The organism is Kiritimatiellia bacterium, from assembly GCA_018001225.1.
Lineage (GTDB): Bacteria > Verrucomicrobiota > Kiritimatiellia > CAIQIC01 > JAGNIJ01 > JAGNIJ01.
Genome location: JAGNIJ010000013.1, coordinates 1 through 57,671 on the forward strand (window position 1 = coordinate 1; position 57,671 = coordinate 57,671).

Here is a 57,671-nt window from a genome sequence, read left to right on the forward strand (position 1 = left end):
GCCTTGGCGTTCCCTGCTGCTTGCGGTCCTCGCCCTCCTCCTCGCCGCCGACCCGGCGGACGCCGCGAAGGAGAAGAAGAAGGAGAGGTCCAAACCGGCCGCGGAGAAAAAAGCCGCGCGGAAGAAGGCCAAGCCCAAAGCGGAGCCGAAGGCGGAAGCCCCGGCGGAAGAGAAGGCCGCCGCGACCCTCCCCCCCGCCGAGTTGACGGTCGGCGTCCAGTTCCGCGACGACGAGGCGGAAGGCCTGGGCGACGTCCTCGTCCCCGCGTGGCGGTTCCCCTCGGGCCTGTTGTTCGTCAATCCGCGCTCGACCCGGACGGACCAGGACGCGGAGGAATACAGCCTCGGCCTGGGCTACCGGCACCTCTTCCCGAAGCGGGAGATCATCCTCGGCGCCAACGGCTACTACGACTACCGCGACACGGGCCACAGCACGTACGACCAGTGGGGCGCCGGCCTGGAGCTGTTGAGCCGGTGGCTGGATGCCCGCGCCAACTACTACGACCCCGAGGACACGCGCACGGTCGTGGCGGAGACCACCGAGCGCAGTTCCTCGAGCTCGACGAGCACGGAGGAGGGTTGGACCGACCCGTACGCCGAGGACCACGAGATCGCGCAGTCCTACATCATCCAGCAGACCACCCGCACGACGACGACCACGCGTTTCTTCGAGCAGTACGAGCAGGCGATGGACGGCTGGGACGCGGAGGCCGGGCTACGCCTGCCCCTGCCCGTCCGCCCGGAAACCTTCGAGGCCCGCGTCTTCGGCGGCTACTACCGGTTCGACGCGGACTACGGCGACGACATCGAGGGCTTCAAGGCCCGCCTGGAACTGCGCCTGCTCGCCTCGCTCTTCCTCGACGCGGCCTGGTACGAGGACGACGCGCTCACCGGCAGCGACTACTACGCCGGCGGCCGGTTCAGCGTGCCGCTGGACCTCGCCGCCCTCGCGCACGGGCGCAATCCGTTCGCGGCGTTCCAGTCCCGGCTCGGCCGCGGCGAGCGGACCTTCGACGCACGGCTGACCGAGATGGTCATGCGCGATCCGCAGATCCGGTTGGAGGTCTCCGATTTCATCGAGCGCGCGGATCTCTACACGGTGCAGACGTCCAAGGACACGGACACCTGGCGGCAGGACTACACGCTGATGGCGGACGTGAATTTCGTGGACGGCGACGCGGGCTCGCGGGGCGGCGACGGGTCGGCCGAGCGGCCGTTCAGCGCCATCCAGGACGGCGTGGACGACGCGTTCGGCGAGCGCAACGTCTACGTCTATGACGCCTCGAAATCCTACCGCGAGAATGTGGAGATGACCCCGGGCGTCACGCTCTGGGGCAGCGGCTGCCTGGTCCCCGGCTACAACGGCAAATCGTTCGGCAGCGGCATCCAGCCGACCGTGGACGGGCGGAGCGGCGGCCCGTCGATCACGATGGCCGACCGCACGACGATCCGCGGTTTTCGGATCACCAACACCGACCATGGCGGGGCGCGCTTCGAAGACGTGGCGATGCTCGGCGACATGGATATCAGCCGGGTCGGCCTGTTCGGCAACGGCGCGACGGACCTGCGGGTGGAGTGCAACACGATCGAAGGAGCGGCCGTGGGTTCCGCCTTCGGCCGGGTGGGCGATTTCAACCTGGTCTTCGCGAACAACGACGTGCTCGACAACGTGAACGCCGGGATGCTGGTCGGCGGCGAGGGCGCCAGCGGGACGTTCGACGTCCTGGTGGACGGCAGCCGGTTCGAGAACAACGGCATCGGCCTGATGAGCCAGGCGGCGAACTACGACTCGGCCCTGCTGCAGATCCAGGACAGCGCGTTCAACCGCAACAACGCGGACGGCGCGACGGTCCTGATGATCGGCAACGGCCTGGCCTCCGTGGTCCTCGCGGGCTCGCAGGCCGAGCGAAACGCCGGGGCGGGATTCAACGTCACGGCCATCGCTTCGGACCTCGCGCTCGTCGAACTTTCCGGCGTCGGCGCGCACCGGAACGGCGGGGGCGGCGTCAACATCGCGCTGATGGATTCCGGCTCGGCGCAGGCGCTGCTCCACGACGTGCAGGCGCACCGGAACGAGGGACTCGGCGTGAACATCGGCGTGCTGGGCGCGGACGAGGGGCTCATTTCCCTCTCGCATGTCTCGGCCGACGATAACGCCGGGCCGGGCGTCACCGCGGTCATGGTTGATGCCGGGGAGGCCACGGCCTGGCTCAACCACGTGCACGCGGACGGCAACGAGGGTCCGGGGCTGAACGTCAGCATCGCCGGCGCCGGGTCCGCGGTCGCCGGCGTCGCGAACTCCTCCGCCGACGGCAACCTGGGCGGCGGCGTGAACATCACCCTGTCCGACGCGCCGTGGGCCATGGCGCTGGTTTCCGGCTCCGAGGCCCGCGGCAACCTCGGCGGGCCGGGCTTCAACGTGCTCGTCGAGAACGCCGACCTCGCCCTGGCTAATCTCTCCGGGCTGACGGCCAACGACAACGAGGGCGGCGGCATCCTGCTGAACATGCAGAGCCCCTTCGCGGCGATCGGCGTGATCGGCATGCCGGCCGCGCTCGTCGAGACCCTGGAGGGCGCGCTCGGGCTGGCCGGCGGCCTGCTGCCGCCGGAAGTCGAGGACCTGCTGGGACCCGCCGGCCCGATCGAGGCCGTCGGAAACCAGGGCCAGGGCGTCGCGGCCTTCATCGACGGGGACCTGATCGCGGGCGGGGCGTTCTTCGATATCCGGGCCGAGGGCAACCTCGGCGGAGGCGTGTCGGCGCTCGTGTCGAGCTCCAACGGAATCGCGGTCGGGCTCGGGGGCTCGTCCGAGAACATTATGGAGATCGCGCAACTGGGCGCCGATATCGCCTCGCTCTTCGGGATCGACCTCGCCGTCGCGCCGTCGCCCGGCGGGCGCACGGTGGTGAACGGCAACCTCGGGCCCGGCTTCGTTCTCGGCGCGATGGGCAACCTCGCGGGCGTCGGGGCCCTCGTGGGCGTGGAAGCCGACGGCAACCTGGGTCTGGGCGCGGGCGTGATGGTTTCGTCCGAGGCCATCTCGGTGGCCGCCGCCGCGCGCATCCTGGCGCTGAACACCATGGGCGACGGCCTGGTCGTGGCCGCGGACGGCCCCACGGCGGCGATCGGCGTCGTCGCCGACGCCCAGGCCACCGGCAACGCCGGGAACGGCATCGTCGCCGAAATCACGAGCGACGAGGGCTACGCGGGCGCTTTGTTCGCCTCGACCGATCCGCTCCGGCCGGTCGCGGCGCTGCTCGGCGACCTGTTGCTGGGGGAACCGCTGGCCGTGCCCGGCCAGCCGTTCGGACCGGTCATCGCCTCGGACAACGGGGCGGACGGCGTCGCGGCCGTCGTCACCGGCCGAGACGGGGCGCTCGGGCTGTTCCTCGACACCCAGGCCACCGGCAACGGGGACGACGGCCTGGACGTCTCGGTGAACTCGCCCGAGGGCTACGCTATTTCGGCGTTCGTGTCCTCCGACTGGCTGTTCGATCTGCTCGGCGGCTTCCTCGGCCCGATCGATTACGATCCGCTGGGCGGGATCATCGCCAGCGGCAACGTCGATCACGGCATCCGCCTGCGCCAGGACGGCCTGGCCGGCGCGTATGCCGTGCTGGTGGGCCTGCAGGCCAACGAGAACGGGAAGGACGGCCTGAACGCTCGGCTGGACAGCGGGGAAGGCGACGCCATGACGGCGGTCATCGCCGCCGACGCCATGGATAACGGGGGCCAAGGTTTCCTCACGGAAAACAACGCGAGCCTGGACAGCCTGGCCGCCTTCGTGGACGTCTGGGCCTCCGGCAACGAGCGCCAGGGTATCCGCGCGATCGGCACCAGCGTCAACGCCAACGCCTACGCGATCCTGGCTGGCGTGGACACGGTGGACAACGGCATGGCCGGTTCCTCGATCGAGTTGGGCGCCACGGTGGACGCCGTGGCGTGCCTGACGGACATGAGCAGCTACCTGAACGAGGGCCGCGGCGCCGCCGTGACGCTGACGGCCGGAGGAAGCGCGGTCCTGCTGGCGGGCTCCGGCGCCCTGGACGATTTCACCGCCGCCTACGATCCCCTCTTCGGCCTGTTCGGCCTGGTCGCCTTCCTGCTGCCCCAGGACGCGGTCCTGCTGGACAACAACGAAGGCGCGGGCCTGTACGCCGACCTGCACAGCGCGGCCGGCGAGGCGGTGGTCAACCTCGCGGACGTGCGGGCCGTCGGGAACGACAACGCCGGGCTCAACCTCGACCTGGCGGCGGACAGCGGCGGCATCTCGGCGGGCTTCCTCGACGTCACGGCCGGCGAAAACGGCGGGCGCGGGCTGGATCTCTTCGCCGCCGGGGCCGGAAGCCTCCTCGCCGTGGACCTCACGCGGGTCTCGGTCAACAACAACAGCAACGACGGGGCGCGGATCCGCGTGGACTACAACGGGCCGGTCAACGTGTACGGCGAGCAGGTCGTGGCCATCGACAACGGCGGGGCGGGCGTCCGGATGGACATCCTGGCCGGGGGCCTGTTGAACATGGACTTCGGCGGCGGGGCGCTGGGCAGTCCGGGCCAGGGCCAGTTCTTCGGCAACGGCGCCCGCGATTTCCGCAACGTCGGCGCCGGCACGGTGTTCGCGGAACAGAACTGGTGGGGCGCCAATCCCCCGCTGGCGAACCAGTTCTTCGGCAGCGTGGACTACACGCCGTGGCTGACCGAGCCGCCGCCGTGAGGGCGGGCTCGCGGGAGTTCGCTCCTCCAAGGACGGCGGCCCTGGAGGGCGGAGCTCCCGCGACGCCGCAGAGCATGCGCTTGACGATTTGGCCGGATATGGTAATTTCCCTCGAAATGAGCATTCGTTCCGTCATCGCTGCGCGCACAGGGAAAGGCCCGACCGCCTCTTCCTCGCTGTTGCTCTCCCTTAGCGGCAACACCCGCGCGGCGGTGGGCGCGAGGTGTTGCTCCTGATCCCCTCGCTCTACGGAGCGCAGAAAACCCGCCGCGAAAAACGCCGGCGGGTTTTTTATTGGTTCCCGCCGGGAGATCGGTAGGCTGAACCCGTTTGAAGAAAGCAAAGGAACGTCATCATGAGTACGGAAAAGACCAGTGAAAAGAATCGCGTGATCATCTTCGACACGACGCTGCGCGACGGCGAACAGTGCCCCGGCGCGAGCATGAACATCCACGAGAAGCTGGAGGTCGCCCGCCAGCTGGCGCGGCTGAACGTGGACGTCATCGAGGCCGGCTTCCCCATCGCCTCGCCCGGCGACTTCGAGGCCGTCAAGGCCGTCGCCGAGCAGGTCAAGGGCCCGTACATCGCGGGGCTGGCCCGGTGCATCAACAAGGACATCGAGCGCTGCGCCGAGGCCGTCGCGCCCGCCGGGAAGAAGGCGTACATCCACACCTTCCTGGCGACGTCGGCGATCCACCGGCAGTTCAAGCTGAAGAAGGCCAAGCACGAGATCGTCAAGCAGGCCGTCGCCGCCGTGAAGTACGCCCGGACGTTCTGCGACCGGGTGCAGTTCAGCCCGGAGGACGCCTCGCGCACGGAGCCGGAGTTCCTGGCCGAGGTCTGCGAGGCCGTGATCGACGCGGGCGCCACGACCGTGAACATCCCGGACACCGTCGGCTACGCCGTGCCCATCGAGTTCGGCCGGCTGATCGCGTACCTGGTCGAGCACGTGAGGAACATCCACCGCGCGATCATCCACGTCCACTGCCACAACGACCTGGGGCTGGCGGTCGCGAATTCGCTGGCGGCGGTGCGCAACGGCGCGCGCGGCATCGAGTGCACGATCAACGGCCTGGGCGAGCGCGCGGGCAACTGCTCGCTGGAGGAGGTCGTCATGGGGCTGCGCGTACGCGGGGACGCCTTCGGCAACCTGTGGACCGCCGTGAAGACGCGGGAGCTGTACCGGACCAGCCGCCTGGTCAGCCAGATGAGCGGCATGGTGGTCCAGCGCAACAAGGCCATCATCGGCGCGAACGCCTTCGCCCACGAGGCGGGCATTCACCAGGACGGCATCCTGAAGGAGCGCACGACCTACGAGATCATGCGCCCCGAGGACGTCGGCATCTCCGGCAGCGACATGGTCCTGGGCAAGCACTCGGGCCGCCACGCCCTGTTCGTCCACCTGGGGCGGATGGGCTTCCAGGTCGCGGACGACCAGAAGGAGTCCGTCTACAACCAGTTCAAGGAGCTGTGCGACAAGAAGAAGTACATCTACGACGACGACCTGATCGCCATCATGCGCGAGCGGATCAGCGACATCCCGCAGGTGTACACGCTGGACTACTTCCACGTCGCGACGGGGACCAGCACGGTCCCCACCGCGACCGTCCGCCTGAAGAAGGGCGACGAGGTCTTCCAGGACTCCGCCTGCGGCGACGGCCCGGTGGACGCGACGCTGAAAACCATCGACCGGATCACCGGCGCGCCCGGCGCGCTGGAGGACTACTCGCTGCAGGCCGTCACCCGCGGCGAGGACGCCGTCGGCGAGGTCAGCGTCACGGTGGCGTTCGGCAAGGACATGGTCTCCGCCAAGGCCGCCAGCACGGACATCGTGGAGGCCAGCGCCAAGGCCTACCTGAACGCGCTGAACAGCCACCTGTTCGCCGAGCAGACGGCGAAGGGGCCGAAGAAAAAGGCCGCCGGCCGCCGCCAGGGGCGGCAGCCGTAATAGAAGTTCAGGCCGGATCGGACCCATCCGTCCGATCCGGCCGACATCCCCCGGGGTTTCCAAACATTGGAAAATTTTCCCGCTTTTTTTCCAATGATTGGAAACTTTGGGTATGCTATTTTCCAATCATTGGAAAAACGCGGTCTGCGCCGGAGGACCCCATGAGCACGCTGCTGATCAAGAACGGCCTGCTGGTCACGCTGAACGAGCAGGGCGAGGTCATCGAGGGCGGGAGCATCTACTGCGAGGACGCCCGCATCACGGAGGTCGGCCACTTCCACGAGCACCGGTACAAGGCGGACCAGGTCCTCGACGCCGGCGGGCGGCTGGTGATGCCCGGGCTGATCAACGCGCACCACCACCTCTATTCCACGTTCGCCTGCGGCTTCTCGCCGCCGGGCAAGCCCGCGGAGAACTTCAAGGAGATCCTCGAGCACCTCTGGTGGAAGCTGGATTACGCCCTGACCGGGGAGGACGTCTACTTCTCCGCCCTGCTCCCGCTGATCGACTGCGTGAAGCACGGCGTGACGACGATCATCGACCACCACGCCTCGCCCTCCTGCCGCGACGGCAGCCTGGACGTCATCGAGAAGGCCGTCCGCGAGGTCGGGATCAACGCGAGCCTGTGCTACGAGGTCTCCGACCGGAACGTCGAGGGGGGCGGGATCGAGGAGAACGAGCGGTTCATCCGCAAGTGCGCCGCCGCGGCGGACGACCAGGTCACGGCGCTGTTCGGCCTGCACGCCTCGATGACGCTCGGCGCGAAGACGCTCGAGCGCTGCGCCGCGATCGGGCGCGCGCACGGCGCGGGCTTCCACGTCCACGTCGCCGAGGACCTGATCGACCAGGAGGTCGCGCAGAAGGAGTTCGGCCAGCGCTGCATGGAGCGGTTCCGCGACGCCGGGATGACCGGCCCGCGCTCGATCTTCGTCCACGGCGTCCACCTCGACGACCGCGAGCTGGACATCCTGGCCGAGACCCACTCGATCCACGTCCACAACCCCGAGTCGAACATGAACAACGCGGTCGGGGCCTCGCGGCTGGCCCGGTGGTGGAAGCGGGGCATCCTGACGGGGCTGGGCACCGACGGCATGGCCTCGAACATGATCGCCAGCGCGCGGGCGGCGTACCTGCTGCAGCGGCACCTCGAGCACGACCCGCGCGTCGCGTTCGGCGAGTGCTGCGACATGCTGCTGAAGAACAACCGGACCATCTGCGAGCGGCTGTTCAAGACCAAGCGCGGCGTCCTGGCCCCCGGCGCGCTCGCCGACCTGGCGGTCTTCGACTACACGCCCTTCACGCCGCTCTCCGGCGCGAATTTCTACGGGCACTTCCTGTTCGGCCTGTACCAGTCCCGCGTCAACGCCACCGTTTGCCGCGGCCGCGTGCTGATGAAGGACGGCGTCCTGCCCCACCTCGACGAGGCCGCCCTGCGCCGCAAGGCCCGGGACCTGGCCGCCAAGATGTGGAAGCGGATCAAGTAGTTGGAGGCGCCGCGCCCCCGCGGCGCAGGACTACTTCAAGCGGTACGCGCGAATTCGGAAGAAGACCTTGGGCGCGCCCGCCGCCGCGAAGCCCTCGACGTGGGTCGGGGGCGTGGGCGGACCATAGGTTCCAAGGTGCTGCCAGGGGCCGTCCGGATTCTCGGCCCATTCGAGTTCCTGCTGGACCTGGGTTCCGCCGGTCCAAGTCACTTCCACATCGCCCGGCGTCGAGACGGAAGGCGCGACGGACAGGAAGCGCAGGTAGTCGTCGCCCGCGTTGGGGTTGGTGTCGGCCTCCCACTCGTCGGCGTCGTTGACGGAATCGCCGTCCGTGTCCGGATCGTTCGGATTGGTGCCGAGGTCCAACTCGCTCGAGCATATCCCGGTCTGCGTCTCCACGAAGTCCGGCGCGCGGTCGCCGTCCGTGTCGGTGTACTCGTCGAACCCCACGTCGTACGCGGCGCCCGGCCGCGGCTCGCCGTCGATGTCCCAGAGCGCGGGCGGGAAGGCGCTCCCGACGACGCCCCCGGCGTCCACGCAGGGCGAGCCGTGGCGCAGGTGATAGTCCGGATAGAACAACGGGTCGTCGTCGAAGTTCCCCGCGCCCGGCCACCCGCCGCCGACGTCGGAGAAGGTGATCGCGGCATTCGCCGCTCCGTGGGTGCCGACGTTGTAGCTTGAATTGCCCCAGACGATGCTGTTGAGAATCTCGATCGTGCTGCCATAGAGCATAACGCCGCCGTTGTCGTTTTCGGTCAGGGTGCAGCCCACCACGGTGCCGGTGCTGGCGGCCGCCAGGCAGAGCCCCGCGCCCCCCCCGGATTGGACGGCCCCGCCCACGATCAGCGAGTTGACCATCCACAGCGTGCCGCCCTGGGCCAGCACCCCGTGGGCATAGACGGGAGAGTAGTTGGCTTCGAACACGGAATGGCTGACCAGCGCCATGCATTCGCTCATGCACACCGCGCCGCCCTCCGGGGCCCTGTTCTCCCGGAACTCCATGCGGCCCCGGTCGCCGGCCAAGCCGTCCGAGCCCCACAGGGAGACGTCCGAATCATACGCGTACAGGCCCCCGCCCTTCCCCTCCGCCCGGTTTCCGAGCACGGCGGAGGCGGCCGCCACCAGCACGCCGTCGTTCACCCCGATGGCGCCGCCGTAAGACGCCGCGTTGTTGGTGAACTGCGCCCGGTACACGTCCGCGCGGCTGCCCGGCCCCACCCAGATCGCGCCGCCCCATCCAGAGTTGGTGCCCGCATGGTTGTCTCCGAAGAAGGGCCCGGCGTACGGGTCGATCTCGTTGACCCCGTTGGTGATGACGAGCGTGGACCGCGCCAGGGCGATCGCTCCGCCGTGGCCGCCGACCGGCGGGCCGGCCGGGTTGGTGGCCGTGTTGTTGGCGAACCACCCGCCGGTCAATTCGAGGAGCGAATTGGTCGCGTACACCCCGCCGCCGTGCCCGCCCGCCTGGTTCCCGGCCGTCGGGTGGATATCCCCGGAGGCCAGCCGCGTGACCCGGGCCGTGGTGTTCTCCAGGTACCACCCTCCGCCATGGCCCTCGGTCCTGCACTGGCTGATCCCGATCCCATTGGTGTCGCTGTCCACCGCGCAGCCCTGCGTCCAGAGCCCGCCGCCGGCCTGGATGGAGGTATTGGCCCACACGGTAAGGCCCCGGGCCAGCAGGGCCGAGTTCGAGGCATAGAGCCCGCCCCCGCGCGATGCGGCGGAATTGACGCCCAGGTAGCAGTCGGCCAGCCGGGCGCGGCCGAGATGCCCCGTGGAATTGAACAACGCCAGGCCGCCGCCCAGGACGGCCTCGTTCAGGATCAGGCTCGCGCCGTCGCCGATCTCGATGAACGAGCCCGAGGCGCCGACCCCGCCGCCCGCCGCCTGGACCCCGCCTCCGCCCGGGCTCGCGAGGTTGTCATGCACCTGGCCCTGGAACAGGCGCAGGTAGCCCGTCTCCACCCAGATCCCGCCGCCGTGCCCGCCGTCCGCCGTGTTGCCGTACACCTGCGCATCGGCATGCACGATATCGCAGCGCCCGTCCGTGAAGAGGCCCCCGCCGGCGACGGCCCGGTTGCTGTACACTCCCGTCGCGCCGGTGAGCTTGGCGTAGGCGAACTGGCCGACGAACAGGCCGCCGCCGAACGACGCCGTGTTCGAGTACAGCCGGCAATCCGTGAACTCGACCCACGACCGGTGCAGCAGGCCCCCGCCGCCGGCCCACCAGTTCTGGAGGTAGCCCGTCCCGCCCCGCAGGCTCACCCGGTCCACGCGCGAGCTGGAGTCCATGATCCAGAGCGTCGTGCCGGCCTGCTGCGCGTCCACGACGGAATCGCCCCCGTCGCGCGCGGTAAAGCCCCCGTTGTACCCGCCCTCCAGCGTCAGGTTCTTGTTGGACACAATGACCAGTTCGGGATACAGGCCGCCCTCGATCTTCAACGTGTCGCCGTTGGTCGCCGCGTTCACGGCGGCCTGGATGGTCGGATAGACCGACAGGTTGTTGAGTTGCACCGCCCCGCGCGCCGTCGACGCCGCCAGTCCCGCCGCCATCCATGCCAAAATGATGCTCTTTTTCATCTTTTCTCACCCCTTGTTCCACCTCCTGTAACCCCCGGCCGCGCGGGTTTATTGCCCGGGAAAAGCCATGCCGGCGCCCCGGATGTAAAAAAATGGAATATTCGGACGCCCTCCAACGACCCTATCTCTAGAGGACAGGAGGAGGCCATGAGTTCGGCGAGCTTGAAAACGAGGAACCTGGGCCGGTGGAACCGGATCCAGGCCCGGTTCATCGCCCGCCTGAATCTCTCCCGCGATCCGCAGTCTGTCCTGGCCTTCGGCTCCTGGTTCGCCTACTGCGTGGATCACCGCGGCCGCCTGCCTCGCCTGGCAGACGCCGCGCGATGGAGATCCTGACGAGGTTGCCCTTCTTCGCCCTGTCAGGGCACCACGAAGGGCTGCTCGGCGGCCCATGCGCCGCCGGCATAGGCCGTGTCCACGGCCTGCACGCTCCAGTAGTAGGTCATCGGCGGCAGGTTCTTCAGCGTCCATGACAGGTTCTGGTTCACGTTGCCCAGGGCCGCCACCTTGCGCGTGCCGCTGTCGGGGCAGGACAGCGGCGAGACCACTTCCGCGCCGCCCGGGGTGATCCCGACGCGCAGGTTGTAGGACAGGCCCGGCACGGGTGTTTCGGCATCGCCGGACGCCAGCCAGGACAACTTCACCGAGCCGCCGCTGACGACGGCCTTCAGACCGGCGGGGGCGGCGGGCGCCGTGTTCTTGTGCGCCGCCAGGTTGCAGAACACGCGCGTCTGAAAATCTTTCGGATCCAAGTAGATGGGCTTAACGCTGGCGATGCCGGCATTCGCGGGCTTGGAAAGAGCCAGGTCCAGGTCTCCGTCGCGATCGTAGTCGCCCCACGCGGAATATCCGTTGAGGTCGGCGGGAAGTCCGGCGCCGGTCACGGCCTGGAAGCTGTGGACCGAGCCGGCGGGCAGAACCTGGTTCTCATAGAGCGTGACGCCGGCGCTCCCGATCGTGAGCGTCAACAAGTCCAGGTCGCCGTCGTTGTCATAATCGGCCCAGCTCACCGGTCCGGACGCGGAGGCGATGCCGGTTCCCGTCAGAGGCGTGAACTGGCCGCCGTCGTTGCGAAGGTAGACCTGTTGTTTCCCGCCCAAGACCAGGTCCAGGTCTCCGTCGTTGTCGGAATCGCCCCAGGCGCCATGCCCGGCCGCGAAGGTGGCGAGGATCTGGGCCTTTACGAATATCCCCTTGCCGTCATTCCGGTACAACCTGGTGTCCGCCGTGGCGTCGTTCGCGCGGACGCAATCGAAGTCGCCGTCATTGTCGTGATCGGCCCAGAGCACCAGGCCCTGGCCGGCCGGGGTATTCAGCGCGGTCGGGATGTCTGATACGATAAAAAGGTTATAGAATGCGCCGCCGGGAAACGGGCCGTTCTGGTAGAGCTTGACCATGTCCACGAGGGGGCTGTTGGGGGACCGCCCGCTGTAGCATACATCCTGGTCGCCGTCGTTGTCGTAGTCCACCCACTGCATCTGCTGGGGCGAGTAGGCGTACGCCTTCGCCAGCTTGGCGCCGAGCGGGTTGATGAAGAGGGTGAGATTGAACCACTTGAAGAGGTTGGCATACACGTAGCTGCCGCTCACGCCCAGGGGGGCGTAGTCGAAGCCTCCGATGCCGTAGTCCACGTGGTTGTCGTTGTCGTAGTCGCCCAGGGCCAGCATGACCGAGTCCGGGTACAGGCGCGGTCCCGCCACCCAGGGCGTCACGTGCGTACCCTCGTTGACGAACAGGATGGTCTTGGCCGCCGAGAGCGCGCCGCAGCCGCCGCTGGAAGCCTTGACGGACGGATAGTCGATCAAGTTCTGCAGCAGGTCCATGTCGCCGTCGCTGTCGGCGTCCATCCAGACCATGGGGCCGCACCATGGCGCGGCCGGACTCGGCGCGAAGGCCGGAGCCGGCCGCTCCCTCTCCCCCGGCTCCAGGATGGGCTCCGGCAGCGGCAGGCCCAGCGTTTCGCGAAGAGCCTCCGGCGAGGCCCGCCGCGCCAGGTCCGCCCGCTCCTCCGCCAAAGCCGTTTCAACATCCCGTTCCGAACCAACCGGCTCCGCGCCCGCCGCCAGGGCGGCGCCCATCATTATGCTCACGATTCCGGCGGCCATTGTTCTCATGTGATCTCCTCCCTTTTCAACGGATGAACGCGGCCAGCAGTTCTTCGATGGACAATCCCTCCGCACGGAAACTGATCTCCATCAGGTGCGCCAGGTCCTCGCGCAACGGCTCATGGCGGGTATTCTCCATGAAGTAGCTCAACAGCCAGCGACCGCGCGCCCAGTCCTCGGGCGTGAACGGATTCTCCCCGCCCCGGCCGGCCAGGTAATCTCCCATGGCGCGGCCCGCGAGGCGAATCAGGTCGTACGAGGTCCACAGCACCTCCGGATCGCGGGCCTCAAGGAGCATGGCGCACAGCTCGGGGGAGGACCGTTCGTACAACTCGACATAGACCGCGCCCGTTTCCGTCTCCAGCGCCAGTTCACGGAGAATGTGCAAGAACTCCAGCGCATGCTCGTACTCCTCCCGGCCGGAGGGATCCGTGAAAGCGGAATCCGGCCGGGTTGTATCGAGCAGGTCCTTCAGCAACCCCGTGAGGATCGCGGCACATGCCGTAGATTCGAGTTCGACCAGTTCGACGGCGCCCGTGACAAAGTAGGCCGAGCTGCCGTCGGCCCAGTACTGGACCGTGACATCCTTGAGGCCGAATCCCGTCCCGAGCTTCCAGTCCGTGGTCGCCGCGTAACTGCCCCAGGGCCCCCAGGTCTGGCCCTTATCGTTGGAAACACGGTAGTAGCCCGCGCCGTCGGCATGATGATGGAGTTTAACCGTGCGGCTGCACCACTCCCACAGGCTGCCCGCGGGCGGCGGGGTGTTGTCCACGCCCTTCGTGGTGAAGATGTAGATGGGCTGGTACGCGCCGCCCCAGACCAGCCCGCCGTCATGCACGGGCGCATACTGGGTCTGGGCGATGGGATTGACGGCCGATCCCTTGCGGAACCGGGACCGGAATTTTCCCGGCAGGGGCTTGCCGCCGGCCGCCGCCGCGCCCTTGGCCGTCTCCAGCACCTCCACGGTCCGGATCCCGTCCTGGACCGGGGCATTGTTGTAGACCAGCGTCCGCGTGGAGGCGTTATAGGTCAGCAGGTTGGCGGCCACCGGTTGGCCGTCGTAGCGGAAGGCTCCCATCACGGACGAGGCATCCATATCCTCGCTGAACGTCAGGCCGATGTTGGCCGTGCTGCCCGAAACCCGCTCGTCATGCTTGGGCGTCACGGAGATCACCACCGGATCCAGTTTCTGCAGGTTGTCGTTCCGGACGAACACCTTGACCTCGTACGGCCCGACCGACAGGCTGTTCAACTTCCCGTTGGCGCCCAGGGTGTATTTCTCGCTCGGGTTGAAGGCATTCACGATGACATCGCCGCTGCCCCACCCGGTCCAGAAATCGCCCAGGGATCCCCCGGCGTTGAGGGCCTGCGACCAGGTGTTGAACACCACGAGCGCCCAGTATTTTTTATCCGTGCTCCACACGCGCGTGTAGGCGTAGATGCCGTTCCCGGCCTTCGACTGGCACCACCGCTCGTACAGTTCATCCGTGTTTCGCAGCGCCGGATACTGCCGGCGTATGTTCATGCATTTCTGGACATGCAGGTAGTGCGGGTTGCACATGTCGAAGTTGTCCTGGACGGCCGGGTTGGGGGAAACGCCCAGTTGGCCGGTGCCCACGTTGTACCAGGCCTTGCTAGTCATCATGTCCTCGCGCGCCCAGCCGTCCAGCGCCGATCCCGCCGAGCAGAAGCCCTGCTCGTCGCCATAATAATACGTCGGAACGCCCGGCCAGAAGGCGAGGATGCCCGCGGCCAGATCGGTCTTCTTAAATCCGTCGGTCGCATGCACCATGCGCCATTTGTCGTGGTTGTTGAAAAAGTTGTACATCAGGTAGCGGCTTTCGCCGACGACGGGGTTGTAGAAGTCGTACACGTCCTTCGTATCGGCTTCGATCTGGACCTTGCACTGGTTCAGTTTTCCGTTGATCTGCCCTTTGACCGCCGGCTGGAAGAACTCGTTGTAGAGGGGGTAATTGATTCCGCCGTCCATCGTGTAGGTACTGTCAATGAATGTAAGGGGCTTCCCATGCTGATCCGGCGTGCGTCCGCGCCCGATCATGTTCGCCGCGCGCCCGCGCGAACAGAAGAACTCGCCGAAGATGAGGAAGTTGTTCTTTCCCAGAGTGTTGGCATGCGCCTTGACCGCCGGACACCACTTCTTGAAAAACTCGAGCGGGACCTGCATGGGGGTGTCCATGCGGATGCCGTCGATGTCGGTCGAGGCGATCAAGGCCTTGGTCATGGCCATGATCTTGTCCTGCACGTTGGGATGCGTGGTGCGCAGGTCATCCATGGTCCCGTAGATCTTGCCAAGGTGGCAGGCCCAAGAATCGCCGTAGCTTCCGCCTTGGGGACAGTTTTCGGCGGCAAGCGATCCGTTGTGATGAAAATCGGAAAGCCAGTACGAGTTTCCCCAGGAGTGATTGTTGACGAGGTGGCCATCTGAATCGTGGATGGGGCAGTAGCGTCCCCAGAAGTAGGAGTTATTGAACTTGAAATCCTCGTACTGCACGGCGGAATTCTTCCATTTCAACTGATACTCGTCGGTATAGAACTTGAATGGCACGCAGGGGCCGGGAGCTCCCACGAATTCCAGGAGGTTGCCCATGTGGTTGACGACGATGTCGACAATGACATACATGCCGCGCTTGTGCGCCTCGGTGGTCAGATCGCGCAGGTCCTGAAGCGTTCCAAAGCGCGGGTCGAGCACGGTGAAGTCGAGCTGGGCATATCCGTGGTAATCCGTCCCGTTGGTTGCGTTGATGAAGATCGGCGAGATCCAGACGGCTTGGAATCCGAGCGATTTGATATAATCGAGACGTGCGGTTACGCCTTTGAAGTCGCCGCCGTGGCGCATGTTGTGTTTGTACAGGTCGCCCCCCTCGCCGTTGTTGCTGGGGGCGCCGTCGCAGAACCGGTCCGTGATGAACTGGTACACCGCGATGCTGCGCCAGTCGGCGGGGGACGGAAAATACGTATGGCCCGGCCACTGTCCATAGTAGTTCTTCGGATTGGCCCCATCCGTGCTGACGTTGACGTTCCACGCGGCATTCTGCGCCGTCCAGGGCGCCGCCAAACTCACGCCCACCAGTCCCAGACACGCGACAACGATTCCCAGCCGGTTTCTTTTCTTCATGGTTCTTCTCCCGTTGGATGGTTCAGCGAATGACGTGCGGTAGGATGAGGGCAAGCGGCATGACGTAGGCCTGCCCGAAATTGGCGTCGAGATACAGGGGCTGGGATCCCGCCAGGCTGTGATGATAGGGAATAAAGCCGAGCGTTTCCCACCAGGCATCCGTCAGCTTCGGTTCGTCAAACGTCCAGCGCTGGACCTTTTCCTTGCCGGACGCCGTGGACGAAAGCTGGTAGGTCGCCGGGATCCAGCGCCACGCCCCGGCCACGAAGGCGAGCGCCCCCACGTTCTTGGGCACCCCGATACCCTCGGCGGCCACCACCCCTCTAAAGCCAAGCCACCATTTCCCCGTCGCGGCCTCGTGCGTGTAGTAGCGCTCGGCCTCCAGCAGCGCCACGCCGCCGCCGACGGCGCCCCAGTCGTTCACCCAGGCGGACGCCGGGTTGCCGGGGTGATAGAGCAGCCCGCCGTTATCGTCCACATACGTCGCGCCGGCGCTGTCCTTCAGAATAATCCGGAACGACTCCATTTCAGTGACCAGGCCCCCCACGCCGTCCAGGACATACCGGTGGGAGAAATAATCCTGCGCCACCGGCGCGCCGCCCAACCCGCCGGAAGTGCCCAGGAGTACCGTGAACTGGTATCCGCCCTTGCGGCGTACCTCCACGAACACCTGCTGGGTGACCCCCGCCGGCGGCTTGATCGTGTGGACATGGAACCGGGCCACCTTCGGGCCATACGCCTCCACGCATGCCAGGCGCACCCCCACGGAGGGGACATCGATCACCTGTCCCTGCCCGGACAGGGTCAGTAGAATTCCAACGACCACACCGGCGACAGCTTTCTTCACGGGGTCTTCTCCATGTTCGGGGCCGTTGCCCGGACTGCTGTTCACACGGTGCAACCCTCTCGGCCCCGGATTTATTGCCGGCATTCAAATCGGCGGACGCGCCACAATAAGCGGCATGACGATGGGGTATCGCCTTGCACAAGGATGAGGCGCCGCGGCGCGAGGCCGCGAGAGCCGATTCCCGGAAAAGGAGAGCGCATCATGCGTCATCGAAAGTACGCGGCGACCGGGTATCTCGTTGCCGTCCTGATCCTGGTCTCTTGCGCGGCGGCCCGCGCGCAGATCCCGGGCGCACGCCTCGTGACGGCCCATCCCTTCTTCATGAAGACATGGACCACGACGTCCTACGTGGACTTCCGCGTCCACGCGGAGAAACAAGGCGCGCCGTCGGACCACGAGGTCTTCGTGGAGTACGGCGGCGCGCCGACCTGGACGCGCGTCCCGCTCGCTCTCGAGGGGGATTACGGCGACCACCTGACGTTCACGGGGCGGCTGCAGGGCCTCTCCATCGCGGAATTCCGGGTGGGCTGCCGGATGCCGAACGGTGTCGTCTGGTACGACGACAACTCCGGACAGCACTATAAAATCTCGGCATGGAACATGTCCTATCCGCCGTACATGGACTACACCCTCGGCGCGGCCGGCAACACGGTCGGCCTGATCGAGGCACAGCGCACGTACACCGTCACGAACGGCTGGCCGTTCGTGGGCTTGAAGGGGAAGATCGCCGTCCAGGCGTTGTTTCCCGTGGATTCGGGCACGCCCCATCAGACCACCGTCCATGTGCATATCAAGATGGGCGGGGCCTGGGCCGTGGTGCCGGCGCACTATGTTTCGACGCTCAATGTCGAGCCCGGCAGTCCGGGGCATGTCCAGATATGGGAGTTCGACGCGCCCTGGACGATCAATCCCTGGATCGCCTGGCAGTTCTGGCTCCCGTTGGAATTCGAGATCGTGCGCGAGTGGAACGTGAACGGCTCGGTCATCCCGTACGTGGACGACAACTTCGCCTGCGGCTACCTCATGGAATTCGGCGTGACAGACCGGATCCAATGATTCCGGCCGCATCGGCGGCCCCTCGCACAATAAAGGCCGGCCGAGCCGGGTTACAACCTGTGAGGACCGGAGTGAAAAAAGGAATCAAGGAGAGGACGATGAAGACCACATGGTTCAGAATGATCGGGGTGATCGTGACCGCGGGCGCCCTGGCCTGCCTGTCGGCCTGCGAGGATTCGGACGACGATAAAGGGAGTTCTTCCGGGACGGCGGCGGGCACCTCGTCCGGCGGCTCTTCCGGCGGCTCGGGGAGCCAGACCTCCCAGGGCAGTTCGTCGCAAGGCAACTCGCAGCAAAACAGCTCGTCACAGAGCACGCCCAAAGAGGAGCCGCCCGCGCTGGCCAAGTCCGAGCTGGTCGGAACCTGGCAGGCGGCGCGGGAATCCAAGGGAGCCGACGAGGTGCAATACACCTTCACGCTCCAGGCGGACGGATCCGCGGTCTATGCGACCACGACCTATATGCAACTTACAAACCTGCTGACCGGCGAGACGACCGACGGCGCGGTCCAGTCGCACACCACGGGCAGTTGGGACCTGGGCGGCCTGACGCTGATCCTGGTCAGCCCCACGCCCGAGATGGACGGCCAGGGCGAGGTGCAGAACAAGAACCGGGTCGTCATCAACGGGCGGACCTTCACCAAGCCATGATCCCGCCGAGTAGCCCGGCCTCGCCCCCGAGGCCGGGCGGCCCCCGGGTCGGGGGCGACCCGGGGCTACTCCGGCACGCCATCCACGCATCGACCGCCGCCATCCGAGTAGCCCGGCCTCGCCCTCGAGGCCGGGGCTACGAGATGAGGATATCAACCGGCCCATGGCCAGTCTTCGGGCCTGGCCGCCAATCCCGCGCGCACCGGATTGTTTCGGATGTAGGCGACGATCTTGTCGTCTTCCTGCGCGCTTCGCGACCAGTGATCAAACCATTCCCGCTGCCAGAATCTTTGGCCAACACGCCCCAAACGCTGATTCGCCTCCCGCCCCGTGCACCGCTTGAAGCGGCGCATGACGTCCGACAGGGACAACGTCCCGCAGCGGAAGAACAAGTGCAGATGATTAGGCATCACCGCATACGCCATGACATGCCAGTATCCGGCCCGCTCATAACACCGGATGGTTTCCACAACATAGTCGGCCGCTCCCCTGTCGCGCAACCAGGCGTCCCCATGATGAGCATCGAGCCATCTCTCGATTTCCTTGAAATACTGTTGCGCGGCTTGCCGCTGGTCCTTCTTGTCGACTTGCTTGAGCTGCATGGCCAGGGCGTCGGCCACCCTTTGCGGCAGACTTCCGGCCAGATGATGTGTCACGAAGTATCGGCCATCCGCTACTTCCCAATGAGGGAGCGCCCCCCGCCAGAATAAAATCGTCTGGGGGTTTCGATTCACACGCTGGAGCATATCAAACGGGTTGGTGCCCGGCGAATCCGAGTAGCCCGGCCCCGCCCCCGAGGCCGGGCAACCCCGGGTCGGGGGCGACCCGGGGCTACTCCGGCACGCCATCCACGCATCGACCGCCGCCATCCGAGTAGCCCGGCCTTGCCCCCAAGGCCGGGCGGCCCCGGGTCGGGGGCGACCCGGGGCTACTCCGACTCGCCATCCAAGTAGCCCGGCCTCGCCCCCGAGGCCGGGGCTACGGCTTTCGGACCCGCAGGCGGAAGAACCGGCGCTCGTCCGGATACGCGTTGGTGAACCAGAGCGCGGCATCCGCGCCGGGCAGGTTGGTGCCGCCCGTGACGGCTTCCCAAGAGCCGGTCACGGCCGGGGCGGAGAATACATCGTACTCCCGCCCGGCGACGCCCATCCAGCGAAGCACGGGATCCGGCCCCGCGCGGAGCGCCTCCATCATGAACCGGGCGGCGGCGTTCGTGGCGTCCGTGCCCGCCGTGACCTCGTCGACGTCGGGCATGCCGTCGCCGTCGGAATCGGAAAACGGATGCACAAACTCATACGCGCCGATATCGAGCCGGCTCGTCCCGTCGCCGTTCCCGTCCAGGGGGCGCGAGACACCGGAGACATCGCGGCCGACGGACGGGAGATTCGTTCCGCCATCTATGGCCGGGCTGTTGGTCCGCAGCCGCGCGTCGAACGCGGCCAGGGTCATGTTGGACAGTTGCGGGCCCTGGCAGAGGTCATGGGCGCCGACAGGACACGGATCGCCCTTCACGTCCGTGATGATGGAGTAGTCCAGGTCGAACGGCGAGGCCGGGAAGCCCTCGTCGTACGTCAGGCAGGTGTTCTCGAAGGGCTGCAGGAAATCGGTGTGCCCGACGAAGATGTTGTTGCGCAACGTCACGGCTTCCGAGCCGTTGCAATTCGTGCCCATGCAGGACGCAATGACGAGGCAGTCGCCCTCGCTGGTGATCGTGCAGTTCAGAATGGACGCCGCGTTGGTCGGCGCGAGCGAGAGCGACACGGCGTTGCCGCCCGCCCGGCAGGGGTCCACGTTGTACGTGAACGGCTTGCCGTCGAAGAAGGCGCAACTCCCCACCACGACGCAGTTGTCGATCTGCGCGGGGCCGGATGTCTTCAACTGGTTTCCGGCGTTGCCCTCCGCCAGGGTCCGGCTGATGAGGATCGACGAGCCCGGCTCGCGCACGTACAGCAGGTCCAGGCCGTCGGACGTGTTGTACCGGAAGGCGCAGTCCACGAAGATCCAGTTCCCTCCCGTCTGGCCCGTGCCGAGCCCGTCGCCGTACCCGCCCGCGGTCTGCGCCCAGCAGCCCGTGGGCTGGCCGCCGGGCCAGGTCTCGCCGCAGCCGTTCCACTCAACGACGAAACCGCTGAAGAACATCGTGCCGGTGTTGCCGTCGTCCCCGAGGATATCGCCATCCCAACCCACCAGCCCGTTCCCGGCCAGCCGCACGTCCTCCACCGTCCAATCCGCCAGCCGCCCGGCCTGGATGCCCGCGTCCGCCAGCCCGTGAATATTGAGGTCGTGAAGATACACGTTCTTCGCGTCCTGCGCGTAGATGCCGCGCTGGCACCAGTCGCCGTACGGAAAGCTGTCGCGGTCGCAAGGGATCGCTCCCGAATGAAACTCGACGCAGCCTTCGTGATCCGTCAGCTCCAGGCACCCGATTTCCACGTTCGTCGAGCCGGTCAGGTTGAAGATGAACGTCGCCCGCTCCGTACCCCACAGCTCCGGCTTGTTCGTGCAACCGGAATCCCAGCCCGCGCCGAGGATGCGCGTCGGGTGCTGCGGGTCCGGCCCGCTCGGGACCGGCGGCATGGTGCATTCCCACGGCCAGCCGCTATCGCAGGCATCCGCTCCCGGCGCACCGTAGCCCATCCTGTAGCTGCCCGGCCCGATGATCAGCGTGTCGCCGCCCGCAATGTTCGACGGCCCGCCGGGCGGCAGGGCGCGGAACGGGTGGTCCCACGCACACGGCTGGCACTCGCCGCTCCCCGGGTACGGCGCGTCCACCAATCCGCTGCACTGCTGCGTGGATCCGCCGTCGGGCCGCACGTAGTACGTCGTCCCGCTGCCCGCCTCGCCGACCGTGATGGTGATGGATTCCTCGTCCGAGCCTCCCCGCCCGTCGCTGACGTGGAAGAGCACGCCGGCAAAAACGCCCGTCTGTCCGGCCGCCGGCGTCCAGGAGAACTGCGGAGACGTAAATGCCGCGCCCGGAGGGAGATTCGACGCGGTGTACGCCGGGGGATCGCCGTCCAGATCCGTCGCGCTGACCGTGAATTGCAGTTCCTGTCCCAACGTGACGTTGCGATTTCCGATCGGCGCAAGCACGGGCGGGAGGTTGGTCGGCGGCGTGTCGGGCAGGTCGTAGACCACGCGCAGTTGCGGCCGGTTGGACGGCGCGGCGGCGTCGGACGTGAACAGGTCGCCGCGCAAGGTGTCATCGGTTTCCGCCCGGACCAGCCAGCCGAGGTTGGCTGCGGGTGTTTGCACAAAGGCCGTGACGGCGGTGGTCATGTCGAGCTCGATCCATTCCGTTGTTCCCGCGACGTGCCAGGCGCGGGACGTGGCCGACGTGACGTCCGTCACGCGGCCACCGGCCGCCGTCCACGCCACGTTCGGCCGCTTGTACGCGGCGCAACCGAAGGCGTTCGTCGGGTCGGCGATGCCGTAGTCGGCGTCGGTCGCGTTCGTGTTCTCCTGCCACATCCCGGTCCCGGACGGATCGCCCAGCCGGTACGCCGCGAGGTACCCGGACGTCGACTCGAACTCGTTCGGCGCGAACCGGATCCGCAGCGTGGCGGAGGAAACGGACGCATAAGCAGGGATCGCAGAAATATCGAACCACAGCAGTGTCGCGCCCTCGCTATCCGCCCAGCGCGGGTCCAGGGCCGGGTCGCGGCCGAGGGACTGCATGCCGAAGGTGTGGCCGGTCAGCGAACGGAGGGTCGAATCCAGAGACTGCGTGTACGTGCCGGACGGCGACACGCCCTTCTGGAACACGCCCGTAACCAGGACCGCCCCGGCCGGCCCGGCGCATCCCACCCAGAAAAGCAGCCCGATGGTCATTCCCTTGATGGACATGATCGTCTCCTGCCAGGCTGCTCAAGAACATACCCCTCGGCCCGGCCCGGCGTCAGGCCCGGGGTTCATTCGCTACTACCCTCCTGTCGTGCGCTTTATTGCTGCTCTTCCCGGCGCACAACGGCTTGACGCCGGGGAAGGCGAGGGGCAGGCTTGCGGCATCCGGGGGAGGCCGGCAATAGAATCCGCATGGCCGAGGTTTCACATAGCGGAACGGAGGACCAACTCGACAACGAGTTGATTGGGTCGTGGCGCGCGGGCCGCGAGGCGGCCCTGGAAGAGCTGTTAAGAAGATATCAAACGCGAATCTTCAGTTTCCTCTGCCGGATGCTGCGGAACTCGCACGACGCGGAGGACGCCGCCCAGGAGGCCTTCATCCGGGCGGCGACGAAGCTGCACCGGTTCGACGAGGCGAAGGGGACGTTTAAAAGCTGGATGTTTCAGATCGCGTACCGGGAGGGCCTGCGAATGGCCGGGAAGCGAAAGCGGTTGCCCGTCGGGGAATCCGCGTGGGCGGAACATGATGCCCCCGCCCCCGAGGCCGTGGACCCGGCGCCTTCTCCCGGCCGGCAACTGGAAGAGCAGGAGACCGCCGCGCTGGTCGCGCGGGCCGTGGACAGCCTGCCCGACGCGGAAAAGCAGGTGGTCCTGATGCGGACGTACTCGGGGCTGCGGTTCCGCGAGATCGCGGAGCTCATGAAGACCCCCTTGAATACGACACTGGGCCGGATGCACAATGCATCGCAGCGCTTGAAAAAATGGTTCGGCGAGGCGCCATGAAGATCAGCCATGAAGAGCTCCTGCTGTACGCGAGCGGCGAGTTACCGCCGGACCGCGCCGCGCGGGTCGAGGAAGCCCTGCGCTCCGATCCCGGGGCGCGGCGGGCGCTGGCCGAACTCCGGGACCAGGAGGCGCAACTGGCGCGCCTGCCGCTGCTGGAACCGGGACGCGACCTGGTGGCCCCCGCCCTTGCGGCCGCGCGCCGGCCCCGGCTCCTGGTTTTCCCCGCGCCCCTGCTGGCGGCCGCGGCGGCGCTGCTGGCGCTGGGCGGCCTGCTCTGGGCGCTCTGGCTCCGGAAACCGGAAGTCCAGGTGGCCCGGGAGGAGATCGCCCCGGCGCCGGGCGCCATCGCCAGCGACGAGGAACTCGGCGAGCGCATCGCCCGGCTCCGCGTCGCCGTGGGCGGCCTGGTCTCGCCCGAACCGGCGCGGACGGCCGAACCGGAGTTCTCTCCGGTCGCCGGCCTGCGCGGCCGCGTGGACCACCTCAAGGGCCTATGCCGCGCCCAGGGCGCCGGTCGCGAAACCTTGCCTGGAAGCGCCATGGACCGGCGCGTGCGGGACCTGAAATCGCGCCTGGAATCGGCGCGCGAAAACATCCTTTCCATCGAGATCCCGGCCGGGGACGAGATCGCCGGATGCCTTTCGACAATAATCAACGCGGCGCGCGGGTATCTCCTTCAGAAAGGCGACATCCGCCCCGGTAGCGATCTCACAGAAAGGAGCGCGTCATGAAAAGAAACTCGATGGCCATTCCGTTTGTGCTTGGCTGGCTGCTGGCGGCCGTGGTGTGCAGCGGGCAGGAACCACCCCCCCCGCCGGGCGAGCCCCCCCTGCCCTCCGAGAGGGAAACCCTGGCGTTTTTGGAGACTAACCTGCCCGATACGCTGCGGAATCTCCAGGAGTTGCGGCAGCACGAGCCGGAGATTTTCCAGCACGAGATCCGCATGCTGGGCCACATGGTGCGCCGTTACAACGAGTTAAAGCGCGTGGCTCCGGAGTTGGCCGCCGGCTTCCTGCGCGCCCAGCAGTTGGACGCCCAATGCCGGAAGACCGCCCAGGAACTGCGGCAGGCGACCGAGGAGGCACAGAAAACCCAGCTTCAGCAACGGCTCCAGGAGATGCTCAACGAGATATTCGACCTGCGCCTGGCCGAGCGCGAGTTGGAAGTCAAGAACCTCGAGCGGGAACTGAACAAGATCCGCACCATGCTGGAGACCCGCCGGCAGGCCAAGGAACAGATCGTCGAGCGCCGCCTGCGCGACCTGACCATGGAGGCCGACGAGGCCATGGGCTGGTGGTAAAAAAAGCGGAAGGCATATTGACAAAAAGCGCGCCGACCGACATTATATCCTTGTTTGAATGCCGTTGCGGCCTCATGGGTAGGGGCCGCCCCAGGCACCAGGCGGGAGGAATACAATGAAGCTTCTTTCATTCGCGTTCGCGTTTCTCGCGGCGGCGGCCGTCCAGGCGTCGATGATCTACAACGATTCCCTGTCCGACATCGACGCCGGCCTGAATAACGGCGCGGGCACGCTGGATATCGTGAGCATGGAAGTTTCCCACACCGCCTCGGACATCATCTTCGCCCTGACGGTAAACGGCGACGTCTCCACCACCGACTGGGGCAAGTTCATGGTCGGCATTGCGACCGGCGACAGCGCGGGCACCACGACCAGCGACGGGTGGGGCCGGCCGATTTACCTCGACGGGCCTTCCGGCGACATGAACTACTGGCTCGGTGCATGGGTGGATGCGGGCGGCGGATCGCAACTCTGGAGCTATAACGGGGCTACGTGGGATGGCCCGGCCGCACCGACCAGTTACTCGTTCTCCGGTGGGGTCCAGAGCCTGATCACCATGACCGTTTCCCGCGCCTCGTTGGGGCTTACGGGCGACGACACGTTCTACTTTGACGCCTACTCGTCCGGCGGCGGCGGCGGTGACACTGCCATCGATGCCCTGTCGAATCCGAATGTAAGCGTCACGGCATGGGACCAGCAGTACACATCCTCGGGCACCACCGGCTTGAGCATGTACACCATTCCCGAGCCCTCGACGGCGATGCTGCTGGGCGTGGGCGTGTTGGTCGGTTTGGGCGCGCTGCGCCGAGTCCGGCGCGCGTAAGCGCCGGCCTCCGATGCCGCAGGGCAAGAGATGGTTCTCCCGAATCCTGGCCTTAGCGCTTCCTTTTCTTCTCCTCGCTTCAATTGAAACCGGCTTGAGGCTTTCCGGCCGGGGCGGCTATCCCGCGTTCCTGCGCGAGGCCGGCCGGCTGCCGTCCGGGGAAACGCTCTGCCTCGTCGAGCCGGCCGCGTCCAAGCCTTATTTCTTCGCCAACCCCGACCGGCCGGGATACGCGGATCAGTCCACCTTCGTCATGCCGAAGCCGGCGGGGACGGTCCGCATCTTTCTCATCGGCGAATCCGCCGCGAAGGGCTATCCCCAACCGCGCAATCTTTCCATGGCCGCGTTCCTCCAGGAAATGCTCAACAGCGCGTGGACGGACAGAAAGGCCGAGGTCATCAGCCTCGGGACCACCGCCGTCGCCAGCTTCCCGCTGGTCTACCTCGTCCGCGACGCGCTGAACTACGACCCCGACCTGCTCATTTTTTACATCGGCAACAACGAGTTCTTCGGCGCGTACGGAACCGGCTCCATCAACACGGCCGGCACCCTCCCGCCGTCCGCCCTCCGCGTCCTGCGCGCCCTGCGCGGCCTCGCCCTCGTCCAGGCGCTGGACGAATGGCGCTACGCGAAGCCGGGGGAAGGCATGACGCTCATGGAGGAAATGATCGGCCGGGCGGCCATCCCCGCGGACTCGCCCCTGCGCGCGGCCGCCGCCCGCAACCTCCGCGCGAACCTGGGCGCCATGCTGGACGCCGCGAAGGCCGCCGGCGTCCCGGCCCTCGTTTGCACCACCGCCGCCAACGAGTCGGACCTCGCCCCGCTCGGCGGGGACCCGGCCGCGCAGGCGGCCTTCGAAAAGGGCCGCGCCCTCGAGGCCCGCGACCTGGACACCCTCCCCTGGCGGCCGATCTCGCAGACCGAGGAAGCGATCCGGGCGGCCGCGCGCGAAAAAGGAGCCGCGCTCTGCGATATCGCCGAACTCTTCCGCCGGGAGAGCCCGGACGGCGCCACGGGCCGGGATCTCGTCGAAGACCACGTGCACCTGTCGTTGCGCGGACAGGCCCGCGCCGCGCGGGCGATGGCCGAAGCCATGACGCGGATGCCGGGGCTTCTCCGCGTGGACCCCGGCGCGCTGGCGGGCCTGCCGGACGACGCCGAGCTGGCGCGGCGACAGGGCGCCAACCCGTACGACGAGTACCGCGTGAACCACACGCTGCGGGTGCTCTACGGGGTTCCCTTCATGAAGCGGTCCAATCCGGCGGCCTTCCAGCGATACGACGCGGCCTGCCGCGCCACGGAGGCGCGCATGTCGCCCGGCGTGCTCGCGGCGGCGCGGGAGTGGCAGACGCTGCGCCCACACGCGGGCGGGCTGCGGCCGATCACGGCCATGATCGCGCGCGTGCTGCTTCGGGAAGGCCGCACGGCGGAGGCCCTGCCGCTCTACGACATCGCCGCGCGCCAGGTACCGGAGTACACCTCGTGGCAGCTCGAATACGTGTACTTCGCGCTCGCCTGCCGGGAGAAACTCGCCGGCGGCCTGTCGCCGACCGAGCGCGAAACCGCCGCGAGCGCGATCGCGCAGGGCGTCTTCCTGCTCGCGCACGGCGACTCGAAAACGGGGCTGACGGAACGCTACGTCGGCCGCCTGCACCAACTGCGCGGCGAGTGGGCCGAGGCGATCCCGTTCCTGCTCGCCGCGCGCCCGCGCATGCGCGCCGAGGACCTCGTCGCCTGCGACCAGGCCCTGGTCATGTCGTACCTGAAGACCGGCCGGACCGCCGACGCGCGCGCCCTGGCCGACGAGGGCATCCGGAACAGCGGCCGCTTCGCGGGAGTCTACCGGAAACTGCGCGACGGCATCGAGCGCGACGCCCCGTAGCCGGGCGAAACGGCGGCGCCCCGGGGTGGAGGACCCGGGACGCCGCCTTGGATGGAGCGATCAGCCGATGGCCGGAGAGCCGGTCTCCCCCGTGCGGATGCGGTAGCATTCCTCCAGGGGCATGACGAAGATCTTGCCGTCCCCGATCCGCCCCGTCCGGGCGCCCTTGATGATGGCGTCCAGCGTGGGCTTCACGAAGCCGTCGTTCACGGCGATCTCCAGGCGCACTTTCTTGAGCAGGTTCACCTCGACATCCGCGCCGCGGTAGCTCTCGTGGTAGCCCTTCTGCTGGCCGCACCCGAGGGCGTTGGTGACGGACATCTTGAACACCTCGGCCTCGTAGAGGGCCTGCTTGACCGCGTTCAGCCGCTCGGGCTGGATATAGGCGATGATCAGTTTCATGGTCGTTCTCCTTTGATTCCGTGGCTCATTGCGTGGTGAAGACCTGGAAGCCGCTGTAGGCCTCCATGCCGTGCTCGCCGATGTCCAGGCCGCGCAGTTCCTCGTCCTCGCTCACCCGCAGGCCGAGCGTCACCTTGATCAGCGCCCAGATCGCCAGCGCAATGAAGAAGGTGAAGCCGCCGACCGCCGCCACGCCGATGAACTGGTGCCAGAGCAGCGAGAAGCCGCCGCCGAAGAACAGGCCGTTGCCCGTCGTGTTCGGCATGACGTCCGCCTGCGCGAACAGGCCGACGGCCAGCGTTCCGAATACGCCGTTGACGAGGTGGACCGAGAGCGCGCCCACGGGATCGTCGATCTTCATCCGGTCGAAGAACAGCACCGCGAGCACGACGAGCACGCCGGCGATCAGGCCGATGACGATGGACATCGGCACGCTGACGAACGCGCAGGGCGCCGTGATGGCGACCAGGCCCGCGAGGCAGCCGTTCAGGATCATCGAGAGGTCCGGCTTGCCCAGCAGCAGCCAGGCCATCAGCGTCGCGCTCAAGCTCGCCGCGGCGGCCGCGCTGTTGGTCGTCACGGCGATCCGGGCGATATCCCCCGCGGCGGCGGCCATGGTCGAGCCGGGGTTGAATCCGAACCAGCCGAACCACAGGACGAACACGCCGAGCGCCGTCGTGGACATGTTATGGCCGAAGACCGGTCGCGGCTTGCCATCCGCCCGGTACTTGCCCAGCCGCGGGCCGAGCAACAGGACGCCCGCGAGCGCGGCCCAGCCGCCGACCGAGTGCACCGCCGTCGAGCCGGCGAAGTCCCACATGCCCAGCTTCTGCAGCCAGCCCCCGCCCCAGATCCAGTGGCCCGTGATCGGGTACAGGATGGCGACCAGGATGAAGGAGAAGATCATGAACGAGTGGAACTTGATCCGCTCGGCGACGGCGCCGGACACGATCGTCGCCGCCGTGCCGGCGAACACAAGCTGGAAGAAGAACTTCGCCCAGAACGGGACGGTCGCCCAGCTGATCGCCGAGTACACGCCCTGGTAGGCGTCGCCCGCCGCCGGGCTGTTGTCCGCCCCCGCGGCGAACCACAGGCCCTTGAGGCCGGCGAACCCGGAGCCGTCTCCGAACATCAGCCCCCAGCCCAGCACGTAGTAGGCCAGCGAGGCGATGCCGAACACGATGAAGTTCTTCGCCAGGATGTTCACCGTGTTCTTCGCCCGGCAGAGCCCCGATTCCACCATGGCGAATCCCAGGTTCATGAAGAACACCAGGCAGGCCGCGATCAGCACCCAGAGGGTGTCGAGCGTGACCTTGTAGTTCGCCACCGCGTCCGCCATCTCCTGCGTGAACACCGGCGCCGCCTCCTGGGCCCGGGCCGCGCCCGCCGCGCCGCCCAACACCACGAGAGACAACACCCCCACCGCCCACCGCTTCCATTTCATAAGCGATCCTTTCCTTCCGAATGGCCCATCCGCCCCATGCGAATGACGCGCCATGCCTTTAGCAGCGCCCGTGCCAATAAACGCCTCCGCGCCAGCAGAAACAGCGCAACACGCTGATACGGAAACTGATATAAATTTGTGTCAAAAACCAAATCCCAAAATATAAATACATTATTGTATTTATAAACATGTACTATTACATTATTGTTTATTTCACGGACAAACGGCTGGCGGCGCGGCGGAGGGCGGCAGGCGGATCAAGTCCCGCTGGGGCGGGCCTTCTGGTATTCGATGATGCGGCGCTGGAGGAACTCGGCCTCGGCGCGGGTGATGTCCACCTCGGACTCGTAGCCTTCGGCCAGGGCGCCGCGGCTGCCGAGGAGGCCGAACCGGGCCTCGTCGAACTGGGACACGTCAAATTTCCACGCCGGGTCCCGGCCGTACATAAAGTGATGCACGGTTCGATCCTTGACGGCGGTCCGGAACTTGTTGAGCTGGGTCCAGCTCGAGGCCTTGTTGCGGCGCAGGTTGTCGGTGATGACCCCCTCGTACACGACCTCGGCGCGGTTGGACGGCACGTTCCAGAGCACCACGTCCAGTTCGCCCATCGTCCGGCCGGTCTCGTCGTGGAAGGTGATGTTGGGCAGGGGCTGGATCTGGTTCGGATCGAACTGCTCCCGGAACTGGACGTACGCGAGGGCCTCCATGATCGTCCCGATGCTCCCCCACTTGAACCCCTGCAGGTCGCGGAGCTGGTTGAAGTAGAGCTGGACCAGGGGGCGGCGCTCCTCCGGAATGTAGGGCGGCCACGCGGTGATCTCGGCGCTCGCGGCGGAATCCGGGGCGGGCCCGGCGGAATCCGCCGGCGGCGGGGTCGGCGCCGGCCGGAGCCAGACCAGGGCCGTGACGATCGCCGCCAGCAGGACCAGCGGGATCACAAAGACCAGGGCGCGATGCAGGACGCCGCGCCCCGGCGGCGCCCCGGCGGCGGGTTCGGCTTTGCGGGTCGGCGAGATCTTCAGCATGCCCGTCGTCGGCGGCACGGCCTCCGCGCCCAGCGGGGCTATCTGCGGGCCGCGGGCCGGCGTCACGATCTTGATGGTCGTCGTGCGCACCGTGCCGGGCAGCATTTTCCGCAACGCGGTCAGCGCCTCCGCGGCGCCGGCCCACCGCTCCTGCGGGTCGAAGGCGATGGCCTTCATGACCCAGTTGCACAGCGACGGCGGAAGGTCCGGCCGCCAGTCGCCGAGCGGCTTGACGTTGTGCTCGATGTGGCTGGTGATCACCGCCGGGATCGAGTCGCCCTCGAACGGATAGCGCCCGGCCAGCATGTAGTAGCAGACGCAGCCGATGGAGTAGATGTCCGTGCGCGCGTCGAGGGGCAGGTGCTTGAGCTGCTCGGGCGCGATGAAGAAAATGGAGCCGTAGATCGAGGTGTTGCCCTCCATGCTCTGGACGGTCGGCTGGGTCACGAACCGCGCGAGCCCAAAGTCCAGGATCTTGTACTGCCAGCCGCCGCTGGGGAGCCGTGTGCGCATGATGTTCTGCGGCTTGAGGTCGCGGTGGATCATGCCGGCCTGGTGGGCGGCGATGAGCCCCTCCAGGATCTGCTGCGCCGCCTCGGCGAAGGAGTCGCGATCCACGGGCCCGCGCTGGATCACGCGGTCGAGCGCCTCGCCGTCGAGGTACTCCATGATCACGTACGGCCCCTCGTCGTCCACGCCGAAGTCGTAAATGGTCAGGATGTTGGGATGCTGGATGGCGGCGAGGGTCATGGCCTCGCGCCAGAGCTTCTCGGTAATCGCGGTTTCCTCCGCCAGGTCGTCGAGCACCCTCACGCGCTTGACCGCCACGAAGCGGTGCAACTGGAGGTCCCAGGCCTGGTAGACCATCCCCACGCCGCCGGTGCCCAGCGGGCGCCGGATTTCATAACGGCCGGCCAGCACTTTTTTTTCGGGCTCTTTCGCCATAACCCGGACTCGACGCGGCGACCTTTCCCAAACGCGGGGCAGCATAACACCCCCCCCGTCCCGCCGTCGAGTCCCGTCCCTCCGGCGGCAGAGCGCCGGAGCTACAACGCGGGCCTTCAACCCTCTGTCGTTCCGCCGCTCTGCCGGCGGAACCAGGGGCCGTCTTCATCGAGACTCACAGCGCTCCCGTGGCGGCAAACAGGCCTTGACCGCGCGCGGCCCCGGATTATGCTCGCGTCGGGTTCAAGCCAGGCGGGACGACATGGCGAAGAAGAAAGATCCGCGGCATATCCTCTGGGCCCCGTGGCGAATGGAATACATCAAGCGGCCGCGGGAGAGCGGTTGTTTCCTGTGCAAGGGCCTGCGCTCCCGCGCCGACCGGGAGAACGGCGTGGTGATCCGCGGCCGGACCTGCGCGGTGGTCCTCAACCGCTATCCGTACACCGGCGGGCACCTGATGATCGCACCGCTTCGGCACGTCGCAACGCTCCAGGGCCTGAAGCCGGCCGAGTTGAACGAGATGATGCGCCTGGCGATCCGCTCGCTCGATCTCCTGCAGAAATCCATCCAGCCGCATGGCTTCAACCTCGGCCTGAACATCGGCGAGGCGGCGGGCGCGGGGCTGAAGGACCACGTGCACCTGCACATCGTCCCGCGCTGGAGCGGCGACACGAACTTCATGCCCGTGCTCGGCAAAACCCAGGTGACGCCCGTTTCCCTCGAAGCGCTCTGGGATCTGCTGCACGGGACGTGACGCGGGGGCGCGACGCCCCCGCCTCATGCCACCCGCCGGGCCAGGACGTCGAGCGCCTCGCGCCGGCCGACGGGCTGCAGGTCGAGATGGTAGACCAGAAATCCCCCCAGCAACGCCTCGATCGCCGCCTTCTGCCGCGCGCCGCACCGGGTGCGGAGCGGCCCCTGCGGCGCCCGGGCCTGCTGCCAGGCGGCGAGCATGCCCAGGATATCGCCCCCGACGCGCGGCCGGGGCTCGCCGGCGGTCTTCCCGGCGCAATCCGCGCAGAGCAGGCCGCCACGGGCCGCGACGAAATCCGCGCGCCGCGGGGACAACTCCCCTCCGCACGCCGCGCACTGCCGCAGCCGCGGGGACAGGCCCAGTTGCTCCAGTAGTCGCAGTTCGAACCAGAACACGAAGGCCTCGCCGCTCCCGGCCGCCTCCAGGTGATCCAGGGCGGAATCCAGCAGCGAGAACAGGCCCGCCTGCGGCGCCTCGGGCGGGACGGCCCGGGCCGTCAGGCCGGTGATATAGGACGCCGTGGCCGCGGCCTTCCAGTCGCGGCGCAGGCGCGGGCGAGTCTTCAGCGGCGCGCACTCGCGGGCGATGTGCAGCCCCCCGCGATCGCGGCGGTGGAACACCAGTTCGCACGTGTAGAAGAGGTCATACTGACCGAGGAACGCGCTGCGCGGGCGCTGGCTGCCCTTGACCATCGTCATGATCCGGCCCTGGTCCGGCGTCAGCCAGGACACGATCCGGGAGGTGTTGGAGAAGGGATAACAGCGCAGCACGAGGGCTGTCGTCTTGACGATCATGAAGGTCCGGCGCCGGATTCCGAATCAAGCCGACCCTCGCGCTCCGCCCATTTCTGCAACTTGTCGAGGAACGTGGGGCGCTCGTCCACCCGGCCGGGGCCGCCCGGGTAGACCGTGCCGCCGGAGACGACCAGCTTCATGGCGTCGCCGACGCTGATGGGGAGATCGTAGGTCTCGTTTTTGGGCACGAAGATCAGCAAGCCGGAGGTGGGGTTCGGCGTGGTCGGGATGAACACGGCCACCAGCGTGGCGCGAACCTCGGCCGGCAGGTTCCCCGTGAATTCCGGCGGCACGGGGGTGGTCACGAAGCCCATCGAGTAGATGCCCTTCCGCGGATACTCCACGAGCACGACCTCCTGGAACAGCGTCTGGCTCTGGGCCAGCAGGGCCTCGCCGATCTGGCGCATGGAGATGTAGATCTTGTTGAACACCGGGATGCGCGACAGGATGGCGTCGCCGATGCGGTACAGCCGCGCGCCGATTATGTTCCGGATGAGCAGGCCGAGGAGGAAGAGCACGGCCAGGAAAAGGAGAAGAGCGATCAGGCGGAAGATGATCTCCGGGTAGACCTCCCCGACCTTTCGCGGCACCAGGGGCATGACGCGGTCGGTGATGAGCGTGAACAGCCACATCACCACGAAGACCGCGACCGCGATGGGGGCGACCAGGAACAGACCGGTGAGGATGTTGTTGCGCAACGCCCGCATGATTTTTCTGAACATGGTGCCCGGCTCTTTCCACCGGATACCTTACAGGGCCGAACCCGCGGAGCAAGTGGAAAGGCAGGGCCGGCTCGGGCCCACTTTTCTGATAGCCCGCGCTTCATGAAGGCCGCCACAGGCGGAAGCCACCGGCGAGGCGGGGCTGGTCCCGCCAAGGCCCCTTTCCCCCGCCAACCACCCATGCTCACACTTTTCGAAGTGTGATAATAGGTTAGTTATAATCACGACTAGAAATTTCAGTGTTAAGATCGTATTATAAAAGCGTTATATTGATTTTCGTCATTCTCACACTTCGCTAAGTGTGAGAGTAGCATCGCGAGGCGGTCTCTGGGGCCCTGCAGGGGCCCGAAGGCCGCACAATAGGATCGACGGCTCGCACGTAGTAGGAGTATGAGACGGAAGGAGGCCGGTTATGACGACGCGCTGTGTCCCGGGCATTCTCGTGGTCGCGACGCTCCTGGCGGCGACCGCCGGGGCCGGAGAGGATGCGGAATTCCGCAAGCTCGAACGCGACATCCCTTCGCTGTACCTGCTGAACGGGCTGTTCCTGACCCAGGACCAGAACGCCGGCCTGGCCGCCCGCCTCGTCGAGATGGAACGCGTGGAGGCGGAAACCGCCGCCCGCGTCGAGTCGCTGGTCCGGCGGTACGGCGACGCCAAGGCCCTGGTGCGGCTCGCGGGCCACGACAAGACGACGGGCCGGGCTCCGCGTCCGCCCGCAGAGCTCAAGGACATTCAGAATGAGCGCGAAGAGCGGGAGCGGCAGATGCGCCGCCTGGCGCAGGAGGTCTACGACCTGCTGACGCCCGCGCAGGCGGAAATCCTCGACCGTTTCACGCCGTGCTTCATCCCGCCCGGCGACTTCCGCGACCCGGTGCGCGTCGGCCAGGCGGAAAACCACCTCGGGGTCGGAGAGCCGATCCTGAAACGCCTTCGCGAAGCGCCCGAGTTCCGGCTCGACGAGGCCCGCGAACGCGCGGTCGAGATCCTGACGCACTACGTGCTTCAGAAACGCCGTGTGAAATACAGCAAGGAGGCGGAGGCCGGCGTGCGGAAGGAAATCGAGACCGCCCTCGACCAGGAACTGCCGCGCATCCGCTCGTTGAACGACGTGGACCTCGAACTGGAAAAAGAGGACATCCTGTGCCGCCTGATCCCGGTCGACGAGCGCCCGGCCTCGAGCGACGAACAGCTCAAGCGGATCGGCATGTACGTGCTCAATCCCGGCTGCCTCGACATCGTGCGGGAACGCGCGAACACGCCGGCCCCGGCCGTCGCCCCGCGGTGGGCCACGGCAGCCCGGCCCGACGAAACGCGGGACAACGCGCAACGGCTGAAGGCGGTCGGACTGCTGGCGGGGCTGGACCTTACAAAGGAGCAGGCGAACCGCCTGCTGCCCGTCGCCCGGTCCGCCCGCGACGCCCGCGCCGAGGTCCACGCCCGCGCCAACGAAGTGAAGAGCCGGGCCCTGGCCGATTACCGGCAACTCCGGGCCGAACTGGCAAACGGCCACCCCGCGCCGGAGACCGAGCAGACCTGCCAGCACTGGCACCATTCGGTGAAGATGATCTACGAACAGGACATGTTCTCCGCACTGCATCCGTACGAGCAGGAGGCGGAGCGAATCCTGACCGCGGGCCAGTCGGCCATGTTCGCCGCGGCCGCGAACCCGCCCTCGCCGGACCAGGGCGGCCCAATGCCCGCCCGCCGTCAGCACCGGCTGGCCCTGCAGACCCTTGAACAGGCCAGGAAGATGTCGCCGGCGCAATTTCAGCGCGAGGGGCACGACCTGGCCGACCGATTCGTGCGCGAGTGCGTCGGACAGGAGGAGGACATGGGCGTGGATATTCCCACGGAAGCCGAGCGAGCGCAGGATGTCCTCGAACAGGCCCGCGGCATGAGCCAAGGCGAGTTCCGCAGGCAACTGCGCGACCTGGTCGCCGATATGAGTCCTCGCCGCTCGGCCCCGCGCGAGACGGCCTACGGGACCAAGTACGCCCGGGGCGAACCGGTACCGGTGCTCGGGCCGGGCGCCGAGCTGCTTTTCACGGACGCAGGCGTAGACCTGATCGCAGCGCTGGCAAAATGAAAAACCGGCTCACCCGACGGCAGTTCCTCGGCCGTTGCGCGTGCGGCGGGCTGGGCGCGGCCCTCGGCGCCGCGCTCCCCTGCCCCGCGTTCGCCCAGGACCGTCGCGCCGCGCGCTGGGCCGCGGCCGGCGACCTGCGCGAGGCGTTCTTCTGGGAGCCGGCCGGCGACGGCCGCACCCGCTGCCTGACCTGCCCCAACGAGTGCGTGTGCCCCGAGGGCGGCGTCACCGCCTGCCGCACGCGGATCAACCTGGGCGGACGGCTTTACTCGATGACCTACGGCCGGCCCTGCGTCGTGTTCCAGGACGCGCTGGAAAAAAACCCGCTTTACCACGTCACCCCCGGCCAGGAGGCGCTCGGCATCGGGACGGCGGGCTGCAACCTGCGCTGCCTCTACTGCCAGAACTGGGAATTCGCGCAATGCGGCCCGTGGGAGACGCGGAACATGAGCCTGTCCCCGGAGGGCCTCGTGGATCGGGCCGCCTCCCGCGGCCTGAAATGGATCACCTTCTCCTACACCGAGCCTGTCGCCTACCTCGAGTATGCCCTGGACATCGCGCGTCTGGCCGTGCGGCGCGGCCTGCGCTGCGCGGTCGTCACGGGCGGGTTCATCCACGCGAAACCGCTCGCGGCCCTGCTGGAGTGCGGCGCGGCGTTCAGCGTGACCCTGAAGGGCGCCGACGAGAAGTTCTACCGGGACGTCGTCGCGTGCCCGCGCGACAGCGTGTGGCAGACCATCCGGGCCATCGCGCAGTCCGGCCGCTGGATCGAGGTGGTCAACCTGATCGTGCCGACGATGAACGACCGGCCGGAGGGGATCCGCGCGATCGCGCGATCGCTGGCGGGCTTGAGCCCGGACATCCCGCTGCACTTCCTGCGCTTCGCGCCGGCGTACAAGCTCAAGCACCTGCCGCCGACACCGCGCGAGACGCTGGAGCAGGCGCGCGAGGCGGCGATCAAGGAAGGCCTTCATTACGTGTACCTGGCGAACCTGCCGGGCCACGAGGGCGCCTCGACCCTCTGCCCCTCCTGCCGGCGCGTGCTGGTCGAACGGGTCGGGTTCAAGGTCCTGCGCAACGACATCCGCGGCGGCCGCTGCCCCGGCTGCCAGGTGCGGTTGCCGGGTTTGGACCTTGGGTAGTTCAGCGGCGGCCGGGGCCGGCCGCCCTCCACAGGTTGTCCAGCAAGCCGGCCCGTCCCGCCGCGCGCAGCCAGGCCCGTTCCTGCCGCAGCATGGCGCGGCGCTGGGCGGGGGTATGGTCCACCGCCCCGGCCAGGTGGTGGAGGCCGTGGGCGATGTAGAGCGCGAGTTCCGCCTCGCCCCGAGGGCCGGGCCCGCCGACGGCCAGGGCGCGCTCGACGTTGACAATCACCTCGCCGCCCGGCGGCGAGGCGTAGGGCTGGGTGATGACGTCGGTGGGCCAGGCCTTTCCGAAGCACGCGATATTGACGGGGACAATGCCCTCGTCGTCCGTAAAGAGAACGGTCAATTCGCGCCAGGGCGACCGACCGGCATCACGGTTGATCCGGCCGGCCAGGTTCAGGATCAGCCTCTTCAGATTCCGCATCTTCAGAGAGATCCGGCTCTGCCGGTTGTGGAGACTTGGTTTCATCGGGGGGATAGGCGACGCGCAAGTGCATCATGTTGGCCAGCGTAAAGACGAACGAGCGCCGGATCGCGCCGAGGTCGCCGAGCGTCAGCGGGCATTCGTCGAACTGCCCGTCGCGGAGCTTGCCGGCGGCGATATCGTTGACCAGGTTTTCGATTCGAGCGGGCGTGGGTGATTCCAGCGTGCGGGCGGCCGCCTCGACGGAATCCGCGAGGGCGAGGATCGCCATCTCGCGGGTCTGCGGGCGGCGGCCGCCGTATCGGAATTCCTGGTCGGGCACCGCCGACTCGGCCGACCCGTTGCCCTCGCCCTCCTCCTTCTGCTGGCGGGCGCGGTGGTAGAAGTAGGAGACCAGACCATTGCCGTGGTGCTGCTCGATGCCGGCCGCCACGGTGGCGGGGATGCGATAGCGCCGGGCGAGGCCCAGCCCTTCCTTGACATGGGACGTGATGATCAGGCTGCTCATGCGGGGCGCCAAGGCATCGTGCGGATTCGCGCCGGGGCGCATGTTTTCGATGAAGAACTCGGGCTTGGCGAGCTTGCCGATGTCGTGGAAGTAGGCGGCGGCACGGACCTGCAGGGCGTTGGCGCCGACCTTCTGGGCGGCCTCCTGGGCCAGGTTGGCGACCACGATGCTGTGCTGGTAGGTGCCGGGCGCCTCCATCGCCAGGCGCTGCAGCAAAGGATGGCTCAAGTCGCAGAGTTCGAGGAGCGTCAGGTTGGTCGTCACGCGAAACGCCCATTCCAGCAGGGGGATCAGCAGAATGGTCAGCAACGCGTAAACCATGCCGCCGACGAGGCCGGTTCCGGCCTGGATCAGCAGCACGGGTCCCGGCACGCCGTGGATGGCCGCGAAGGCGATGGCCACGAGCACCTCGGCCAGCCCGATCAGCGCACCGGCCCGGTAGATCCGGGAGCGCTTGCGCACGTCGCGCGCCGCCAGCGTGGCCACGACGCTGACCAGCAGGCCCAGGATCAGCACGCTGAAGCTATGGTCGAACAGGATCGCCATGACCAGGCTGTTCCACGCGCCGACGATCACCGCGGCCGGGACGCCGAGCAGGATCACCGCCAGCAGCGGCGACAGCGACAGCGGCAGGACGAACTCGATCAGCGTCGGCGAGAGCAGCCCCGTGCGGCCGACGACGTTCACCACCAACCGGGTCGGCGCCAGGGAAACCAGGGAGATCACGATCAGCAACAGAAGATGCCGGGGATTCAAAGGCAACGCCGGAGCCCAGACATGCAGCAGCCCCGCGCACACGATCAGCGCGCCCATCAACAGCCCCGCGTTGCCGATCTGCTTCAACAGCAGGTCGTAGGGCGACTCCAACTGCCGGCGGCGCTGCTCGTGCTTCTGGAGATACTCGAGCACCTGGGGGGTCACCGGCTCGCCGGCCTCGACCAGCATCGTCCCCGTCGTCACGCGGGCCATCACCGGCTCCACGGCTTGCGCCGCGACCCGGCGCTGCTCCGTGGTCGTCCGGCGGTCGTAGACCAGGTTCGGCACAAACCACGGCTTCAGCAGCGCCTCAAGGGCCGGGCGCGGAAGGACCGTCTCCCCAGCCTTCTCGGGCATGCGCTCAAGCGCGGCCGCCAGCGCATCGGAGGGCAGCAGCAGTTCGTTCAGGCGCACCGGGCTTTTCCACAGGCCGTCGGAGGATTGGAGGCCGATGGACCCGGCGGTGGCCAACCCCTGGAAGGCGGAATCCCGGTCCTCCGGGGACACGATGCCGCGGCCCCAGACGTCGCGCGCGCTCTTCTTGATGGCTTCCCGGACAGCGTCCTCCGCCTCCGGCGGGAAGAGGGCCAGTGCCTGGTCCGGCGTCAGCGGAAGACCCAGCAGGTCGAGCACGCCGCCGACGGATCGAGCAAGGGCGTCCGAATCCGGCTTCGGCGCGGCGGCCTGCCGTTCGCGCTCGGCCACGAGACGCTCCACGAACTTGTCCAGCGCACGCGAAGCGGTATGCAGGGGGGCGGAGTCCACGGTAAACGAAGGCGGCACGGACGCCAGCGCCTGCTGCCGGTTCAGGTCCGTGCGCGCAAGGTCCTCGCACTTGAAGTCCACCTGGGCCACGACCGTCAGCGGCGCGCGCTGGCCGGGCGTCAGGCCGCTGAACGGCCGGTCCGGCGTCAGGTTCAGCAGCACGAGGGCCGAGACCCAGAGCAGAAGGCCCAGCAGCAGCGGGAGCGTCGGGATCCGGGCGCGCGCGGTCTTGCGCGCGGCCAGGGACTCGGCGCGCCGGAACGCCCGGCCCTTGCCCCGGGAAAAAATCATTTCGCCGCCTCCTGCTCCGCGGGCGGCGGAGCGGCCTCGCGGGCCTCGCGGTAGGCCTGGATGATCTTCTGCACCAGCTCGTGCCGGACCACGTCGGAATCGGTCAGCTCAATGATGGCGATGCCGTCCACGCCGCGGAGCGTGCGCCGGGCCTCGAGCAGGCCGGAGGTCTTGTAGGGTGGCAGGTCCACCTGCGTCAGGTCGCCGGTGATGACGCACTTCGAGTCGAAGCCCAGGCGCGTCAGGAACATCAGCATCTGCTCCGGCGTCGTGTTCTGGGCCTCATCGAGGATCACGAACGCGTGGTTGAGCGTGCGGCCGCGCATGTAGGCCAGCGGGGCGACCTCGATGATCCCGCGGAGCATGTTCCGCTCGATGTCGTCGGGCGTCATCATGTCGTAGAGGGCGTCGTAAAGCGGGCGCAGGTAGGGCAGCACCTTCTGGTGCATGTCGCCGGGCAGGAAGCCCAGCGCCTCGCCGGCCTCGACCGCGGGCCGGGTCAGGATGATGCGGCTGACCTCGTTGCGCAGCAGGGTGGACACGGCCATGGCCATCGCCAGGTACGTCTTGCCCGTGCCGGCCGGGCCGATCCCGAAGGAGATGTCGGTGCCGCGAATCGCCTCCACGTAGGACTGCTGGCCGAAGGTGCGGGGGAAAATCGGCGACTTGCCCGGGCTGACATCTATGCGGCAGGCATGCAGCCGGGCCAGTTCCTGCTCTCTCCCCTCCTGAAACGCGCGGAGGGCAAACAGGACCGTGTGCTCGCGGAGCCCGATGCCGGCGTTCCGCGCACTGCGCAGAAGCTCCACAAAACGTAGAGCCGCCGCCGCTTTCTCCGGATCGCCTTCCGCCTGCAGCCACGTGTCCCGCGCCGTCAGGCGGACGCCCAGCGCCTCCTCGATGCGGGCCAGGTACTCAAAGCGCTTGCCCGTAATGTCCTGGGCCTCCCGCGCATTGTCAAAATGGATTTTCAGCTCTCCCACAAACACATCACCTTGTCAATAAACAGGATATATTAATAGCCACCGGCCAATTCAGTGCCAGGCACCGGATTCGGATCAGAGTCTGTCCCCTATGTGGTTCCCTCTGTACCCGCCAATGTAGCCCTCCCAATGCGGGCGTCAACGGCAATTCAGCCATCGCTATACGAATGTCAACAAAAATATACCCATGGGGGTGATACTCGCGGGGACAGAGATACAGCAAGGGACAGAGAGCGGGGACAAAGAAGCGGGGGACAGGGGGGAGACAGGGGGGACAGAGAACAGAAAAGGCTAGGGACAGAGAAGAGGTGGAAGGGGTGTCCTTGCACGTCTGAATCCTTGGCGCGTGTGACTTTTCTGTACGATCCGGTGAAAGGCGTCTCGCCCTTGATGTTCACGGCCGGGACGGCCGTGCCACCCTTCAGATCCCATCCTTCACTGAAGATTCAGGTTGCGCGAATAGGCTTGAGTGGGAGGCGGTGTCGGCCTAGTCTTTGCCGACGGTTTTACTGGACAAACATGATCCAAGGGCTGATCAAACTGGGTTCCCGGCTGGCGATCCTTCTGGCGGGCGTCCTGCTCATGCTTCTGGGCGGGGAACTGCTCCGGTTCTACATCCTGCTCTACCGGATCCGCCCGCTGTGGGCCGATATCTACTCGTGGATCGTGGTCCTGACGCTGGTCTCCATCCTGTCCTACATTCTCTGGCTGTTGCGCCAGCACCCCCCCATCCCCCGCCCCCCTCGGGTAACGGGACGGGAGCCGGATCATGCCCGAATGCGCGCCTACCTTCGGTATCTGACCGACTACCTCTATCACCTGGCCCGCAACCCCCACCTGGAGCCCGACCGGCAGGGGACCCTCCTGGCCGGCGCCCGCGACATCCGGGACGTGCTCGGCGCCCACCCGCTGAACGAGGATCTGGCGCGGCAAATCCTGAAAACCGAGGAACAAGTCGTGCTCCCGGCCCTGGCCGCGCTGAACGAGAAGGCGTCCGCCGAGGTCCGGCACAGCGTCCGCGACGTGATGCTGGGCGTGACCTTGAGCCCGTACCAGGCCCTCGACCTGGTCGTGGTGACCTACCGCAATCTCGCCATGGCCGGCCGCGTGGTCCGGATCTACCACGGCCGCCCCGCGCCCGGCGACTCGTGGCGCATCCTCCGGGACATCCTGGTCACCGTGGCCACGGTCAACGCCCTGAACGTGACCCGGCGGCTCTTCGCGAGCCTGCTCTCCGAGGTGCCGCTGGTCGGCCGCGTGGTCGAGGGCATCGGACAGGGGCTCGGCGCGGGGCTGATGACCTCGATCACCGGCCATGCGGCCATGGACCGCTGCATGGCCTTCCGCGGCTGGAACGCCGAGGAGGAGCGCCGCTCGCTCGGCGAGCGTATGGCCGGCTTCCTGACCGATGTCCGGGACCTGTTCACCAAAGATCTCCTGCCGCAGCTTAAGGGGCTGATCCGCTCCGGGGCGCAGCCCGGGGCCGCGGACCAGCCCGGGTTCTGGGACGCCATCGCCCGCGGAATCAACTCGGCCGTGGACCTGACCGCACGGGTCGCCGACACGATCGTGGTGCAGCCCGTGGTCGCCGTCGGCACGGGCGTGGTCCAGGCGGGGTCCTACCTGACGCGCGGCGCGGTGCAGGCCGGGCAGACCGCCGTCCGCGCCACGCGGCGGCGGGTCCGGCGGACCAGTTCAGGCGTCGGGCGGGTCGTCCGAACCTTCGGCCAGCGCTTGTATTACATCTTCCGCGGCCCCCGGTTTTTCTTATGAGAACAACGACCAGCCCGACATGAAAAAACAGACCATCCAGCACCTCCTGCCGAGCACCCCGCTGCTGGTGCCTTACGGCGCGCACGTCATGGAAAAAGGCGTGCAGTTCACCTTGTTCAGCCGGCACGCGTCACGGGTGTGGCTCATGCTCTTCGATAGCGCGGACGACACCGAGCCCGCCGAGGAGTTCGAGCTGTTCCCCGACCGCAACCGCATCGGCGACATCTGGCACCTGCACGTCGAGGATGCGCGCGAGGGCCAGTTCTACCTCTACCGGATGGACGGACGCACGCCGCGGGGCGTGGCTAATTTCTACGACCCGGAGCAGTGGCTGCTCGACCCGTACGCGCTGGCCGTCGCGGGCACCCCGAAGTGGGGCGACGCGCGCGGCCTGCAGGCGGGCGAAACGCCGAAGAACGGGCCGCTCTTCCCCAAGGGCGTGATCGTACGCGACGATTTTGAGTGGGCCGAGGACCGGACGCTGCGCATCCCGCTGGCCGACACCATCATCTACGAGATGCACCTGCGCGGGTACACGGCGCACCCCTCCTCGGGCGTCGAGGCGCCGGGCACGTACCGGGGCCTGATCGAAAAAATCCCCCACCTGCGCGACCTGGGCGTGACGGCCGTCGAACTGCTGCCGATCCAGGAATTCAACGAGATGGAGTACTACCAGGCCGACGACCCGCGGCGCGAACTGCGCAACTTCTGGGGCTACAGCACGCTGGCCTTCTTCGCCCCGAACGGCCGCTACGCGCGCGACGGCGTCTACGGCCGGCAGGTCCGCGAGTTCAAGCAGCTGGTCACGGCCCTGCACCAGGCCGGCATCGAGGTGATCCTCGACGTCGTCTTCAACCATACCGCCGAGAACGGCGACGGCGGCCCCACCTACTCCTTCCGCGGGATCGACAACTCGATCTTCTACCTCATGGAGGAAGGCCGGCCGCATTACAGGAACTTCACCGGCTGCGGCAACACGGTGAACAGCAACCACCCGATCGTCCGCGATTTCATCATGAACTGCCTGCGGTACTGGGTGCTCCACATGCACGTGGACGGCTTCCGGTTCGACCTCGCCAGCATCCTCACCCGCGGCGCGGACGGCGAGCTGCTGCCCGACCCGCCCATCGTCGAGCACATCGCCGAGGACCCCGCCCTGCGCGACACGAAGATCATCGCCGAGGCCTGGGACGCCGCCGGCGCCTACCAGGTCGGCACCTTCCCCAACGAGCGCTGGTCCGAGTGGAACGGCAAGTACCGCGACGAGATCCGCCGCTTCTGGAAGGGCGAACCCGGCCTGCTCGGCCGGCTCGCCATGCGCCTGACCGGCAGCGCGGACCTCTACGACAAGCTCGGTCAGACCCCGATGAAGAGCATCAACTTCATCACCTGCCACGACGGCTTCACCCTGCGCGACCTGGTCTCGTACGACGGCAAGCACAACGAGGCCAACGGCGAGAACAACCGCGACGGGGAGAACCATAACCACGGCAGCAGCTACGGCGTCGAGGGCCCGACCGACGACCCGGACATCCTCGCCGTCCGCCGCCGGCAGCAGAAGAACCTGCTGACCACCCTGTTTCTCTCCATGGGCGTGCCCATGGTGCTCGCGGGCGACGAGTTCTCGCGCACGCAGCAGGGCAACAACAACGCCTACTGCCAGGACAACGAGATCAGCTGGGTGGACTGGGGCCTGCTCGAAGGCAACCGGGACCTGCACGCCTTCGTCAAGAAGCTCATCGCCTTCCGCAAGGCGCACCCGTCCCTGCGCCGGACCCGGTTCCTGAACGGCAAGAAGCCCGAGGCGACCAACGCGGACATCACCTGGCACGGCGTCAACGGGCGCGCCCCGGACTGGGAGCAGGACTGCGCCATCGCCTGCGTGCTGAACGGCCGCTCGGAGCATACCGGCGGGCCGGAGGACGACGACAGCCTCTTCATGATCTTCAACGCGGGGCCGGAGCCCGCGACGTTCATCGTCCCGCCGCCGCCCGACAAGCCGTGGGCGCTGGCACTGACCACCGAGGAGGGCGCGCCGATGTGGTACCGCGTCAAGGGCGTGTTCACCGCCGACGCGCGCTCGGTGACCGTCCTCGCCTCCGCGCCCTTCCGAAGGTTCTGGAGGTAGGTACGACCGGCATACGGGTTCACGCCCGGGATCGGGAACCGTTGGCCTTGGAGCCATGAAAAAGACAACCGCTCGAAAAACCGCGCCGGATCGATCGTTGGACCGCAGTTCGCGCTATCATCGGCGGTTCGCCCTCCTGGCGGCCACACAGGCAAAGCGCGTCCTTTCCCTTTTTGAGCGAGAGCATCCGAAGGATCATCGCCCGCGCCAGGCCATCGCGGCCATCCAGGCCTGGGCGCGAGGGAAGCGGACGCTGGGCATGGCCGAGGTACGGAAGCTCTCGCTGGCGTCTCATGCGGCCGCGCGCGAAGCCAGGACGGACGCGGCCCGGTTTGCCGCCCGCGCGGCCGGCCACGCCGTCGCGACATGGCATTGCCCCACCCACGCCATGGGGGTCCCGATTTATGCATGCAAGGCGATTCTCGCGGAAAGGAACCCGCCGGCCGGGAAAGCCGGACGCCGGACGGGTCCATGACAAGCGGTCTGCGGCGCTGACCAAACGCGCCCTGGCGATCACGGCCATGCTCGCGGTGTGTCTTGGCCCCGCGGCCGGGCGCGCCCAGGGAACTCCCGCCGTGAGCAACGTCATCGTGCTCTCGACCGAGCCGGACAACGGCGCCGTGCCGTACAACACCGGCGCGGCCACGATCCGGATTGTCGGCAGCGGGTTCTCCACGGTGACCGGCACCAACGGCGTGACGCTGGACGACCTGAATGGCCACGACGACCCCGTGCGGACGGCGGCGACGAACTACACTGTGGACAGCGACGCGCAGATCACGGCCACCTTCCCTCCCGGCATTCGAACGCGCGGCACGGCGGGCTGGAACGTGATCGTCACCAACAGCGCCGGCGCCAATACCAATAGCCTGGAAAAATTCGTGCCGCGCGCGGGCCTGCTGATCAGCGAAATCTTCATCGGCATGACGAACGCCGCGGACCACGAGTTCGTGGAGGTCTACAATCCAACGGCAAGCCGGTTGAACGCCTCCACGCTGGGATTGCGCTTCTATGTTCTCTATGACGACGGAAATGGCGGCGCCAAGGGCCTGACCAAGGTGACCGATGGCAACATTCCCGCCCACGGATTCCTGCTCCTGGTCTCATCGAATGCGGCGAGCGAGAGTTGGGCCACGAATCGTGACTACCTGTGGAGCGCGGGATCGCCCACGCTGGGGAAAAACAGCGGCGTGTACATCAGCTTGAGTTCGGTGCCGGATGTGAAAGTCATCGACAAGGTCGGGTGGGGTTCCGAAGCCCAGTATGGATATGAAGGCGTAAGGCTCCCCGGCATGACCAACGGTTTCAGCGCCGAACGCAGGCCAGCCGCCGGCTGGGGCCATGCCACGGATACCGATACCAACAAGAACGACTTCCTGTCCCAAAGCACCAACATCACGCCGCGCGGCAGCGCCGACGCGCTGGAACCGCCGGCGCCCGCCTCGATCGTCATCGCCGATAACCCGGCGTTTTCCGGCGGGCCCTTCCTCGTGGAAGGAACCGCGTCCACCAACCTCCCCTTGAGCGTCCGGTGCAGCCCGGACCTGGCGACCGCCTTCACCATCATCGGCACGGCCACCGCCGACGTAAGCGGCGTGTTCAGCTACAGCGACACGAATGCCGACGCCGTTGCAAAACGTTACTATCGCGTCACGTACCCGTAGCGCGGCGATATCAACGGCGATGAAACCGAGGGCGACTGTCCGGCATGCGATTCTCCTCCTGCTCGCGCTCGAAACCGCCGCACCCGCGAAGCCGCCCCTTCAGATCGGCGTCGACGCCAACTACGCCCTCGACATGGAGCGCGGCGGCGCGGCGTGGTCGTGGGACGGCGCGAAGACCGACCTGTTCCGCGGCATCGCCGCGCGGGGCGCGAGCGGGTTCCGGGTGCGGCTGTGGATGAAGGACGACGGGCCGCACGGCAAGATCTATGCCACGGAAGTCGTGCGGCGCGCGCTGGACGCCGGGCTGGACCCCTACCTCGTGATCTTCTTGAGCGAGGACTGGTCCGACATGATGAAGCAGCCGCTGCCGTCGGCCTGGAAGGACCTGTCGTTCGACGAGCGCGCCGGGGCCGTCCAAGCCTACTCCCGCGGCATCGTCGCGCACTTCCGGGCGCAGGGCCTGCAAAGCCACCTGTACGAAATCGGCAACGAGATCGACTACGGTATCTGCGGCGAATACCCGGGCCAGGGCACGAAGAAGACCCCGGCCGCGTTGAGCCGCTCGCTCTGGCCGCGGTCGGCCCGGCTCATCCTCGCCGCCGAGGCCGGCGTCCGGGAGGCGGATCCCGACGCGCGGTTCATGCTCCACATCGCGCACTGGTGGGACGCGGAGTTCTGCGTCGCCTTCTTCCGGTTCATGCTCGACCAGGGCGTTCAAATCGATTTCGCGGGCCTGTCGTATTTCCCGTCCGCCAACATCGGCGGCTCGCTGGAAATGAGCGAGTTCGGCGAGACGGTCGCGCGGCTCTCGGAGGCCGTCGGGCGCCCGGTGATCGTCGCCGAAACGGCCTACCCGAGCACCCGCGATTTCAAGGGGCAGTTCTCCCGCTGGAAGTACGAGACCCCGGGCTACCCCTTGAGTCCCGAGGGCCAGCGCCGCTGGCTCGCGGACTTCCTCGCCTTCTGTAACCGCCACCCGGCGATTCGCGCGGTCTACTACTGGAGCCCCGAGTGGTGCGGCGAGGGCATGTGGAAAGCCTTCGCCCTGTTCGACCCGGCCGGCGAAGCGAAGCCCGCCTGGACCTCCTTCCCGCGGGCCGCGTGGGAAGAGCGGAGCCTGAACGAGCCGGTCTACCTCGAGGCCTGTTCCAACGAGCTGTTCGTCGTGCCCGTCCGCGAGGCGAAAGAGGCGATGGTTCCGCTGGTCCGGCGGCTGCGCGGGCAGACGGGCGGCGTGTCCGTAGAGCATATCGCGTTGCTGACCAATACGGTCTTGAACGTCGGGGCGTACCGCGTGGACCTCAAGGCGTCGCTCCAGAACAACATGCACCTGTCGCGCCGCACGGAAAGCGCGGGCCTGCCGCTCGATCCGGGCGCGCTGGAGACGCTGGCCGGCGGCCTGGACCCAAAGACGCAGAAGGTGATCGTTTTCCTGCGCGGCCACTCGACCCCCGGCGCGGAAGCAGTGATCGCGTTCCTCGAGGCGCGCGGATTCGAGGTCTGCCGCCATCCGAAGGAGGACGGGGCCCCTCTGAAGTTCGGGATGGGCGGGAAATTCGATCCGTAGCGCGCCCTACCTGCCCGCCTCGCCCGTCTCTTCCGCGATCCATTTCAGGAACGGCGCGTGCCCTTTCGCGAGGGGCCAGGCGACGATGCAGGGCACTTCGTAACGGTGAAGTTTTCTAATCGCCGCGATCGCCGCGGCGACGCGGCGATCCGAGGTCTTGGCCACCGCGGCCGCCTCGCGTCCGTCCTCCACGCGCCCCTTCCACCGGTAGATCGAGCGGATGCCCCCGAGGATGTTCACGCACGCCGCCAGCCGCCCGCGCACCAGCGCGCGCCCGATCTTCGCCGCCTCCGCCGCCGAGCCCGCCGTGTAATAAAGCATCCACGTTTTCATTAAACTCCCCCTGTCTTATCCACCCTTCCTCGTTATCATTTTTTAGAATAGGCGGCAATATCCGGCCCGCCTACGCCCAAATTAAAAGTCTTATCTTATTATTGGAAAATGTATTATATATCGCAATTCCATTGACATAGCGCGCTGGTATGAAATCTGCATATTCACTTATGGATTTTATGCTCGCTCGAATCATAGCGGCATTCGTTCTGACAGCCGGCCTGCTGGGGTCCGGGTGCGCGAGCATGCCGGAACGCTACAAGCCCGCCACGCAGGGCCGGTTGGATAACGCCGAGAACGATCCCGCGATCCGGGTCGCGCTGAAGACGGATACGCCGGTGATCGCCATCGGCGAGCCGCTGTACCTGGACCTGGCCATCCGCAACGTGGGCCGCGAACGCGTGTGGCTGCCCCGCGAGCCGACGGTGCTGGTGAGCTGGATTTACCCGAACGGCGTGCACGACAATTTCCTGAAAGAGATCCGTGACGAGGAGCATTTCGAGCGCGGCGAACTGGTCTGCCTGGAACCGGGCCAGCAGATCGCCCAGCGCGTCGAGATCCGCACCTATTACTTCGACCGCCCGGGGATCACCGAGTTCCGCGCCCGGCTATACGGGATCCGCAACACGAACCCGAAGACCGAGGCGACCTGGACCGGCCGGCTGGAGTCGAACTCGTTCGGCGTGATGGTCGAACGCGCGAAAAAAAAGATGTCCGAGTACCGCGTCGTGACGGGCGCGGACCCTAGCGGACAGGGGGCGTGACGGGCGCCGGCGAGCGGCGCCCCTACTCGTGGATTTTCAGCACGGCCCAGCCTCGCGGCGGCAGGGCGAGGCGTCCGCGCCGAACCGTCTTCCCGGCCCACAGGTCATGCGCGGACCGCTCCAGCCGGACGTCGGCGGGCGCGTCGCCGGCGTTGAGCCACACGCGAATTACGCTCTTCCGGTCAAAACGCTCGAAGGCCAGCAGCCGCTCGTTGCCGGTTTCCAGCCAGCGCAACCGGCCGCGGCGCAGGACCGCGTGCTCCTTGCGCAGGGCGATGGCCCTGCGCGTGAAGGCGAACAGGTCCAGGTCGGGCTTCCTCGGGCTGGACGGGCCGCGGCCGGTCAGCGTGCGCGTTTCCGGCTCGTGCTCGATGTCGTCCCATAGCATGGGCTGCCGGTTGTCGGGGTCGTTGGCGCCCCACATCCCGACCTCGGTCCCGTAGTAGAGCATCGGCGCGCCGAGACAGGTCATCTGGAACACGATCATCTGCCGGAGGGCATCCATCGCCTTCGGCCCGGGCCGCGTGGTCTTGAGCCCGGGGTTCTCGCGGGCCTTGGGATAGTTGAAGTAGCTGTCCCAGTCGCGGAACGGCGGGCAGGCGTTCTCCAGGAACGTCAGGACGCGGCCGGTGTCGTGCGAGTCCAGCAGGTTCTGGAGCGCGTAGTTCACCGCCCGCGGGTACCGGCGCCACAACTCGTCGAGCCGGGCCTTCAGCTCGGAGGCCGGCAGGGCGGCCGGCGACGGGGAGAAAAACCCGAGCGTCGGGTAGAGCCACATGTAGTTCATCACCGCGTCGAACTCGTCGCCTTGCAGGAACTCGTCCGCGTGGCCTACGACCTCGCCCGTGGTGTAGGCTTGGGCGTTGATCTTCTTCACGTGCCGCGCCCAGCTTTTCCAGAAGCCGTGCGGCACGCAGAAGGCGACATCCAGCCGCCAGCCGTCCACGCCGTCGGCGGGATCGCCGTCGCCGTCCGGGTCCATCCAGCGGCGCGTGATGGCGAAGATGTAATCGCGCACGGGCTTGGCGAGCGTGGTCTTCGTCCGCGCCAGCTCGGGCAGCCCGGCGTGGTTGAACCAGCCCTGGTAGTCGAACGTCCCGTCCGCGCGCCATTCCTTGATGCGGAACCATTCCTGGAACCGGGAGTTCCGCTTGTTCATCACCAGGTCGCGGAACCCGAAGAAGTGCGTGCCGACGTGGTTGAACACGCCGTCGAGGATGATCCGCATGCCGCGCCGGTGCACGTCCGCGACGAGATCCACGAGGTACCGGTCCGCCGCGGTCCAGATCCACGTCTTCGGGTCCTCGGTTTCGTTCGCGGCGGCGATCTTCGCCAGGTCACCCGCGCGCTCGGGCCCGAAGGTCGGGTCGACGTGATGGAGGCAGGCGGCGTCGTACTTGTGCAGCGAGGGCGCCATGAAGACCGGGTTGAGGTAGATCGCGTTGACGCCGAGGTCCTGGAGGTAATCCAGTTTCTCGCGCAGCCCGACGAGGTCGCCGCCGAACCGGCGATGGAACACGGAGCGGTAGAACTCACCGCGCGCCTTCTCCCAGTCCGCCTGCGCGTACCAGTCCATGCCCCACGGCGAGACCTGCCAGCCGGGGACCGGCCGCGAGTCCATGTCCTCGGGCCGGGGGTCGCTGGCCGGGCAGCCGTTGCGGAAGCGCTCGGGGAAGACCTGGTACCAGATCGCGTCCGCGGCCCAGTCGGGCACCCGGACTTTCGGTTTCGCTGCACGCAAGCTTCGTTTCATCAAGGGTTCTCCGGGAAATGGCGCGGCATTATACGCGACCTTGACCGGCCGTCAACGGCTCTGCCCTTGTATCTTGCCTCCACAATCGCGCGGCACTAAACTTATTCGACAGGGACTGTTCAACAATGAGGAGGTTGGCATGAAGCAGAGGATTCCGTGGGCGGGATGTATCCTGGTCGCGTCGCTCGGCCTGGGGGCCGGTGCGGCCGTGGTGCCTTACGTGAAAGCTCTGTCGCCCACGGGCGGAGGGACGACGTTCGGCGTGCTGACGGTTCCGGCCGGAAAGGTCGTGGTCTTCGATCATATGCAATTCACCTCGCGGACCGTCCGGATTCACATGAACTACAACAACGGAACGTCCGGGTCCGGCATCGACGCCATCCTGGGTTCCGTCATTCTCACGTTCACCAATCCCTCGCCGGGCACCGTGATCGCCACGCCGGCGCCGATTCGATTGTTCGCCGGGTGGTCGATTTCCAACCTGTCCACGACGGCCGCCACCTTCATCGGCCTCGCCATGGATGACGACGACCTCTACGCGGGCGTCGGCAACGAGATCGACAGCCTGAACATGGCCGGCGGAACGCTGCTCGGCGGCATCCAGCTCGACTCCCCGCGGCCGGTGGTCGCCACGGTGGAGCAGTCCGAGGACATGAAGACCTGGACCAAGGACCCCGGCGCGAGCGTTCAGAAAGGCGATTCGGCCGCGCAGATGGAATTCACCACGACGCCCGACGACGCGGGGGCGGCATTCCGGGTCAAGGCCCGGGCCCGGCCGTGACCCTTTCCGCGCCGGGCTAAAAAAGCTTTTATCGCCCGAAGCCGGTATGGGACACTGTGCGCCGGGTCCCAACCACGGAGGACGATATGAGCGACGATTCCTTTTCGGTTCCGGTCAAGAGCCGCCCGGCCGGGCGCGGTTCAGCCCTTCCGGTCATTGCGGGCGGCGGCTTCCTGCTTGTCGTGGCCCTGCTGCTCGCGCTGCCGGTCTGGATCTGGTTCTTCTGGCGGATCGAGCCGGCGGCGGGCGAGATCGCCATCCTGATCCACAAGACCGGCCAGGACCTGCCCTCGGGCCAGATCCTCGCGCTGGAGCCGGACCAGAAGGGCATCCAGCTCGAGGTCCTGCCGGAGGGGCGCTACTTCCGCAACCCGTACTCGTGGGGCTGGAAGATCGCGGCGATGACCGACATCCCGGCGGGCAAGCTCGGCGTCCTGACCCGCCTGTACGGGGCCGACCTGCCGCCCGGCGAGATCGTCGCCGGCGAGGGCACGAAGGGCATCCTGGCCGACGTCCTGCGCCCCGGGAAGTACCGCATCAACCCGTACGCGTACGACGTGGAGCACTACGACGCCATCTCCATCCGCCCCGGCTCGGTCGGCGTCGTGACCTCGCTCGCCGGACGCGACGTGCTGAACAGCGAACTGAAGCCCGAGGAACGCAACACCTTCCTCGTCGGCGCGGGCCTCAAGGGCGTGGTCCAGGAAGTGCTCGAGCCCGGCACGTATTACCTCAACCCCTACCTCTTCGCCGTCTCGGAGGTGAACCTCCAGAGCCAGCGGTTCGAGATGAGCGGGGACGACGCGATCACCTTCCTGACCGTGGACGGCTTCACGGTGACCGTCGAGGGGACGCTGGAATACGCCGTGATCCGGGAGAAGGCCGCGCTGATCACGCACCGCGTCGGCGACATGGACGACATCCTGAAGAAGGTCATCCTGCCGCGCGCCCGCGGGTTCAGCCGCATCGAGGGCAGCAAGCACCCGGCCATCAACTTCATCGTCGGCGAGACGCGCCAGCAGTTCCAGGACAACCTCGAGGCCCACCTGCGCGACAAGTGCGCGGACTGGGGCGTGGCGATCAAGTCGGTGCTGATCCGCAACATCAAGCCGCCGGACGAGATCGCCAGCGTCATCCGCGAGCGTGAGGTCGCCGTCCAGAACGCCCTCAAGTTCGACCAGCAGATCGAGCAGGCCAAGTCCAAGGCGGAGCTGGGCCGGCAGGAGATGCTCGCCGAGCAGAACAAGCTGAAGGTCGAGGCCGACACGGTCCGCATCCGCGCGGTCATCCGCGCGCAGCAGGACATGGCCGTGCGCCTGACCGCCGCGCGCAAGGACCTCGAGGTCGCCCAGGTCGAGAACGAGGCGGCGGACTTCCAGGTCCAGACGCGGCTCGCGGGGGCCGAGGCGGATCGGGACGTGATCCGGCTCAACAACGAGGCCCAGGCCGGCGTGCTCAAGGGGCAGGTCAAGGCCTTCCGGACGGGCATGAACTTCGCCCGCTACACGCTCTACCGCAAGCTCGCGCCGCGCATCGCGACGATCCTGACCGGGGACCAGAAGGACGGGCTGGGCGCCGTCTTCCTTCCCTTCCTTCCCGACGGGAAGGAGGGGGCCCAATGAAATCCATCCTTTCCATCGTGCTGACCCTGGTGGTGATCGTCGGCGCGGCATGGCTCCTCTGGCAGTGGGGCTTCTGCCGCTTTTACGTCGAGGCGGACGAGATGGCGGTGATCATCGCGAAGATCGGCGACCCGCTGCCGCCGGGCCAGATCCTCGCGAAGCCCGGCCAGAAGGGCGTCCAGGAGGCCGTCCTCGGGGAAGGCCGGCACTTCCGGAACCCGTGGCTCTACGAGCGCGTGATCAAGCCGGTCGTCGTCATCCCGCCCGGCAAGGTCGGCGTGGTCACGTCCAAGGTCGGCGACGACCTCCCGCAGGACGAGTTCCTGGCCGAGCCCGGCCAGAAGGGCATCTGGCGCGGCGTGCTCGGCCCCGGCAAGTACCGCCTGAATCCGTTCGGCTACCAGGTCGAGATCGCCAACGCCATCAGCATCCCCATCGGGTACGTCGGCGTCATCACGTCGCTCTCCGGCGAGCAGGCCCCGCCCGGTAAATTCGCCGAGTCGGGCCAGAAGGGCATCCGCAAGGACGTGCTCCAGCCCGGCCTCTACTACATCAACCCGAAGGCCCTCAAGTCCGACGTGCTGGAGATCGGCGTGAACCAGGTCTCCCTGCTCGGCAAGGCCGGCGGCGAGATGATCACCAAGACCCAGATCGCCAGCCAGAACGTCGCGATGGAACAGCTCCAGCGGCAGGTCCTGGACGAGCAGAAGGACAAGCGCATCTCCTACGCGAAACGCGAGCGCGCCCAGGAAGCCGCCCCCGCCCCCCTGCTCGAGGGGCGCCTGGTCCAGCAGCAGCAGATGCCCGACTACACGGCCGCGTTGAGCATCGCGCAGTTCGTTGAGTTTCCCTCGCGTGACGGCTTCGAGATCAGCCTCGACATGACCGTCGAGTTCGAGCTGCAGCCCGACCTGATCGCCGCGATCTTCCGCAGTTACGGCGACCTGCCCGCGGTGGTGGACAAGATCATCATGCCGCAGATCCTCTCCGTGTCCCGGCTCAAGGGCTCCGCCTACCGCGCCAAGGACTTCATCGTCGGCGAGGGCCGCGAGAAGTTCCAGAGCGACCTGACGGAATCGCTGGCCCGGTCGCTGGCCGAGCGCAAGATCGTCGTGCACAACGCCCTGATCCGGCACGTCAACGTGCCCATGCAGATCCTCGACCCGATCCAGCAGGCCAGCATCGCCGTTGAGCAGGACCTGACCAACCAGGAGAAGCAGAACACGGCGAAGAAGCAGGCCGAACTGAACACCCAGTTGAGCCTGATCGACCAGGCCCGCGAGCAGGTCGCCCAGCAGACCGAAAAGCTCAAGGCCGAGATCAAGGCCGACCAGGAGAAGCAGGTCGCCATGATCCAGGCGGACACGCTCAAGCAGGCCGCGGACATCGAGCGGCAGACCGCGCAGGTCCGGGCCGACCGCACGCGCAAACTCGGCGGCGTGGAGGCCAAGGTGATCGAGCTCGTCGAGGGCGAGAAGGCGAAGGGCTTTGAGCTCAAGGCCGACGCGTTCGGCGATCCGTCCGGCTTCTCCCTCTGGGAATTCGCGCAGAGCCTGAACCCGCAGGTGCAGGTCAACATCCTGCATTCCGGGCCCGGCACGCTGTGGACCGACCTGGAGAAGGCCCGGCTCGGCGACCTCGGCGGCGCGGCGGTGATCCAGAAGGAGAAATAGACGCCCCTTGCCGTGAGCGAAGACCTTGTCAGATATGGGAACGACTTCTCCGACGACAGGATCGTCGCCGTCCGGAACCAGAAGGTGATTCTGGACTCGGACCTGGCCCGAATCTACGGGGTGTCCACCAAGGCCCTGAACCAAGCCGTCAAGCGGAACAGGAACAAGTTCCCCCGCGACTTCATGTTCCAACTCACTCAACAGGAAGCGGTTAGCATTGCATATTCAAGGTCACAATCTGTGACCTTGAAGCAAGGCCAGAACATCAAGTATCTCCCGTACGCCTTTACCGAACACGGGGCCGTGATGGCCGCCACGGTGTTGAACAGCCCGCGGGCCGTGCAGATGAGCGTCTTCGTGGTCCGCGCTTTTGTGCGGATGCGCGCCGTGCTGACGGACAACCGCGAGCTGGCGCGGAAACTCGCGGCGCTGGAAAAGGAACTCCAGGCCCGGCTCGACGTCCACGAGTCGGCCATCGTGGACATCCTGCGAAGGATCATGGACCTGGTGGATCCGCCGGCCCTGCCCGAGCCGCCGAAAAAGCCCATCGGGTTCACGGCGAGGGAGCGGCGCGGCTCGTATCGGCCCCGCTGACGCGCCGCGGGGCGCGGCGCCTCCATCGGAAAAAAGCTGGAGGCGGGCCGCCCACGGCCCGCACGCGGCATCTCCCGTCGCGCTACTTCCGCTGGCGAGAACGCCGCCGCACCGCCACCACGCCCAGCCCCAGGCCCACGAGCGCGACCGTGGCGGCCTCGGGAATCGGCGCCACGAGCAGCGCGAGGCCGCGGGCGTCGTACACCGTGCTGATCTGGGTCGGTGCCGCGCCGTTCGTGTTGCCGGCGTAGATGGTCCCGCCGAAGACCTCCGACCAGTAGAGATCCCCGCTCGCAGGATCGAGGTCAATGCCGTAGGGCCGGGCCGACAACCCGGAATAGACGGCGTGGGACGATCCGCCGCTCATGGGCGCGCCAAGGATGCGGTAGCCGCTCCAATCCGCCCAGTACATCATATCGTGCGCGGGATCCAGGGTCAGGTGCCGGTATTCCGTCCCGGCGTACAGGAGCGAGGGCGATCCGCTCCCGTCGGCGTTGGCGACATAGATCCCCGCGTCGAGGTCGGCGAAGTACAGCTTGTCGCCGAGCGGATCGTACTCGATGCCGTTAAGCCGATGGCTCATGTTCCAAAGGGTGGTGTAGCCCCCGGTGCCGTCGAGGCTCCCGACGCCCACGCTCTGGCCGGCGCCCCCGGTCGTGATGAAGATCCGGTTGCCGCTCACGTCGATCGCGCAGTCGAGCCGTTCGCCGAAAACGGCTTTCCCGCCGGCGTAGTTTGTGCTGGTTACACTATCGAGCCGTAGCAGCCCGGAGCCGTCGAAATTGGCCCGGCAAATCGTATGGTAGTTTCCGCCGGTCAGGTAGACGTGCTCGTTGATGGGATCCACCTCGATACCCACGACCCCGCGGTACAGGTTGGTGAAGGTGTCCAACTGGCCCCCGCCCGTCGTGCTCACCAGGATCGTCGTGGCCGAGTTGGCGCAACCGACGAACAGGTCGCCGATCGCCGCGGACGCATCCCCACTCGCCCACATAACAACCATCTACACAATGGAAAACAGCCGCAGGACCGTCCGCATGGCAACCTCCTTGCTTATTCGTGCTTTCCTTCCGTTCGACACGACAGGCCATCGACTGGATAGACGGCCACGACACCTCGGATTCATTTCAGGACAGAAAGAACCGCATGACAAGCAAAAAAACATGAATTTAAAAAAAACACCCGCGGGGGCCGGCGCCGCGAGGGCGCGGCGTCTCCAATCCAGCCCGCGGGGGGGGATCAGTTCAAGTCGTCCGGGGCCAGGCTGCGGCGGGCCTCGAAGTCGTAGCCCCAGACCGGGCGGCCCTCCATCTTCAGGAACAGGCGGCGGGAATCGTCGCTCCAGGAGAGGCGCTCGCCGAGGTCCACGCGGAAATCATTGGTGAGCGGGGGCGAGTAGAACAGGGTCCGCAGGCCCCAGCGGTCGCGGGCCTTGACGACCAGGCTCTCGCGGTTGACATACCGGGTGCGCAGGAGGCGGGCCGTGCGCGAGCCGTCCGGCGAATCCAGCCGCTGGATCATCCACGCGGGCGGCACGAGGATGCGAAGGGCCGCGACCATCACGACCACGACCCCGACGAGGGCCACGATCCAGCGCGGCACCCAAACGCCTTCCGCCCAGTTCCGCTGCGTCATGGCCCCGCGGGCTCCGCGGCCGGGACCTCCGCCGCGGGCGGGGCCGCGTTGGTCACCGCGGCCTGTTCCTCCCCGCCCCGGAACAGCGGGAGGATCATCCGCTTGGTGTCCCGGAAGATCAGCAGGACGAACAGGGCGATCAGCAGCGCGGCGAAGACGTTCATGATCGCGTTGAAGACCTTCTGGCTCACGCGCCGCCGGGTGACGGCCTCCCAGAGGGCAAAGAGGATATGCCCGCCGTCGAGGACGGGGATCGGCAGGATGTTGAGCACGGCCAGGTTGACGTTGAGGAGCCCCGTGAACCACAGAGCCATCAGGAAGCTGCCCTGCACGTAGAGCCAGAACATGCCGAAGATCGCAACGGGCCCACCCACGGCCTGCGCGGCGGCCTTCGACTGGCCCGGGGTCACAAGCGCCCGCAGCAGGCGGACGATCAGCAGGGCATGGCTCTTGATCTGCGCCATCGGCCGCTTGACGTCCAGCGTGTTGAAGACGACGCCGATCCGCACCTTCTCCGTCGCCTCGTCCCAGGCCGGCGTGACCTCCAGCGTCATCGGCGCGCCGTCACGCTCGATGACCACGGGCACGGTCCGGTCCCGGCATTCCGCGACCTGCGTCGTCAGGTGTTCCCGGCTGAAAAGCCGTACGCCGTCGAGTTCCACGATCCGGTCGCCCGCCCGGATCCCGGCCCGGTCGGCGCTCGAGCCCGCGTCCACGCTCAAGACCCAGCAGTGGCTCATCGGCAGCAGGCCGGGGACGTACCGCGCGCCCATGAACTTCTCCGTCTTCGCCGGGATCGTTTTTTCCGAGCCGTCGGCGCCGCGGACGCGCAGGACCGGCTCCTCGTAGAGGGCGCTACTGACCATGAAATCGTCCCACGAGCGCACGGGCTGGTCGTGGACGGCCGTGATCGCGTCGCCGATCCGCAGGCCGGCCGCGTACACGGCGCTGCCGGGGTCCACGTAGCCCACGAAGCTGTTCTCCTGGTCCGGCGCGAAGGACTGGCCGCCGAGGTACACGATCCAGGCGATGATCACGGCCAGGATTATGTTGCCGACAACGCCGGCGAGGCCGACGAGGATGCGCTTCCAGGGCGGCGCGGGCGGGATATCCTTTTTTCCGCCCTCGCCCTGGCCCTCGAGCGCCAGCGCGCCCGAAGGGTCCATCTGCGGCAGGGCTACGT

The 57,671-nt window shown here is 67.2% G+C and carries 42 protein-coding genes (1 of these 42 running past the window's edge); 23 read left to right on the forward strand and 19 right to left on the reverse strand.

From position 1 onward, the window contains the following. The 3 genes from KA248_06160 to ssnA form a co-directional block, all read left to right on the forward strand. On the forward strand, positions 1-4,714 hold a 4,714-nt coding region (locus tag KA248_06160; protein ID MBP7829483.1), incomplete at its 5' end, for an inverse autotransporter beta domain-containing protein. Between the two features lie 355 nt (positions 4,715-5,069). Further along, positions 5,070-6,662: a 2-isopropylmalate synthase gene (locus KA248_06165; protein ID MBP7829484.1), complete on the forward strand. Its 1,593-nt coding sequence runs from the start codon at positions 5,070-5,072 to the stop codon at positions 6,660-6,662. 161 nt (positions 6,663-6,823) lie between these two features. Further along, positions 6,824-8,146: a putative aminohydrolase SsnA gene (ssnA, locus tag KA248_06170; protein MBP7829485.1), complete on the forward strand. Its 1,323-nt coding sequence runs from the start codon at positions 6,824-6,826 to the stop codon at positions 8,144-8,146. Between the two features lie 30 nt (positions 8,147-8,176). Here the strand turns inward: ssnA and KA248_06175 are convergent, their stop codons facing one another. Then, positions 8,177-10,726: a hypothetical protein gene (locus KA248_06175; protein ID MBP7829486.1), complete on the reverse strand. Its 2,550-nt coding sequence runs from the start codon at positions 10,724-10,726 to the stop codon at positions 8,177-8,179. A 147-nt stretch (positions 10,727-10,873) separates the two neighbouring features. Between KA248_06175 and KA248_06180 the strand changes: the two genes are divergently transcribed. Next, a complete protein-coding gene (locus tag KA248_06180; GenBank protein MBP7829487.1) occupies positions 10,874-11,062 on the forward strand; it encodes a hypothetical protein in 189 nt (62 codons plus the stop codon). 23 nt (positions 11,063-11,085) lie between these two features. On the opposite strand, the gene KA248_06185 is transcribed toward KA248_06180, so the two are convergent. Genes KA248_06185 through KA248_06195 form a run of 3 tightly spaced genes read right to left on the reverse strand, consistent with a single transcriptional unit; the run spans position 11,086 to position 16,814 of the window. Beyond that, positions 11,086-12,840 (reverse strand): VCBS repeat-containing protein, encoded by a 1,755-nt coding sequence (locus tag KA248_06185; GenBank protein MBP7829488.1) that lies wholly within the window; start codon positions 12,838-12,840, stop codon positions 11,086-11,088. A 16-nt stretch (positions 12,841-12,856) separates the two neighbouring features. Next, positions 12,857-15,967, reverse strand: coding sequence for a hypothetical protein (locus tag KA248_06190; GenBank protein ID MBP7829489.1), 3,111 nt, complete (start codon positions 15,965-15,967; stop codon positions 12,857-12,859). Positions 15,968-15,989: 22 nt separating this feature from the next. Further along, complete coding sequence (locus tag KA248_06195; GenBank protein MBP7829490.1) at positions 15,990-16,814, reverse strand: hypothetical protein; 825 nt, start codon at positions 16,812-16,814, stop codon at positions 15,990-15,992. A gap of 201 nt (positions 16,815-17,015) precedes the next feature. Between KA248_06195 and KA248_06200 the strand changes: the two genes are divergently transcribed. Together KA248_06200 and KA248_06205 are read left to right on the forward strand one after the other, a co-directional pair. Beyond that, positions 17,016-17,870: a hypothetical protein gene (locus KA248_06200; protein ID MBP7829491.1), complete on the forward strand. Its 855-nt coding sequence runs from the start codon at positions 17,016-17,018 to the stop codon at positions 17,868-17,870. A gap of 98 nt (positions 17,871-17,968) precedes the next feature. Further along, entirely contained in the window at positions 17,969-18,520 is a 552-nt protein-coding gene (locus KA248_06205; GenBank protein ID MBP7829492.1) for a hypothetical protein, read from the forward strand. A gap of 152 nt (positions 18,521-18,672) precedes the next feature. Here the strand turns inward: KA248_06205 and KA248_06210 are convergent, their stop codons facing one another. Both KA248_06210 and KA248_06215 read right to left on the reverse strand, forming a co-directional pair. After that, positions 18,673-19,176, reverse strand: coding sequence for a transposase (locus KA248_06210; protein MBP7829493.1), 504 nt, complete (start codon positions 19,174-19,176; stop codon positions 18,673-18,675). Between the two features lie 322 nt (positions 19,177-19,498). Next, positions 19,499-22,366 (reverse strand): DNRLRE domain-containing protein, encoded by a 2,868-nt coding sequence (locus KA248_06215; protein ID MBP7829494.1) that lies wholly within the window; start codon positions 22,364-22,366, stop codon positions 19,499-19,501. A 189-nt stretch (positions 22,367-22,555) separates the two neighbouring features. Between KA248_06215 and KA248_06220 the strand changes: the two genes are divergently transcribed. From KA248_06220 to KA248_06240, 5 genes are all read left to right on the forward strand, one after another. Then, the gene (locus KA248_06220) at positions 22,556-23,146 is read left to right on the forward strand and encodes a sigma-70 family RNA polymerase sigma factor (protein ID MBP7829495.1); all 591 of its coding nucleotides are present in this window, start codon (positions 22,556-22,558) and stop codon (positions 23,144-23,146) included. Further along, on the forward strand, positions 23,143-23,880 hold the full coding sequence (locus KA248_06225) for a hypothetical protein (protein MBP7829496.1): 738 nt from the start codon (positions 23,143-23,145) through the stop codon (positions 23,878-23,880). The genes KA248_06220 and KA248_06225 overlap by 4 nt, the downstream gene beginning before the upstream one ends. Beyond that, complete coding sequence (locus tag KA248_06230) at positions 23,877-24,449, forward strand: hypothetical protein (GenBank protein ID MBP7829497.1); 573 nt, start codon at positions 23,877-23,879, stop codon at positions 24,447-24,449. The genes KA248_06225 and KA248_06230 overlap by 4 nt, the downstream gene beginning before the upstream one ends. Positions 24,450-24,564: 115 nt before the next feature. Continuing rightward, the gene (locus KA248_06235; GenBank protein ID MBP7829498.1) at positions 24,565-25,272 is read left to right on the forward strand and encodes a PEP-CTERM sorting domain-containing protein; all 708 of its coding nucleotides are present in this window, start codon (positions 24,565-24,567) and stop codon (positions 25,270-25,272) included. A 94-nt stretch (positions 25,273-25,366) separates the two neighbouring features. Further along, entirely contained in the window at positions 25,367-27,154 is a 1,788-nt protein-coding gene (locus KA248_06240) for a hypothetical protein (protein ID MBP7829499.1), read from the forward strand. Between the two features lie 60 nt (positions 27,155-27,214). On the opposite strand, the gene KA248_06245 is transcribed toward KA248_06240, so the two are convergent. The 3 genes from KA248_06245 to KA248_06255 all read right to left on the reverse strand — a co-directional run bounded on the left by KA248_06245 (position 27,215) and on the right by KA248_06255 (position 30,970). Beyond that, positions 27,215-27,556, reverse strand: coding sequence for a P-II family nitrogen regulator (locus tag KA248_06245; GenBank protein ID MBP7829500.1), 342 nt, complete (start codon positions 27,554-27,556; stop codon positions 27,215-27,217). A gap of 25 nt (positions 27,557-27,581) precedes the next feature. Beyond that, on the reverse strand, positions 27,582-29,000 hold the full coding sequence (gene amt, locus KA248_06250; protein ID MBP7829501.1) for an ammonium transporter: 1,419 nt from the start codon (positions 28,998-29,000) through the stop codon (positions 27,582-27,584). Positions 29,001-29,257: 257 nt separating this feature from the next. Then, positions 29,258-30,970: a protein kinase gene (locus tag KA248_06255; protein ID MBP7829502.1), complete on the reverse strand. Its 1,713-nt coding sequence runs from the start codon at positions 30,968-30,970 to the stop codon at positions 29,258-29,260. A gap of 262 nt (positions 30,971-31,232) precedes the next feature. Between KA248_06255 and KA248_06260 the strand changes: the two genes are divergently transcribed. Next, positions 31,233-31,724 carry an HIT domain-containing protein gene (locus tag KA248_06260; GenBank protein MBP7829503.1) on the forward strand — a complete coding sequence of 164 codons (492 nt, stop codon included), beginning with the start codon at positions 31,233-31,235 and terminating at the stop codon, positions 31,722-31,724. A 23-nt stretch (positions 31,725-31,747) separates the two neighbouring features. On the opposite strand, the gene recO is transcribed toward KA248_06260, so the two are convergent. Beyond that, the gene (recO, locus tag KA248_06265) at positions 31,748-32,518 is read right to left on the reverse strand and encodes a DNA repair protein RecO (protein MBP7829504.1); all 771 of its coding nucleotides are present in this window, start codon (positions 32,516-32,518) and stop codon (positions 31,748-31,750) included. Beyond that, on the reverse strand, positions 32,515-33,240 hold the full coding sequence (locus KA248_06270; protein MBP7829505.1) for a DUF502 domain-containing protein: 726 nt from the start codon (positions 33,238-33,240) through the stop codon (positions 32,515-32,517). Before KA248_06270 ends, recO begins: the two co-directional genes overlap by 4 nt. Positions 33,241-33,652: 412 nt before the next feature. On the opposite strand from KA248_06270, the gene KA248_06275 reads away from it, so the two are divergent. Continuing rightward, on the forward strand, positions 33,653-35,329 hold the full coding sequence (locus KA248_06275; protein ID MBP7829506.1) for a hypothetical protein: 1,677 nt from the start codon (positions 33,653-33,655) through the stop codon (positions 35,327-35,329). Then, positions 35,326-36,471, forward strand: coding sequence for an AmmeMemoRadiSam system radical SAM enzyme (gene amrS, locus KA248_06280; GenBank protein ID MBP7829507.1), 1,146 nt, complete (start codon positions 35,326-35,328; stop codon positions 36,469-36,471). The genes KA248_06275 and amrS overlap by 4 nt, the downstream gene beginning before the upstream one ends. A gap of 1 nt (position 36,472) precedes the next feature. Here the strand turns inward: amrS and KA248_06285 are convergent, their stop codons facing one another. The 3 genes from KA248_06285 to KA248_06295 are packed head-to-tail and all read right to left on the reverse strand — an operon-like array spanning position 36,473 to position 40,201. After that, positions 36,473-36,898, reverse strand: coding sequence for an rRNA maturation RNAse YbeY (locus KA248_06285; GenBank protein MBP7829508.1), 426 nt, complete (start codon positions 36,896-36,898; stop codon positions 36,473-36,475). Further along, positions 36,846-39,218 (reverse strand): HDIG domain-containing protein, encoded by a 2,373-nt coding sequence (locus KA248_06290; protein ID MBP7829509.1) that lies wholly within the window; start codon positions 39,216-39,218, stop codon positions 36,846-36,848. The genes KA248_06285 and KA248_06290 overlap by 53 nt, the downstream gene beginning before the upstream one ends. Continuing rightward, complete coding sequence (locus tag KA248_06295; GenBank protein MBP7829510.1) at positions 39,215-40,201, reverse strand: PhoH family protein; 987 nt, start codon at positions 40,199-40,201, stop codon at positions 39,215-39,217. Before KA248_06295 ends, KA248_06290 begins: the two co-directional genes overlap by 4 nt. Before the next feature lie 519 nt (positions 40,202-40,720). On the opposite strand from KA248_06295, the gene KA248_06300 reads away from it, so the two are divergent. From KA248_06300 to KA248_06315, 4 genes are all read left to right on the forward strand, one after another. Beyond that, entirely contained in the window at positions 40,721-41,974 is a 1,254-nt protein-coding gene (locus tag KA248_06300) for a DUF697 domain-containing protein (protein MBP7829511.1), read from the forward strand. 19 nt (positions 41,975-41,993) lie between these two features. Then, a complete protein-coding gene (gene glgX, locus KA248_06305; protein ID MBP7829512.1) occupies positions 41,994-44,102 on the forward strand; it encodes a glycogen debranching protein GlgX in 2,109 nt (702 codons plus the stop codon). Positions 44,103-44,506: 404 nt separating this feature from the next. After that, the gene (locus tag KA248_06310; protein ID MBP7829513.1) at positions 44,507-45,766 is read left to right on the forward strand and encodes a hypothetical protein; all 1,260 of its coding nucleotides are present in this window, start codon (positions 44,507-44,509) and stop codon (positions 45,764-45,766) included. 19 nt (positions 45,767-45,785) lie between these two features. Beyond that, positions 45,786-47,333: a glycosyl hydrolase 53 family protein gene (locus tag KA248_06315; protein ID MBP7829514.1), complete on the forward strand. Its 1,548-nt coding sequence runs from the start codon at positions 45,786-45,788 to the stop codon at positions 47,331-47,333. 6 nt (positions 47,334-47,339) lie between these two features. Here the strand turns inward: KA248_06315 and KA248_06320 are convergent, their stop codons facing one another. Next, positions 47,340-47,666, reverse strand: coding sequence for a divalent-cation tolerance protein CutA (locus KA248_06320; GenBank protein ID MBP7829515.1), 327 nt, complete (start codon positions 47,664-47,666; stop codon positions 47,340-47,342). A 245-nt stretch (positions 47,667-47,911) separates the two neighbouring features. Between KA248_06320 and KA248_06325 the strand changes: the two genes are divergently transcribed. After that, on the forward strand, positions 47,912-48,430 hold the full coding sequence (locus KA248_06325) for a hypothetical protein (protein MBP7829516.1): 519 nt from the start codon (positions 47,912-47,914) through the stop codon (positions 48,428-48,430). Positions 48,431-48,452: 22 nt separating this feature from the next. Here the strand turns inward: KA248_06325 and KA248_06330 are convergent, their stop codons facing one another. Continuing rightward, positions 48,453-50,183 (reverse strand): glycoside hydrolase family 13 protein, encoded by a 1,731-nt coding sequence (locus KA248_06330; GenBank protein MBP7829517.1) that lies wholly within the window; start codon positions 50,181-50,183, stop codon positions 48,453-48,455. Positions 50,184-50,322: 139 nt separating this feature from the next. On the opposite strand from KA248_06330, the gene KA248_06335 reads away from it, so the two are divergent. The 4 genes from KA248_06335 to KA248_06350 all read left to right on the forward strand — a co-directional run bounded on the left by KA248_06335 (position 50,323) and on the right by KA248_06350 (position 54,853). Further along, the gene (locus KA248_06335; GenBank protein MBP7829518.1) at positions 50,323-50,964 is read left to right on the forward strand and encodes a hypothetical protein; all 642 of its coding nucleotides are present in this window, start codon (positions 50,323-50,325) and stop codon (positions 50,962-50,964) included. Positions 50,965-51,050: 86 nt separating this feature from the next. After that, positions 51,051-52,586: a hypothetical protein gene (locus KA248_06340; protein ID MBP7829519.1), complete on the forward strand. Its 1,536-nt coding sequence runs from the start codon at positions 51,051-51,053 to the stop codon at positions 52,584-52,586. After that, entirely contained in the window at positions 52,583-54,259 is a 1,677-nt protein-coding gene (locus tag KA248_06345; protein MBP7829520.1) for a hypothetical protein, read from the forward strand. Before KA248_06340 ends, KA248_06345 begins: the two co-directional genes overlap by 4 nt. Before the next feature lie 12 nt (positions 54,260-54,271). After that, the gene (locus KA248_06350) at positions 54,272-54,853 is read left to right on the forward strand and encodes an ORF6N domain-containing protein (protein MBP7829521.1); all 582 of its coding nucleotides are present in this window, start codon (positions 54,272-54,274) and stop codon (positions 54,851-54,853) included. A gap of 82 nt (positions 54,854-54,935) precedes the next feature. Here the strand turns inward: KA248_06350 and KA248_06355 are convergent, their stop codons facing one another. The 3 genes from KA248_06355 to rseP form a co-directional block, all read right to left on the reverse strand. Next, positions 54,936-55,847 carry a PEP-CTERM sorting domain-containing protein gene (locus tag KA248_06355; protein MBP7829522.1) on the reverse strand — a complete coding sequence of 304 codons (912 nt, stop codon included), beginning with the start codon at positions 55,845-55,847 and terminating at the stop codon, positions 54,936-54,938. A gap of 245 nt (positions 55,848-56,092) precedes the next feature. Further along, positions 56,093-56,488: a hypothetical protein gene (locus tag KA248_06360; protein MBP7829523.1), complete on the reverse strand. Its 396-nt coding sequence runs from the start codon at positions 56,486-56,488 to the stop codon at positions 56,093-56,095. Further along, positions 56,485-57,671 carry the 3' portion of an RIP metalloprotease RseP gene (gene rseP / locus KA248_06365; GenBank protein ID MBP7829524.1) on the reverse strand. Its footprint extends 199 nt past the window's final position, so only the last 1,187 of its 1,386 coding nucleotides appear in the window; its start codon lies beyond the right edge, outside the window — the gene reads right to left on this strand; its stop codon occupies positions 56,485-56,487. The genes KA248_06360 and rseP overlap by 4 nt, the downstream gene beginning before the upstream one ends.

What these genes read in the sequence shown, in the direction of transcription:
- KA248_06270 (MBP7829505.1), bottom strand. Translation starts at nt 33,240, where the DNA reads ATGTTCAGAAAAATCATGCGGGCGTTGCGCAACAACATCCTCACCGGT.
- KA248_06360 (MBP7829523.1), bottom strand. Translation starts at nt 56,488, where the DNA reads ATGACGCAGCGGAACTGGGCGGAAGGCGTTTGGGTGCCGCGCTGGATC.
- KA248_06245 (MBP7829500.1), bottom strand. Translation starts at nt 27,556, where the DNA reads ATGAAACTGATCATCGCCTATATCCAGCCCGAGCGGCTGAACGCGGTC.
- KA248_06285 (MBP7829508.1), bottom strand. Translation starts at nt 36,898, where the DNA reads ATGCGGAATCTGAAGAGGCTGATCCTGAACCTGGCCGGCCGGATCAAC.
- KA248_06335 (MBP7829518.1), top strand. Translation starts at nt 50,323, where the DNA reads ATGAAGCAGAGGATTCCGTGGGCGGGATGTATCCTGGTCGCGTCGCTC.
- KA248_06255 (MBP7829502.1), bottom strand. Translation starts at nt 30,970, where the DNA reads ATGGCGAAAGAGCCCGAAAAAAAAGTGCTGGCCGGCCGTTATGAAATC.
- KA248_06235 (MBP7829498.1), top strand. Translation starts at nt 24,565, where the DNA reads ATGAAGCTTCTTTCATTCGCGTTCGCGTTTCTCGCGGCGGCGGCCGTC.
- KA248_06205 (MBP7829492.1), top strand. Translation starts at nt 17,969, where the DNA reads ATGAAGACCACATGGTTCAGAATGATCGGGGTGATCGTGACCGCGGGC.
- KA248_06315 (MBP7829514.1), top strand. Translation starts at nt 45,786, where the DNA reads ATGAAACCGAGGGCGACTGTCCGGCATGCGATTCTCCTCCTGCTCGCG.
- amrS (MBP7829507.1), top strand. Translation starts at nt 35,326, where the DNA reads ATGAAAAACCGGCTCACCCGACGGCAGTTCCTCGGCCGTTGCGCGTGC.
- KA248_06275 (MBP7829506.1), top strand. Translation starts at nt 33,653, where the DNA reads ATGACGACGCGCTGTGTCCCGGGCATTCTCGTGGTCGCGACGCTCCTG.
- KA248_06325 (MBP7829516.1), top strand. Translation starts at nt 47,912, where the DNA reads ATGCCGGAACGCTACAAGCCCGCCACGCAGGGCCGGTTGGATAACGCC.
- KA248_06320 (MBP7829515.1), bottom strand. Translation starts at nt 47,666, where the DNA reads ATGAAAACGTGGATGCTTTATTACACGGCGGGCTCGGCGGCGGAGGCG.
- KA248_06220 (MBP7829495.1), top strand. Translation starts at nt 22,556, where the DNA reads ATGGCCGAGGTTTCACATAGCGGAACGGAGGACCAACTCGACAACGAG.
- KA248_06340 (MBP7829519.1), top strand. Translation starts at nt 51,051, where the DNA reads ATGAGCGACGATTCCTTTTCGGTTCCGGTCAAGAGCCGCCCGGCCGGG.
- KA248_06190 (MBP7829489.1), bottom strand. Translation starts at nt 15,967, where the DNA reads ATGAAGAAAAGAAACCGGCTGGGAATCGTTGTCGCGTGTCTGGGACTG.
- KA248_06345 (MBP7829520.1), top strand. Translation starts at nt 52,583, where the DNA reads ATGAAATCCATCCTTTCCATCGTGCTGACCCTGGTGGTGATCGTCGGC.
- KA248_06200 (MBP7829491.1), top strand. Translation starts at nt 17,016, where the DNA reads ATGCGTCATCGAAAGTACGCGGCGACCGGGTATCTCGTTGCCGTCCTG.
- KA248_06260 (MBP7829503.1), top strand. Translation starts at nt 31,233, where the DNA reads ATGGCGAAGAAGAAAGATCCGCGGCATATCCTCTGGGCCCCGTGGCGA.
- KA248_06355 (MBP7829522.1), bottom strand. Translation starts at nt 55,847, where the DNA reads ATGTGGGCGAGTGGGGATGCGTCCGCGGCGATCGGCGACCTGTTCGTC.
- KA248_06185 (MBP7829488.1), bottom strand. Translation starts at nt 12,840, where the DNA reads ATGAGAACAATGGCCGCCGGAATCGTGAGCATAATGATGGGCGCCGCC.
- KA248_06290 (MBP7829509.1), bottom strand. Translation starts at nt 39,218, where the DNA reads ATGATTTTTTCCCGGGGCAAGGGCCGGGCGTTCCGGCGCGCCGAGTCC.
- ssnA (MBP7829485.1), top strand. Translation starts at nt 6,824, where the DNA reads ATGAGCACGCTGCTGATCAAGAACGGCCTGCTGGTCACGCTGAACGAG.
- glgX (MBP7829512.1), top strand. Translation starts at nt 41,994, where the DNA reads ATGAAAAAACAGACCATCCAGCACCTCCTGCCGAGCACCCCGCTGCTG.
- KA248_06330 (MBP7829517.1), bottom strand. Translation starts at nt 50,183, where the DNA reads ATGAAACGAAGCTTGCGTGCAGCGAAACCGAAAGTCCGGGTGCCCGAC.
- KA248_06300 (MBP7829511.1), top strand. Translation starts at nt 40,721, where the DNA reads ATGATCCAAGGGCTGATCAAACTGGGTTCCCGGCTGGCGATCCTTCTG.
- KA248_06310 (MBP7829513.1), top strand. Translation starts at nt 44,507, where the DNA reads ATGCATGCAAGGCGATTCTCGCGGAAAGGAACCCGCCGGCCGGGAAAG.
- recO (MBP7829504.1), bottom strand. Translation starts at nt 32,518, where the DNA reads ATGATCGTCAAGACGACAGCCCTCGTGCTGCGCTGTTATCCCTTCTCC.
- KA248_06230 (MBP7829497.1), top strand. Translation starts at nt 23,877, where the DNA reads ATGAAAAGAAACTCGATGGCCATTCCGTTTGTGCTTGGCTGGCTGCTG.
- KA248_06165 (MBP7829484.1), top strand. Translation starts at nt 5,070, where the DNA reads ATGAGTACGGAAAAGACCAGTGAAAAGAATCGCGTGATCATCTTCGAC.
- KA248_06175 (MBP7829486.1), bottom strand. Translation starts at nt 10,726, where the DNA reads ATGAAAAAGAGCATCATTTTGGCATGGATGGCGGCGGGACTGGCGGCG.
- KA248_06225 (MBP7829496.1), top strand. Translation starts at nt 23,143, where the DNA reads ATGAAGATCAGCCATGAAGAGCTCCTGCTGTACGCGAGCGGCGAGTTA.
- amt (MBP7829501.1), bottom strand. Translation starts at nt 29,000, where the DNA reads ATGAAATGGAAGCGGTGGGCGGTGGGGGTGTTGTCTCTCGTGGTGTTG.
- KA248_06180 (MBP7829487.1), top strand. Translation starts at nt 10,874, where the DNA reads ATGAGTTCGGCGAGCTTGAAAACGAGGAACCTGGGCCGGTGGAACCGG.
- KA248_06215 (MBP7829494.1), bottom strand. Translation starts at nt 22,366, where the DNA reads ATGTCCATCAAGGGAATGACCATCGGGCTGCTTTTCTGGGTGGGATGC.